The sequence below is a fragment of the Peptoniphilus ovalis genome, from assembly GCF_018919265.1.
Lineage (GTDB): Bacteria > Bacillota > Clostridia > Tissierellales > Peptoniphilaceae > Peptoniphilus_A > Peptoniphilus_A ovalis.
Genome location: NZ_JAHLQO010000002.1, coordinates 1 through 57,671, shown reverse-complemented (window position 1 = coordinate 57,671; position 57,671 = coordinate 1). Strand labels below are relative to the sequence as shown.

The 57,671-nt window shown below is 32.2% G+C and carries 37 protein-coding genes and 2 pseudogenes (1 of these 39 running past the window's edge); 3 read left to right on the top strand and 36 right to left on the bottom strand.

Annotation, left to right across the window (positions count from 1 at the left end; all coding sequences use genetic code 11):
• From KQI68_RS02515 to KQI68_RS02495, 5 genes are all read right to left on the bottom strand, one after another.
• Nucleotides 1-573: the 5' portion of a metal ABC transporter substrate-binding protein gene (locus tag KQI68_RS02515; RefSeq protein WP_216548558.1), read on the bottom strand. Its footprint begins 348 nt before the window's first position; the window shows 573 of its 921 coding nt (coding positions 1-573); it begins with the start codon at nt 571-573; its stop codon lies beyond the left edge, outside the window.
• A gap of 200 nt (nt 574-773) precedes the next feature.
• The gene (locus KQI68_RS02510; RefSeq protein WP_216548557.1) at nt 774-1,706 is read right to left on the bottom strand and encodes a S41 family peptidase; all 933 of its coding nucleotides are present in this window, start codon (nt 1,704-1,706) and stop codon (nt 774-776) included.
• A gap of 521 nt (nt 1,707-2,227) precedes the next feature.
• Nucleotides 2,228-2,836, bottom strand: a complete 609-nt coding sequence (gene ttdB / locus KQI68_RS02505) for a L(+)-tartrate dehydratase subunit beta (RefSeq protein ID WP_216548556.1) — start codon at nt 2,834-2,836, stop codon at nt 2,228-2,230.
• A complete protein-coding gene (gene ttdA / locus KQI68_RS02500; protein ID WP_216548555.1) occupies nt 2,833-3,732 on the bottom strand; it encodes a L(+)-tartrate dehydratase subunit alpha in 900 nt (299 codons plus the stop codon). The genes ttdB and ttdA overlap by 4 nt, the downstream gene beginning before the upstream one ends.
• A 29-nt stretch (nt 3,733-3,761) precedes the next feature.
• Complete coding sequence (locus KQI68_RS02495; protein WP_216548554.1) at nt 3,762-5,036, bottom strand: SLC13 family permease; 1,275 nt, start codon at nt 5,034-5,036, stop codon at nt 3,762-3,764.
• A 468-nt stretch (nt 5,037-5,504) separates the two neighbouring features.
• Here KQI68_RS02495 and KQI68_RS02490 point away from each other — a divergent pair, with 468 nt between their 5' ends.
• Complete coding sequence (locus KQI68_RS02490) at nt 5,505-6,545, top strand: AraC family transcriptional regulator (RefSeq protein WP_216548553.1); 1,041 nt, start codon at nt 5,505-5,507, stop codon at nt 6,543-6,545.
• 529 nt (nt 6,546-7,074) lie between these two features.
• On the opposite strand, the gene KQI68_RS02485 is transcribed toward KQI68_RS02490, so the two are convergent.
• The 23 genes and pseudogenes from KQI68_RS02485 to KQI68_RS02375 form a co-directional block, all read right to left on the bottom strand.
• Complete coding sequence (locus KQI68_RS02485) at nt 7,075-8,370, bottom strand: CAP and S-layer homology domain-containing protein (protein WP_216548552.1); 1,296 nt, start codon at nt 8,368-8,370, stop codon at nt 7,075-7,077.
• A 54-nt stretch (nt 8,371-8,424) separates the two neighbouring features.
• A complete protein-coding gene (gene uvsE / locus KQI68_RS02480) occupies nt 8,425-9,678 on the bottom strand; it encodes a UV DNA damage repair endonuclease UvsE (protein WP_216548551.1) in 1,254 nt (417 codons plus the stop codon).
• 256 nt (nt 9,679-9,934) lie between these two features.
• On the bottom strand, nt 9,935-10,786 hold the full coding sequence (gene nadC, locus KQI68_RS02475; RefSeq protein ID WP_216548550.1) for a carboxylating nicotinate-nucleotide diphosphorylase: 852 nt from the start codon (nt 10,784-10,786) through the stop codon (nt 9,935-9,937).
• Between the two features lie 1,098 nt (nt 10,787-11,884).
• Nucleotides 11,885-12,604, bottom strand: coding sequence for a class B sortase (gene srtB / locus KQI68_RS02470; RefSeq protein WP_216548549.1), 720 nt, complete (start codon nt 12,602-12,604; stop codon nt 11,885-11,887).
• A 506-nt stretch (nt 12,605-13,110) separates the two neighbouring features.
• Nucleotides 13,111-18,864 carry a G5 domain-containing protein gene (locus KQI68_RS02465; RefSeq protein WP_216548548.1) on the bottom strand — a complete coding sequence of 1,918 codons (5,754 nt, stop codon included), beginning with the start codon at nt 18,862-18,864 and terminating at the stop codon, nt 13,111-13,113.
• A 206-nt stretch (nt 18,865-19,070) separates the two neighbouring features.
• Nucleotides 19,071-19,973 carry a mechanosensitive ion channel family protein gene (locus KQI68_RS02460; protein WP_216548547.1) on the bottom strand — a complete coding sequence of 301 codons (903 nt, stop codon included), beginning with the start codon at nt 19,971-19,973 and terminating at the stop codon, nt 19,071-19,073.
• Between the two features lie 16 nt (nt 19,974-19,989).
• Nucleotides 19,990-21,171 carry an amidohydrolase gene (locus KQI68_RS02455; RefSeq protein ID WP_216548546.1) on the bottom strand — a complete coding sequence of 394 codons (1,182 nt, stop codon included), beginning with the start codon at nt 21,169-21,171 and terminating at the stop codon, nt 19,990-19,992.
• Between the two features lie 814 nt (nt 21,172-21,985).
• Entirely contained in the window at nt 21,986-24,073 is a 2,088-nt protein-coding gene (locus tag KQI68_RS02450; RefSeq protein ID WP_216548545.1) for a hypothetical protein, read from the bottom strand.
• A gap of 671 nt (nt 24,074-24,744) precedes the next feature.
• The gene (locus tag KQI68_RS02445; protein ID WP_216548544.1) at nt 24,745-28,413 is read right to left on the bottom strand and encodes a phosphoribosylformylglycinamidine synthase; all 3,669 of its coding nucleotides are present in this window, start codon (nt 28,411-28,413) and stop codon (nt 24,745-24,747) included.
• Nucleotides 28,410-29,762 (bottom strand): amidophosphoribosyltransferase, encoded by a 1,353-nt coding sequence (purF, locus tag KQI68_RS02440; RefSeq protein WP_216548543.1) that lies wholly within the window; start codon nt 29,760-29,762, stop codon nt 28,410-28,412. The genes KQI68_RS02445 and purF overlap by 4 nt, the downstream gene beginning before the upstream one ends.
• 630 nt (nt 29,763-30,392) lie before the next feature.
• Nucleotides 30,393-30,883: pseudogene (locus KQI68_RS02435) on the bottom strand (IS3 family transposase); the annotation flags it as partial.
• Between the two features lie 99 nt (nt 30,884-30,982).
• Nucleotides 30,983-31,195: pseudogene (locus tag KQI68_RS10535) on the bottom strand (IS3 family transposase); the annotation flags it as partial.
• Between the two features lie 65 nt (nt 31,196-31,260).
• Nucleotides 31,261-31,776: a helix-turn-helix domain-containing protein gene (locus KQI68_RS02425; RefSeq protein WP_216548541.1), complete on the bottom strand. Its 516-nt coding sequence runs from the start codon at nt 31,774-31,776 to the stop codon at nt 31,261-31,263.
• A gap of 360 nt (nt 31,777-32,136) precedes the next feature.
• Nucleotides 32,137-34,575 (bottom strand): S-layer homology domain-containing protein, encoded by a 2,439-nt coding sequence (locus KQI68_RS02420; RefSeq protein WP_216548540.1) that lies wholly within the window; start codon nt 34,573-34,575, stop codon nt 32,137-32,139.
• A gap of 374 nt (nt 34,576-34,949) precedes the next feature.
• Entirely contained in the window at nt 34,950-37,469 is a 2,520-nt protein-coding gene (gene mprF / locus KQI68_RS02415; protein WP_216548539.1) for a bifunctional lysylphosphatidylglycerol flippase/synthetase MprF, read from the bottom strand.
• A gap of 138 nt (nt 37,470-37,607) precedes the next feature.
• On the bottom strand, nt 37,608-38,927 hold the full coding sequence (locus tag KQI68_RS02410; protein WP_216548538.1) for a M18 family aminopeptidase: 1,320 nt from the start codon (nt 38,925-38,927) through the stop codon (nt 37,608-37,610).
• 24 nt (nt 38,928-38,951) lie between these two features.
• The gene (locus tag KQI68_RS02405; RefSeq protein ID WP_216548537.1) at nt 38,952-40,394 is read right to left on the bottom strand and encodes an APC family permease; all 1,443 of its coding nucleotides are present in this window, start codon (nt 40,392-40,394) and stop codon (nt 38,952-38,954) included.
• 361 nt (nt 40,395-40,755) lie between these two features.
• Nucleotides 40,756-41,739 (bottom strand): resuscitation-promoting factor, encoded by a 984-nt coding sequence (locus KQI68_RS02400; RefSeq protein ID WP_343221642.1) that lies wholly within the window; start codon nt 41,737-41,739, stop codon nt 40,756-40,758.
• Between the two features lie 260 nt (nt 41,740-41,999).
• A complete protein-coding gene (locus tag KQI68_RS02395; RefSeq protein ID WP_216548536.1) occupies nt 42,000-42,620 on the bottom strand; it encodes an NUDIX hydrolase in 621 nt (206 codons plus the stop codon).
• Nucleotides 42,610-43,638, bottom strand: coding sequence for a patatin-like phospholipase family protein (locus KQI68_RS02390; RefSeq protein ID WP_216548535.1), 1,029 nt, complete (start codon nt 43,636-43,638; stop codon nt 42,610-42,612). Before KQI68_RS02390 ends, KQI68_RS02395 begins: the two co-directional genes overlap by 11 nt.
• Nucleotides 43,635-44,057, bottom strand: a complete 423-nt coding sequence (gene mscL, locus KQI68_RS02385) for a large conductance mechanosensitive channel protein MscL (RefSeq protein WP_216548534.1) — start codon at nt 44,055-44,057, stop codon at nt 43,635-43,637. The genes KQI68_RS02390 and mscL overlap by 4 nt, the downstream gene beginning before the upstream one ends.
• Nucleotides 44,054-44,488: a deoxycytidylate deaminase gene (locus tag KQI68_RS02380; RefSeq protein WP_216548533.1), complete on the bottom strand. Its 435-nt coding sequence runs from the start codon at nt 44,486-44,488 to the stop codon at nt 44,054-44,056. Before KQI68_RS02380 ends, mscL begins: the two co-directional genes overlap by 4 nt.
• The gene (locus KQI68_RS02375) at nt 44,485-45,063 is read right to left on the bottom strand and encodes a ribonuclease H1 domain-containing protein (protein ID WP_216548532.1); all 579 of its coding nucleotides are present in this window, start codon (nt 45,061-45,063) and stop codon (nt 44,485-44,487) included. Before KQI68_RS02375 ends, KQI68_RS02380 begins: the two co-directional genes overlap by 4 nt.
• Before the next feature lie 86 nt (nt 45,064-45,149).
• On the opposite strand from KQI68_RS02375, the gene KQI68_RS02370 reads away from it, so the two are divergent.
• Nucleotides 45,150-46,040, top strand: a complete 891-nt coding sequence (locus KQI68_RS02370) for a fructose bisphosphate aldolase (protein WP_216548531.1) — start codon at nt 45,150-45,152, stop codon at nt 46,038-46,040.
• Nucleotides 46,041-46,084: 44 nt separating this feature from the next.
• On the opposite strand, the gene gloB is transcribed toward KQI68_RS02370, so the two are convergent.
• From gloB to KQI68_RS02335, 7 genes are all read right to left on the bottom strand, one after another.
• Entirely contained in the window at nt 46,085-46,771 is a 687-nt protein-coding gene (gloB, locus tag KQI68_RS02365) for a hydroxyacylglutathione hydrolase (RefSeq protein WP_216548530.1), read from the bottom strand.
• Nucleotides 46,772-47,859: 1,088 nt separating this feature from the next.
• Complete coding sequence (groL, locus tag KQI68_RS02360) at nt 47,860-49,479, bottom strand: chaperonin GroEL (RefSeq protein WP_216548529.1); 1,620 nt, start codon at nt 49,477-49,479, stop codon at nt 47,860-47,862.
• 19 nt (nt 49,480-49,498) lie between these two features.
• On the bottom strand, nt 49,499-49,780 hold the full coding sequence (locus tag KQI68_RS02355) for a co-chaperone GroES (protein ID WP_216548528.1): 282 nt from the start codon (nt 49,778-49,780) through the stop codon (nt 49,499-49,501).
• Nucleotides 49,781-49,924: 144 nt separating this feature from the next.
• Nucleotides 49,925-50,713, bottom strand: coding sequence for an AIM24 family protein (locus tag KQI68_RS02350; protein ID WP_216548527.1), 789 nt, complete (start codon nt 50,711-50,713; stop codon nt 49,925-49,927).
• Nucleotides 50,714-50,721: 8 nt separating this feature from the next.
• Nucleotides 50,722-51,405 (bottom strand): DUF554 domain-containing protein, encoded by a 684-nt coding sequence (locus KQI68_RS02345; RefSeq protein ID WP_216548526.1) that lies wholly within the window; start codon nt 51,403-51,405, stop codon nt 50,722-50,724.
• Between the two features lie 6 nt (nt 51,406-51,411).
• Nucleotides 51,412-52,287 (bottom strand): DNA-3-methyladenine glycosylase family protein, encoded by an 876-nt coding sequence (locus KQI68_RS02340; protein WP_216548525.1) that lies wholly within the window; start codon nt 52,285-52,287, stop codon nt 51,412-51,414.
• 38 nt (nt 52,288-52,325) lie between these two features.
• Nucleotides 52,326-52,952: a redox-sensing transcriptional repressor Rex gene (locus KQI68_RS02335; RefSeq protein WP_216548524.1), complete on the bottom strand. Its 627-nt coding sequence runs from the start codon at nt 52,950-52,952 to the stop codon at nt 52,326-52,328.
• 198 nt (nt 52,953-53,150) lie between these two features.
• On the opposite strand from KQI68_RS02335, the gene KQI68_RS02330 reads away from it, so the two are divergent.
• Nucleotides 53,151-54,596, top strand: coding sequence for a helix-turn-helix domain-containing protein (locus KQI68_RS02330; RefSeq protein WP_216548523.1), 1,446 nt, complete (start codon nt 53,151-53,153; stop codon nt 54,594-54,596).
• 170 nt (nt 54,597-54,766) lie between these two features.
• Here KQI68_RS02330 and KQI68_RS02325 read toward each other — a convergent pair.
• A partial coding sequence (locus KQI68_RS02325) for an S-layer homology domain-containing protein (protein ID WP_216548522.1) occupies nt 54,767-57,671 on the bottom strand: 2,905 nt, incomplete at its 5' end.

The window sequence follows — 57,671 nt, the reverse complement described above, 5'->3', positions numbered from 1 at the left end:
TTTTAAAAGTTCCTCTTGAAATTTATTATCTAAAGCCTCAAATTCTTTTACAGACTTGCCCAAGTTTTCTTTGTAATAATCTTTGTTTTCGGGATCTATTTCCGAAACTTTTTCGTAGATTTCATTTAATTCAACAATTGCATTTTTTATGCTAAGCCAAGTATGAGGATTAACTCTAACATCGTCCTTAGAAAGTTCATCTCTTTTTGCAAGTAGACTTAAATTAGAAGATAAATCTAAGAATTTAGAATCATCTTTAACTGTGTCCATTAAACTTGGAATAAAACTTTCCATATTTGCACCATTGTAGATAATTAAATCCGCCTTAGAAATATTCACCATATCTTGAGTTTGAAGTTCAAAATCATGTGGCTCTTGATTACCTTTAATTATTGTTTTAATTTCCATCTTGTCGCCTATAATTCTCTTTGACAAATCATAAACTGGGAAGAAAGTTGCATAGACGACTTTTTTATTTGAACTAGTATCTTCTTTTTTTTGAGCAGAATCACTTGAACATGCTGTCAAAAATATAGATAAAAACATTAAAATTAATAAAAATCTTCTTTTCATAATACCTCCAAAATTTTAAATAATAATGCTAATGATTTCCATTTACTTTGTGAATTATATTCTTATTTTTGTTAAATGTCAATGATTCTCATTTGCTTTTATAAGTTTTATTTTTTAGTAAGGAGATAGTCTTTTGATGTGAATCCAAATTTTTTATAACAATAAAAAAGAACGGTCTTTTAACAAACCGTTCCTAAAATTTACTTCAACCAGTAGTAAGCTTCTCTTATAGCATTATTTGTATAAACATCTGGCTTTATTTTCTCATTTAAATATTCTTTTCCATTATTGTCAACTATGCTTGCTGTTGTAAGAAATAACATCAAATTATCGTATAGATTAAAAGTGGAATTAACTGAAGTGTAACCTGCAGAATCCTCTCCAAAAAATTTAACTCCCTCAATATTTTTAAGAGCAAGTGCAGTTATCTCTCCTGAGCTTCCAGTCATTTTATCAATTAAAACTGCAACTGGAACATTGTTAATTTTTTTATCAGAAACACTTAAATATTTAAATTGACCCTCTTTAATTTTAATTGGAGTTTTTTGACCCACAGAATTTTTAAATTCTAAAATTGTTCTATCAGGTAAAAGAGAAGCAATAGATGCAATCATTGGATACATATCTCCACCAGTGTTATGTCTTAAATCGACGACAATGCCCTTGTAATTTTCCTTGTCAATTTCACTTGCCACAGTATTTACATACTTTTGATTTTCTTCTCCAGTTCCAAGCATTATTGGCGGAAGTTTAATGTAAAGTATTTCTTCTTCTAGCATTTGTGTAAGTGGGTACTTTATATTTTTTGCACTTTTATTTGCCACCACTGGTCTTATAATAAAAGAGTGTTTGCCACCTGCAACTTTAATGGCTTCTTCTAAAGTGTCGTGAGAATCTTTTAATTTTTTAAATTCCTTGGACTTTTCTAAAACTCTCTGCCTTTCTTTTTTCCATTCTTCTGTATTTGCATTTATTCCATTGTCCATATTTCTTAGAGCTTTATTTACATATTCTTCTACTGAAGGAGGGAATATATAAATTCCAAAATTTGGCCCATAATTTTTTAGAAAGTATCCCGCAACTACAACAAATACTAAAGTGAGAACTAATAAAATTTTTTTAAACTTATTCATAATATACCTTCTTTTTAGAATAATTAAATTATATAATATTTTGATGTGTGAGTAAAATTAATGGTACCTTGTGAAAATAGTGTGTGATTATTATTAAATATTTTTATCTCTAAAATGTTTTTTTAATTAATAACTCAACATATTGGTACTGCTGCATGCACTGTGGAGTATCCCAAGCCCATTAAAAGCAAAGGACAGCCCCTTTTTATTGAAAAAATTTCTCGCTTATTTATTTATAATTAAGAAAAAACTTCAAAATGAAGGCAAGGGACAGCCCTTTTCCTTATTTACACCCATCGCTGTGCCGTTGGTTCTTCATTGCCTCTAATTTCGCTACGCTCATTAATCGGCGTAAAGAATGTAAATTAAAATTTGCTACCATTTCCGACTCGCTTTAAAATGCTCCTTATCCAGTCGCATTTTATTCGCTACCATTAAAGGGCAGCCCTCCAGCGGCAAATAAAAAAAGTAGAGATCATCCTAAGACAATCTCCACCTTCTATATTATGCTAACTATTTTGCTATTTTATATAATGAACATTTTCAATAATGTCTTCGTATACTTTATCTTTTCTCTTATTGTACTCAACTTTATTAATCTCAAAAATATTATTTCCTTCGCTATCAATTGATACAATAAGTGGTCCAAATTCTTCTACATCGCAAACCCAAAGTGTCTCAGGCATTCCAAGGTCTTTCCACTGAGCGTCTACAATTTTCTTAACTCTAGTTGCTGCCCAAACTGCATTACCTGCAGGGATTACAACATGAATTGCCTTGTTGTCTCTACAGCCTCTTGCTGTGCCTTCGCCCATTCCACCTTTTCCAATAATCACCCTTACTCCAGTTTCTTTGATAAATTCTTCTTCGAATTTTTCCATTCTCATTGAAGTAGTTGGTCCAACAGATACCATTTCATATCCATCTTCAGTTTCTTGAATAATTGGTCCAGCGTGTAGAATTGCTTTGTCTTTTACATCTACTGGAAGTTCAAGCCCTTCTTCAATTACTCTTCTATGAGCAACATCACGACAAGTTACCATTCTTCCAGTTAAATAAATTATATCTCCAACTTTTAAATCTTTTATATCATCTGCAGAGATTGGTGTAGTTAAAACTTTTTTACTCATAATTCTATCCCCTCATGACTTAATATTTTGTAATTCATTTCTTCATCTAATTCAATAAGTCCTCTTCTATGTGACCAGCATCCAACATTTAGAGCAACAGAAAGAACGCTTGGGTGTCTTGCAGTGTTTACTATATTAACTCCCATTACTGAATTTTCTCCTCCAAAACCTTGTGGTCCAATTCCAATTTTATTAATTCCTTCTGCAAGTCTTTCTTCTAAGTCTCTTGCTCTTTCGTCTTCATTATGTGATCCAACTTCTCTCATAAGAGCAAGTTTTGAATTCATTGCTGCTGTTTCAATAGAAGTTCCTATTCCAACTCCCACAAGAAGTGGCGGACATGCATTAAGTCCATAGGAAGTCATTCTGTCTAGGATAAATTTCACAACTGCTTCGTATCCTTCGCCCGGCATTAGAGTTACACCTGCTCCTGGAAGTGAACATCCACCACCTGCCATGTAAGTGTAAATCTTAGCTTTGTTTGAATCAGGAACCATCTTAACAAAGACAGTAGGTGTTCCGTTACCAACATTTTTGCCTGTGTTGTATTCTTGGAAAGTCTCTACACTATTGTGTCTAAGTGGAGTTTCCATTGTCGCTTTATAAGTTGCTTCTTTTAGAAGTTCTTCAAGATTTGCTCTAAGTGGGAAGTTTTCTCCAACTTCACAGAAGAATTGTAGCACTCCTGTGTCTTGACAGCTAGGTCTTTTCATTTCCCATGCAAGGTCTTGATTTTTCTTCATTGTTTCGTAGATTGTCTTTGCAAGTGGGCTTGTTTCCTTTTCAGAAAGTTCATGTAATTTGTCTTCAACATCTTTTGGAAGTTTCATGCTCACAAGTCCAACAAAGGCCGCCATGTTTTCTACTAATTTTTCTTGTAACATTTCTTTATTCATATCTAACTCCTAACATTAATAATAAAATCTTAATTTGGGAAAAATGGGAACAAGATTGGAAGTAAAATTAATGCAACTGCTCCACATATAATTATAAGTGGAAGTCCAGCCTTTACATAATCATTAAACTTATATCCTCCAATGTTATAAACCATTGTGTTTGCAGGCATTCCAATAGGCGTTGCATAAGCCATTGAACCTGCTATAACTGTTGCCATTAAAACTGCTCTAGGATCTGCTCCAATTGCCTGTGAAATTGAAAGCGAAATCGGAACCATGAGAGCTGTTGTCGCTGTATTTGACATAAAGTTTGTAAGTGTTGCACAAATTATAAAGATAATTATAAGAAGTGCAGTCGGTGATGGATTTTCACCAAGTCTTGAAACAATTGCATTGGCAATTAATTCACCAGTTCCAGTTTCTTGTAGTGCATTTGCAAGAGCAAGAGAACCTACAAAAAGTAGTATTGTGTTCATGTCAATTGATTTAATAGCATCTGCACTTGATATAACTTTTAAAACTACAAGAGCAAGTGCTCCAATCCATGCTGATACGAAAAGTTTGATACCAATTTGCTTTTCAAATACCATTGCAAGAACTGTAAGAATTAAAACTATAAGAGATGCCCATTGCTTCCATTCAGGTACATCTTCGTAAGATTTTTCTTCTGAATAAATTGAATCTTCAGAGGAACTGTTATCGTGCTCTGGAAGAAGTTTGTATCCAACTGTAATAAAGAATATAATTCCCACAATTAGAACAGGCATACCTACCTTTGCATATTCAAAAAATCCGAACTCCATATTAATTCCTTCAAGTGCCGATTGAGCAATCATATTGCCCGGAGCACCGATTAAACTTAAATTTCCACCCATTGCTGCTGCAAAAACTAGTGGAAGTAAAATCTTTGAACGATTAATTCCCGTTGATTGTGAAATCCCAATAAGAACTGGAATTAAAACTGCCGCAGTACCAGTGTTAGATAAAATGCCTGACATTAGTCCAGTTATAATCATAACTGCTGCGATTAGTTGTCTTTCTGTCTTTGCAAATTTTGTAACTAGTCCCCCAACCTTTTGTGCCATTCCAGTTTCAAAAAATGCAGCTCCAATTATAAACATTGCTATAAATAATAATACATTTGTATCTGTAAAACCTGCAAAGGCATCTTTAGGATCAAGAACACCTGTAACGGCAAGTCCTACTGCCACTATCATTGCAGTAACCCATAGTGGAATTTTCTCTAATGCAAACATTATCACTGCAAATAATAAAAATCCAATTGTAATTGTAGTTGTACTCATAAATTCATCCCCTCTTTTTATGTATTGATGTAATTATATGGGAATAGAAAAATATAAACTACTCAAATTTTAAGGAGATTTTAGTCTGTGAAAGTAAATTTAATTTGATGAGACGACAAAATAATTTAGAATTCACGGGAATAAATCTGAAGATTTTACAAATAGGATTTATTGGAATAAGGCGATTGCATTGAGATTTTCTGATTATTTTATTTGAAATTTAATAAAAATAAAATCTGAAAAATTAACATGGTAAGAAATTCAGATTAGGAAAAATATAATTGTTGAATTTTTTAATTAAGCAGAAGATTGAATCTTCTTGAGGGCTGTCCCTTGTCGTTAATGAGAAGAATTAATCTTTTTATAAATTTATTAAAATTAAATTTAAATATTTTAAAAGGGGCTGTCCTCTTCCACTAAAACAAATAAATTTTGTTTATTTATGATAAAATAAGCATGAGGTATATTATGAGAGAGTTAAATTATTCCTATTATTTAGTAGGGGATACAAATAAAAAATATAAAATTGAATGTTACGCCTATTACGTTGGTGCATTTAATTACAATTGGCACGATGATGTGGAATGTCTTGTAGTTCTTTCTGGTAAGCTCGAAGCTTGCTATGATGGCAAAGTTTATAGATTATCAAAAGGAGATATTTGCTTTATAGATTCCAACTCTGGTCATGCTACACTTTCCAAAGAAAAGGGAACAATTGCCCTAGTACTTCATTTCAATCCAAAAATTTTAGATTTATACTATGAAAATAGGGACAAATATCGATGGAATATGGCTACAGATGAATTTTCAAGAAATAGCAAAGCTGCAAAAACAATTAAAAAAAGTTTTGCAGATATTGTTGATTCCTTTTCTTGCGAAAATCTAGCAAATGTATTAAAGAGAAATCAAGCCACAGAGAAAATTTTATTTGAATCCATTGAAAATTTTGCAGAATTAACAGAAGTGTTAATTGAAGATAAAAATTCTAACAACAAAGATGAAAATATTAGAAAGCTTATCGATTATTTGGATAAAAATTATAAAAAGAAAATTAATTTAAATGACTTGGCAAAACTTGCGGGATATCATCCAAATTATACATCAGAAATATTTAGCGAGTCTGTGGGGGTTACATTTACAGAATATCTCTTGAGAAAGAGACTTTCCATGGCGACAAAAGATTTAAAACAAAGCGAGAAGAAAATTACTGACATCGCCTTAGAGCATGGATTTGCAAATGTGAGAGCATTTAACAAAGCTTTTAAGGAAAGTTTTGGCAGATCACCAAGTGAGTATAGGGAAAGTTTAGATAAAGACACCCTTGAAATAGATGCGGAGTTTAAAAAAGTTTTTCTCAGTGAAGATAATGCAGCTTGGATTGAAGCAAGAGATTTTTGGAATAGTGAAGAGAAAAATAATTTTAAAATTATTAGAGAAGATTCTGATAAGTTGAGACGTGATATTTATAGAGAGATTATTGAAGCTTTGGAAAATAAGATAGATGAGTGATTTTAAAAAATTTTGCGGACAGTCCTCGCTGTGCCGTTGGTTTTTCATCGCCTCTAATTTTGATACGCTCATTAATCGGCGTTAAGAATGCAAATTAAAATTTGCTACCATTTCCGACTCGCTCTAAAATGCTCCTTATCCAGTCGCATTTTATTCGCTCCCTGGATAAGGTTTTTCATCAACTCAAGCTCCTTTCAGTCGCTTTCATTGTGAAAACCGCTCATCTCGTGTCTTCGACACTCATCTCGCTACCATTAAAAGGCAGCCCTCTTGCTTAGTTATTTTTGCCCTCTTTATTATTCTTTCTTTCCCAAAAATGGGGACGGTCCCTTTGCTAACTCGATCAGGGATACCCAAAGGCACGCAGCAGTCCCCACTAATGAAGCTTCGAGGGCTGTCCCTTGTAATCTATAAATAGAAAAAATGGGATAATTAAATTTTTTAAAAAGAAACTTAATAATATTAAAAGGGGCTGTCCTCATAAGAATAATAAAAAAGTGGATAGAAAAATCCATCCACCTCATTAAAATTATTCAAATAGACTTACATTTCCATTGCTTGTATTAGAATTCCCATCATACTCACTTCTAAAAAGTGTAGTTGCAACTGTATAAAGTCCCTTAGGGTCTCCATCCTTTAAAGCTGTTTGAATCTTCACTGAAATATAATCAAAATCCTTATTCATCATATTGTCTCTGTGATTTGGAGAATTCCACCAGATTTGATAACATTCTTCTGCTAATTTTCCAGGAGACTTAGCAATATTTAAATTATCTCTTGAAGCATTTGCATACACATTTTCAGGAATTGACAAAAGATTTTCGCCCTTTGCTGTGTATTCTATTCTTGGTTGTAAATAATCTAGTACAGTATCAAAAGATGAACCATCAAGTCTCACATGGCTCTTTCCATTTACTCTGATATTTCCATTTTCTGCAAGCTCCTTAGATCTTTGAAGTGTTCCTCTTTCAAGGTCTCCACCAAGCTTAACTGCATGAAGTCCAAGCTTCGCTCTGTCTGCATTTACAAGTTCAATAAATTTATTTTCAAAAGCAGAGTGATTGAATTTGCTCCCATCGTTAAATCCATTAACTTCGCTTGCTAAGTCCAGCTTTCCATCTTCCTTCTTTACTTCATTTGTAACACTTTTATTTTGAGCACTTGTATTCACGCTGTTTACAACTGCATTTCCACCCAACTTAAATTGATTAGTTATTGGATTTTTATTTTCATCATAAATTGTGTTGTAAATCATTGCAAAAACATCTCCACGCTTTGCAGCATCACGCACATTTAAGTTTGTAACTCCAGCACTCTTGCCGATGATATTTGCATCAGATCCCCATAAAACCCAAGAGTTTGGCCAAATTGCATCTGCAATATCTTTTTCAGTTAAATCAGTTTTCTTTAAAGAAACTAAAATCTTAATAATTTCAGCATTTGTAATTTCATTGTCTGGTTTAAATGTTCCATCTGGATAACCGTTGATAAGCTTATTGCCCTTTTGGTTTTCTAGCTTTGAAGCCACATCAATTACTCCATATGCCCAGTGAGTTTTTTTAACATCGCTAAACACATCACTTCCAGCAGTCTTTGCCATTTCAGCATTTCCACTTAAATTCACAAGAAGTGAGGCAATTTCTGAACGCTTGATGTTTTTATCAAGTCCAAGACTTCCATCTGGATATCCCTTTACAATTCCTCTCTCTTTTAAAGTGTTTATCTTCTCATCTTTTGATACATTTGCATTTGCACTAACTGGCATCACTTGAAAAACTCCAGCAAAAACTAGCACAAGAGCAAGCACTCTACATATTTTTTTCATATTTCCTCCTTAGCTTTAGATAATATTTATTATATCATAGATAATTTTAATAATTTAAATAATATCCTTAAAATACAAGCTTTCCAGCAGATACTTATTATTGTATATAATAGAAAGTTCAAACAGCATTCTCTTTAATTTATTAGAAGACTTACCTTCGGAAACTTTCTTCAGCTCTCTTTTGTATTTAAGTCTAGACTTCTCATCTTCACCGTCTTTAAAATATCCCCAGATGTGTTCAGCTGCGTTTACTATATGACCTGCACTTAGCTTAATCTTTAAAGCTTCATCAATTAAATCATAAAATTCAATCACCGGATAGTAACTTTTATCTTTTAACAAATTTCTTATATCATTATAAATCTTAGGCGAATGTTCAAGAACCAAGTACTTATATTTCGCCCATTCATCTTCAAGTTTTTTAATCTTTTTGCTACCGACCAAATTATTGCATTTAACTGCAGATAAATTTTTATCCTTAACTTCAAGCATAATGTCGATTTTATCTCCAGAGACTTCTTTGTAATAATCATGAAATTCCCTTAAATCAATTGTACTAGAGTGTGAGCCAGATTTTTTATCCCTATCTTGCTGAGAATAGTGCACCTTTTGCACACCATCTTTTTTACCCCAAGTTTTATTAGCTTCTCTTACATAATAACCATCAGATTTGTCATCATAGGGGTTTACTGCATTGTGAAGATTGTCATAAACAACGGGAATGTTAAGTCTATTCCCAATTTCTAAAACTTCAGAAATATTATAAATCTTGTCATCATTTTCTATTACAAGCCTATCTTTTATTCCATCATCAAGTTTTTGATAATTCTCACAGAATCTATCAATCGACTTAATCTTGTCGCCATAAGCCCCACCAATGTGTAAAATTATTTTATTGGTAGAATCTAAATTTAACGCATCTAAAAACCTATTATGATACTCCAAATCTTTAAAAGCTCTCTCAACAACATCTTCTCTAGGAGAATTAATCACAGTGTATTGACCAGGGTGCATTGAAAGTCTAATTCCATTATTCTTTGCCAACTCTCCAATTTCAAAAATCTTGTCGCTAAAAATTTCCCACCACTTAATTTTATTTACCTCATGGGATCCAAAAGGTATAATGTCTGAAGATATTCTCATAAGTTTTATGTTATTTTTAATATTATAATCCAACATATTTTCAAGGGATGCTAAATTATAATCTATTAACTCTATTAATTTTTCATCTGTAACATTGTCTTTTCTGCAAGTTTTAAACTTAACACTTAAAACCCCAACTGTTAGACAAGCATATCCTATTGTCATTTCTCACCAACTAATCTATTTTTTTCTGAAAATCTCCTACAATCCTTTATACCCCCACTGTATCTTTTTTAGCAAAGTCAAATACAGATTTTCCTGTTATGTATGTAGTGATTATGATTGCTAAGATTAAAAATACAAAAAATATGATTCCTAAAATTTTAAAAACTTTTTTCATAATATATATTTTACTTTATAAATGCTCCCTATAAATAAAAATTAGGTAATATATTTGTAAAAATTATATTACCTAAACTTATTAATTTATTTTAAGATTTTTCATTGAAAGATCTAAGATGCCTGCAGAGTGAGTGATTGCACCTGAAGAAATCACATCGACAGCTATATCTCTATATCTTTTAATATTTTCAAGAGTTATATTTCCACTGGCTTCAATTGTCGCTCTGCCATCGATTATTTCAATGGCTTCTTTTGTCATCTCGATATCCATATTATCAAGCATAATAATATCAGCACCAGCTTCCACAGCAGCTCTGACCATTTCTAAATTTTCAGTTTCAACTTCAATTTTAACAGTAAAAGGAGCATAAGCTCTCGCCCTTTCGATAGCTTCTTTGACACCGCCACTTGCCGCAACGTGATTGTCTTTAAGCATGATGCAATCAGAAAGATTGTATCTGTGGTTATTTGCACCGCCAACTCTAACTGCGTACTTTTCTAAAATTCTAAGACCTGGAGTAGTCTTTCTAGTGTCTACGATTTTGATATTTTCATCATCAAGAGCTTTAACTAATTTATTTGCATAAGTTGCAACGCCAGACATTCTTTGCAAAAGATTTAGTGCCACACGTTCAGAAGAAAGCAAAACTTTGACAGTGGATTTAATTTTCATTAGGACATCTTTGTTTTTTACTTCATCTCCATCTTTTGCAAATTCTTGAAAAGTTACATGAGATTTGTATGAATCAGCAATAATTTCAAAAACTCTCTTATAAACATCAAGACCTGCAATAATTCCATCCTCTTTTGCAATAAGTTCTACCTCTGCATCTCTATCGTCTATATAAATTGATTCAGTGGATAAATCTGCATTTGTAATATCTTCCTTAATTGCATTTATAATAATTTCATCAGCAAATAAATTTAACATGTGTACTCCTTTTAATAAACATTCAACTAAAACTAATTATATTATAACAAATAAAATAGAGTATTGAAAAAATGAATGTTTGAAACTGTATTGGATTAAAACTCAGCAGGCTGCCCCTAATTTTCAGAGACTGTTTTTATTTCTTAAAACTCAGCAGGCTGCCCTTTAGGGCTGTCTGCATAATTTGAAACTGTCCTTAATTTTTGGGACTGTCCCTATTCTGATTTCTTGAAGTATATCTGCATAATTTTGAATATAAAAGTTATAAAGGGACTGTCCTCTTTTATGTAGATTGAAAAGTTTGCAAAACTTGGAATACCAGATGTAAGGGACAGCCCTTTTTACTCAATCAACATTTCATTCTCACAAGATATTATAACGAATAAACTTTAACATTAATTGCAAAGGACAGCCCCTTTACATGAAAAAAACTCTCCAACTTTTGCCAGAGAGCTATTTTAATATTGCGTGAATTGCAATTCTGCCCTAATTTTATGATTGAGGGCTGTCCCTTCTATGTAAGAAACAAAAGGTCCCTTAGAAATAAAATTAATTTAATTCAAGATGTAAAAAGTTATAAAGGGGCTGTCCTCTTTTATGTAGATTGAAGAGTTTGCAAAAACTTGGGAATACCAGACGTAAGGGACAGCCCTTTTTACTCAATCAACATTTCATTCTCACAAGATATCATAACCAATAACTTTAAAATTAATTGCAAAGGACAGCTCCTTTACATGAAAAAAACTCTCCTGCTTTTTCCAGAGAGCTATTTTAATATTGCGTGAATTGCAATTCTGCCCTAATTTTATGATTGTGGGCTGTCCCTTCTATATAAGAAACAAAAAGTTCCTTGGAAATAAAATTAATTTAATTCAAGATGTAAAAAGTTATGAAGGGGCTGTCCTCTTTTATGTAGATTGAAAAGTTTACAAAAACTTGGGAATACCAGACGTAAGGGACAGCCCTTTTTACTCAATCAACATTTCATTCTCACAAGATATTATAACCAATAACTTTAAAATTAATTGCAAAGGACAGCCCCTTTACATGAAAATAAAAAAACTCTCCAGTTCCCTAGAGAGTTTCTAAAAATTTTATTCAATTAACTAATTTCGCATGTATTGCAAGTCTGTCCTTATCATCAGAACATGTTGAAAGAGTTAGAATTTTTTCATTCTCTTCAGGTAGTTTATTATTTAATAAATTTCTTTCCTCTACAAATTTTCTAAACACTTGCCATTCTTCACTATCATAATTTGGATTTCTGTAATCATCATTTACATTTGCAGGATAAACCGCCACAATTTCATAAATTTTCTTGCCATCTAAAGTTTCAAGAACAATATCAGGATAATTATCTCTAAAACTTTGCTCCTTAAATTTTTCTAAATCGTGAAAAATATGACCACTTCTCACATTGTGACCATATAAAATCGTGTTTTGATCAGAAAAATCATAAGAATTTCTCGCATCCATAAATACCTCTCCAAAGGGATGATACTCGCCCTTGTAATTATGGTCGAGGTAAAAATCATTGTCCTTAGCTTGCACAATAGGAAAATCAATATCAGTTCCGTCGATTTTAATCCATCCGATTATGTCATTGTATTCCTTATTTAATGCAATTAATTTCTTATTTGCACTATTGTCTTCAATTTTAACTTCACTTGTATCTAAACTGTTTAAATTCTCTTTTAGCTCAGCATGAGTTGCCTGAAATTCTTTATTGTCCTTGTGGTAGGAATAAATTTTAAAACCTGAAAAGGCAATAATTAGAACAAGGCAAATCTCTACTGCTATAATAATTTTATTTTTCATTTACCCTCCTTTGGGCTATTTTTATTTTGGAACTCCTTCGAAGGCTTGGGGACTGTCCCTGAAGTTGATAATAAAATAAACACACTAGAAGTTTTAATGTTTTTCATTGAAATCTTTATATAAATTGGGACTGTCCCTCTTCCTATTCCTTGAGACTGCTTCCAATTTTTGGGACTGTCACAGAAGTTAATAATAAAATAAACACACTAGAAGTTTTAATGTTTTTAATTGAAATCTTCATATAACTTGGGACTGTCCCTCTTCCTATTCCTTGAAACTGTTCCTATTTCTTAAAAACTCAGCAATCTACTCTTAGGGTTTTCTGCTTCTTTTGATACTTTGTCATTTGCAAGGACAGCCCTACAAGGCAAGCAGCAAGCTCCCCTAAACATTCCATATTAGAAAACATTATAATTCCCAATCACACAAAATCAACACATCAATATGTAAAGGGACTATCCCCTAGAATAGTCCCAAAATTCTAATCATAGATTAATTATCTTTGATTATTTATTTTTCTTTCTTCTCTTCATTTCAAAAGCAGCAAGTAGTGCAGATGCAAATCCACCTAAACCTGCATATCCTGCAACGCCTGCATCATAAGTCTTTGGATTATCAGTTATAGATTTTGACTTTTTGTTTCTCGCACTGTCAGTTTCTCTGCCCTTTGACCTAATTGCACTGTCAAGTTCATTGTCCTTGTTAGCTTCTTCAACTTTTTCAATGTTTTCTACAGTTTCTTCAGTTTTTTCCTCAACACTTTCCTCAGCACTTGGAGTTTCTGCTGGAGTAGATGGAGTCTCAGCAGGTGTGCTTGGAGTTTCCCCTGGAGTAGATGATGTCTCTACTGGATTATTTGGAGTTTCTCCTGGCACAATTGGTGTGCTTGGTGTAGGTGTAACTGGCTTATCAGGTGTTGGACTAACTGGTTCTGTTGAATTACTTGGTTCTGTTGGATTGCTTGGATTAACAGGATCAACTGGCTTTGTTGGATCATTTTCTCCTGGATTAGGTTTTTCAGGATTACTTGGAGTATTTCCTCCTGGATTAACTGGATCTTCCTTGCCAGGTTCAACTGGTTTATTAGGATTTTCAGGAACTTTACATAGAGTACCGACTCTTACGATTCTCTTCTTAGCTTCTTTAACTTCAACTTTTCTATCTTCTTCTTTTGAATTTTTGATAGTTATAGTTGTCGTTTTTGATCCCTTTTCGCCCTCTTGATCTACCTTTTCTTCTCCAGCTGCCATAGTGTCATCATATATGATCTCTGTTTCATACATTATCTCATCAGTAACAGTTACCTTACCATCAGTCTTAGCACCTATCTTAACTTTCTTGTTAGTAGGGGCAACATCTTCTTCAGAGACTTCAATCTTTCCTGTTTCTTTGTTGAACTTAGTTGTAATAATCTTACTGCCAACTTTACCTTCAGTGACAGTTTCTGTTTTTCCAAATTCTAGGTTTTGATCTAATTCATACTCTGTGTCATGAGGAATTTCAATTGTTTTTGTAACTGGCTTAATTCCGATTTTTACAACTCTATTTTTAGCTTCTACTACAATTGATTCAGTCTTTTTAGTTTCTCCATCTTGAGCACCATTTTTAATGTCATGAGTATAAGTGATATTTTTAGAACCTGGTGTACCTTCACTTACTACTATAGTTTCTCCAGCATCAAGATTTTTATCATAAATATATTCAGTTTCAAATGGAGTCTGAATTTTTTCAGTGTGTTCAATCTTTCCAACAAAATCTTTATTCCCTACTTTAATAACTGCATTTGTAGCAGGTGTTTCAGCAGTTATTTTTGGTTCTCCTACAACTTCAGAATTCTTAATTGTCCATTCCGTAGTTCTTGATCCCTTTGAACCAGGTCTTACAATTTTATACTTACCAGCTTCAATTTTCGGATCGTATTCTACAGTATATTCGAATGGTAATTCTTCTGTATGGCTATGAGTGCCTTCAGTCATTGTGCCTACTTTGATTACTTGGTTTACTTTCTTGACAGTTTCTGTTGTTTCAACATTTTTGTCTTTTAGTGTACCATTTTCAAATTCTTGAGTAACCTTTGTTGTAGATTTTCCATTTACACCTTGAGTAGTAACCTTAGATTCGCCAGCTTTCATTGTGTTGTCGAATTCTATTGTTGTTTCAAATGGATCTACATTTTCATGTTCATATTCGAATTTACCTGTGTAGTTCTTTGTACCTACAGTAATGACCTTCTTAACTGGAGCAGTTGTTTCAGTTGTAGTTGAATCGCCAGAAGTAACTTTTCCGTCTTCGCTTGTTACCTTTGTTGTAGTTGATTCTTCTCCTGGTGTTCCGCCAGTTTCTTCTACAAATCCTATTGGTTTTGTATTGTCATACTTGATTTCTACATCAAATGGTTTTTTGTTTGTAGTTGTTACTGTACTTTCGCCCTTTAATGGTTTTGTACCAACCTTAATGATGTGCTCAATTGGTTGAACTGTCTTAGTTTCATCAACAGCACTTGTCATCTCACCATCAGCAGCACCATTTTTGATATTTTGAGTGTAGGTTGTTGTCTTAGAGCCTTTTTGACCTTCTTGCTCTACCTTGTGAGTTCCCTTATCCATTGTAGGGTCTTCAACAACTTTTACAGTAAATGGTAGTTCTTCTGTAACATCGTGGGTTACTGTACCTGTGAAGTCTTCTTCACCAACTAGGATAACTGCATCTACTGGCTTAGTTTCTTCAACCTTTGGTTCTCCAACTACCTTAGAGTTTACAATTGTCCAAGTTTTCTTGTTTGTACCAACCTTACCAGATAGGTCTTCGCCGTTTTCATCCTTCTTGTATTTCCATTCACCTTTCTTAAGTGATGGGTCTTTTTCAACTTTGACTTTGAATGGTATTTCATCTGTATCTACTACAGTTCCTTCTGTCTTTGTGCCAACTTTGATTACCTTATCTTGTTTTTCAGTAATTGTTTTTGTTTCTACTTTACCTTTAACCAAAGCTTTACCTTGCGGTCTGTTCTTAGAGTCAAAGTTTAGAAGGTCTTCAAAACTTTCTCCATTATATGATGCTGCAGTTACATTGCCATACTCATCTGTAGTTTTTGTAACCTTATCAGCATCCCAATAGCCTTTTTCTACCATGTAATTAGCGATTGCTTCGTAGTTTGGTAGGTTCATTACTTGGTGTTCTTTATCATGTTTTAAGAAGTTGTCTTCGCCGATTGTGTTCATCATGTCATCCATATCGGCAATCTTAGCTGGAGTTACTTTTGTTTCTGTCTTTCCAACTACACCACCAGTTTCTTCTTTTGTACCTGCTGGCAAGTTATCATCAGTTATAACAGTAGTATCAAATGGAATGTCATTTTTATGTTCATAAGCTCCAACTCTTATCTTCATTGGTTGCATAGCAAGGGTTTCTTCTTTTGTGATGGTAATTTCACCAGTATCTGGATTTCTTGTAGTCTTAACAGTGATTTCTCCATCCCAACCCTCTTCATAGACTTCTTCACCTGGTTTGAGCGTAGGGTCTACCACATATTCTGTTGTGTGAGGTATTGTAATAGTTTTTTCTGCTGGTTTTACACCAACTTTTACAAGTCTATCTTCTTTTTCTTCGATAGTTGTTGTAACTTTTCTAAATAGGTTTTCGCCTTCTGTGAATTTACCTGTTTCTGGGTCGATAAGTCCTTTTTTGCCATTTACAACATCTTGTTCAAAGACTGTCTTTTCCTTACCAGCCTTACCTGGATTGATTACTCTTATTTCTCCAAGAGGAATTGTTTCATCAAATTCTTCTTTTGAAGCGAATGGTATATCTTTTATATCTTCATCTTTTACAGTTGCTTTATATTTAGGTCTTGCTATAAATTGTGCTTTAACAATTTCTGTCTTAGCTTCGCCAGTTAGCTTGTCTGTGTAGTTAACTTTTACTGGTATAAAGACATTCTCTCCACCAATTATCTTAACACCTTCACCATCTGGTACTTTTGCTGTTACTACACCAGTATCTTTATCAATAGTAACATCTTTCCATACATTACCCTTGTCGTCAGTATAAGTTCCAGGTACAAGTTCGTATGATTCTGGATTGTTGATGTCAGCTTTGTCGCTTAGTTCTACTTCTGGTGTATTTGTAAGGGTATCACCTTGGAAGCCAACTTCTGCGTGGTATTCTGGTTTAACGTTGTTTGTTTCTTTGACTACAAAGTAAAAAGAATGGTAGTCCTTAGAACCATTTGTATACTTATACTCAATTGGTAGATACATAGTGTCCCCAGGTCTAGCATCAGCTGGAGCTGTTACTGTAAACTCTGATGGGTTGTCTTTTTTTGTTTCTACCTTCCAACCTTTGGCCTCTGCCTGTTTTTTAAATTCTTCAAGAATCTTACCATCTGCTAGTCCATTAGCCTTAGCGTTCTTCATATCCTCGTAAGACTTAGAAGGATCGCCTTCTTTTCCTGATGGTGAATTTATCTTAAGATTAATAGATCCGCCTGGTGTTACAGTGTTTGAATAGGCAGTATCGTCTTTGCTTTGGATTCTGTTAAAGGTTTGATCATAATTCTTAGTGTCATCAAGGTTGATAGTCATTTCACCGATTAGGTTGTAGTGGTCGTAACGATCTATACCTTGCTTGTCGATTGTAACTTCAGTTCCGTTGTGGTTTATAACCTTAGTACCTGCACCTGTAGATTCATAAGCAAATACATCGTTATAATCTTCGGTTAAAGCAGCTTTTTGAAATTCTTCTTTTGTTCTTGGTCTTGCAAAGAATTTTGCTCTAAGATTTTGTACTCCCTTAAATTTATCATCATTGAAGATAGAATCATCACCTTGAAGGGCACCTTTAGGCATTTTAAATACTATTTGACCTACAGATAGATTGTTATTACCTGTAGCATTTTTAAGTTCTTCAATATTAGTAGCATTTACAATTAAAGCCTGAGCTCCATTTACTAGTATGTCTTCATCTGGATGGTAAACTTCTCCTACTAAACGAGTGTAATCTTCATCCCCTGCGTTTGTTATATTAGCATCAGATACAATGTATTGATTTTTAACAGGGACTTTATTTATTGTAGTAGTCCCACCAATTCCAATAAGACTTAAATCTTTGTTTTCGTTTGGGTAAGGGTTGACACCTACAGAGACTTCAAAGTTACTTCCATCAAACATCTTCTTATTTGGATTTGGATCAGTGTATTTCCCTTGCCAAGCTAGGGTAGTTTTTCCAGTATCCTTATTAGCTAAATGTTTTCTATCCTTTTCATTAGATATATAATCAAACTTTGTTTGTCTTCCTGCATATATTTCACCACCTGTTGAGTCAGGCTTATAGGTTACAGTATCCTCAGTATTTGTAGGGAGTGTTTGGCCAGGGTCTAGAAATCCCCCTTCACTTTCAACACTTGGTCCTCTTGCGGAATCAGTAATTAAGAAACCATTATAAGTCCTGTCAGCTTTTTTCTTGTCAATGTTTACCTCGACACCAAAAGATTTTTTATCAGGAGATGTTGGAGAAGGATTCTGAACTTCTACACGTACACCTTCTTTTTCATTGCCAAGATCCTCGTTAATAACCTTAATCTTATTACCTTGACCAGCTATCTCACTTTGCCTATAGCCTTTGCCCTCAGTAATTACTTTTTCATCTTTTACAATATCAGATTGCTTATATTCTTTAGATGTTTTATTTTCATCAGATGTTTCTCCAGTTGTTCCTGCTGTAGTTGCAGGAGTTTCAGTGTCCTCAGCAGTAGCTCCTAATGGCTGAGGTGTCTCTTCAGCGCTTAGTTCAAGAGCTGCTCCTGCTGCGCCTTCTGGAGCCTTTTCCTTATCAGTAGATTTTTCTTCTACAGCTTCAGCTGGGTCAACTGGTTGAACTGGTTTTTCAGTTTCAACTGGCTCTTCTGGTTCTACAGGCTTTTCTGCTGCTTTTTCCGCTGAAATAGGCTCATTTAATAGACTTTCTGATGCTCCAGAAGTATTTACAGCATCAGCAGTTGTTGCTTCAACTTTATTTTTATCATTATCCGTTCCACTTACTGCTCTTTCCACCGCTCCATCACTTGGCGCACCGCCTTCGTGATTTTCAACTATTGCAGCTGACTCATTTACATGTGCACTTACTACATTTGGAGCTGCAAATGTAATAAATCCAAGAGTACATGAAACAAGGCCTACGGAAAGTTTCCTCATTCCATACTTTGGTACCCTAGTTGCAGATTTTAATTTCTTGTCATCTACAACTTTTTTCAAATTATCCATTCTAAAATCTCCTTCTAAATAAAAATTATTTAATATTCATTATTTTATGAATTATTTTTTCAATAAATTTACTTTTATAAATTCTATTAATCTTGTATAGTTTATTATAAAAACCCCATTTTAGAGTTATCATTATATCAAATAGTACTCCAAAAAAACAGCAAAAAATACAGTTTTACAAATATTTCACATAAAGTTTGAAACTTTTATCTTTGTAAAAGATCCACCGGGTATCTTGCAAATTTTACATCGTCATTTGCATTTACCATTTTTATGATTTCTCTTTCGATTTCTGTTGTAACTTTTGATTTTTCTTGCAACTTACAAAATACTTTTAACGCGACTTCAAGTCCTTCAAGTTTATAATTTGATGTGACTGTTGAGAAAATTTTTGCTCCAGTAAGCTCCATGTCATTTGAAAGTCTATCGAGATATTTTCTCATCTTTTCATCTTCTTGATCTCTTTTTATTACTTTTTTTAGTTGGCTTTCGCCAATCTCATACATTAACTCCTCGACTTTTTCTATATTTGATGTGAGGTCAAAGACAAATGCAATATCAAACCACACATAGGGATAGTCTTCTGTGTAGTTTTTAAAGGCATTGTTAAATATCATTTTGTTGGGAAAGTGAATATTGACGCCAGTATATTGCTTGCTTCGTAGCCATCCTCCAACTTTGCGCATGCTAAATTCAAATATTTCTATGTGAGATATGTCTCCAAGATGTCCTGCTATTTCTACTGAGTCACCTATTTTAAATGGCTTTCTAATTTTTAGATAAATATATCCAGCAAAATTTATTGCAAGGTCTCGCATTGAGAAGATGACAAGTGCTGAAAATATTATTATACCAATTAGGAAACCTTCCATTGCATTAAACCAAATGTATAAAATTGCCGCTACTGATACAATAAAAAATATCCACAAAGTGGCAGCTTTCGCCCTCACGCGATGCTTTGCCTTTGTGAATAGTTCTTTTGTTATTTTTAAGATTATTTGATACAGCAATACTGCAAGAATTATTACTCCAATGGTTAAAAGTATTTTTTCGCTATATCCTTCTGTATCTTTTATAACTTGATATAAATCATTAAAGATTGAACTCATAGGTTTCCCCTTAAAGTTATTCTTCTCCTAAATATTTTATAGCTACTGCTGCCATTGATTTTGCACAAACTATCATTGCATCTTCATTGATATCAAATTTTGGGTGATGATGAGGGTATGGTGCTTTGTCAGAATGTGCTCCAACATAGTAGAAGCAAGATGGTCTTTCTTTTGCATAATATGCGAAATCTTCTGATGGTGGTTGTGGACCGCAGTCTGAAATTTCTGTAACTTCTGGAATTTTTGCTTCTGTTATTGCATCTATTACAAGTTGTGTCATTTCTGGGTCATTATATAGCACTGGGTAGTCGCTAGTGTAGTCAATTTCTACTTCCATGCCGAAAGTTTCGCCAATTCCATTTGCGATTCTTTTTATTTCTTTTCCGATTTTTTCTTTTGTTTCATCTGCCATTGCACGGACATCTCCCACAACTGTGACAGAGTCTTTGATTATGTTAAATGATCCTGCACCTTCAAAGGATCCTATTGTTACAACTCCATTTTCAAATGGTGAAAGTCTACGAGATACTACTGTTTGAACTGCTGTTACGAAGTGAGATGCAGCTACTATTGAGTCATTTGATAGGTGAGGCATTGATCCGTGTCCACCAGTTCCTTGAAATTTTATAGCGAATTTTGATCTTCCTGTTTGAGTATTGCCCTTGTGATATTGTACTGTACCACTTGGCATGCTGCTCATGACATGAATACCAAATACATTGTCCACTCCATCAAGAACTCCTTCTTCGATCATTGCCTTTGCTCCTCCTGGAGGTGTTTCTTCTGCGTGTTGGTGAATAATTACGATTTTACCTTTTAGTTTATCTTTATTGTTGTTAAGTACATCTGCTAATAGCATTAAGTATGCAGTGTGTGCGTCATGTCCACAAGCGTGCATTACTCCATCATTTTTAGACGCAAAGGGTAGGCCTGTTTCTTCTTTAATAGGAAGTGCGTCGAAGTCTGCACGTAGAGCAATAGTCTTTCCTGGTTTACCTGTGTCAATTACAACTCTTAGTCCATTGCCGCCCATGTTAGTTGTCACTTCTACATCTTTGTCTTTGTAGTAGTCCGCGATGTATTTTGCAGTTTCTTCTTCTTCAAATGAAAGCTCTGCATTTTCGTGAATGTGACGGCGATGCTTTACCATTTCATCTTTTCTCTTGTCAATTTCATCGAATACTTCTTGTAATAACATATAATTCCTCCCTTATTCTCTAATATATATTATTATACCCCAATAAAGAAGTTATGTTACATGCGTTTAAAAGTTTTTAGGTTTTTGTGGTCTTTATTTTACTTTATTAAATAGGCTGTGCTTTGTGGCTTACTACAATATTTAAGTTTTTTAATTGCTACTAGAAAGAACAGCCCTCGCTGTGCCGTTGGTTCTTCATCGCTTCTAATTTCGCTACGCTCATTAATCGGCGTGAAGAATGCAAATTAAAATTTGCTACCATTAAAAGGCAGCCCTTTTGGTTTTTTAAAGACAACTGTCTGTTTTTAACGAGGACAACCCTTGATGAGATTTTTTTGATTTTGGGGACAGTCCCCTTGTAAATCTTTCAGGGACAGTCCCCACGCCTTTTATTTTAATGAAGGATTTCCTAATTTTGGGACTGTCCCAGAGCAATGTTAAAATATAGTAACTATAAGAAAATAATTTATTAAATTTCTAGTTTCATTTGCTTTAGGACTGTCCCTATGCCTTAGAAAAATTTGAAAGTCCTCTCAAATTAGACAATATAAATACAATTTTTAAGTTTCTTAATTGCTACTAGAAAGAACAGCCATAAAGGCAGCTCTTTTAGTCTTTTTCAAGACAACTTGTCTGTTTTAACGAGGACAGCCCCTCTCTAATTATTAGTTATAATTTTTACATATTTTCTTCTTCTAATAATATTTTCTCATAGACAGCGAGGGACAGCCCTCGAAATCTTCACGATTTTTGGGACTCTCCCTTAAGACCTAGGGACTTGTACAAAAAAAGACTGCACAATGGCAGTCTTTAACTATTTACTTAAAATAATATAATCATCATCTTCACCTTGAATTAAATTCATTGCTCGCAAATCTTCTAAGGAAACAAATTTATTTTCATTTTTTTTAATTATCTTATCTTCATCAATATTAAAATTATTTAAATCCTTTAAGACATTGATATCTATATATTCAGCGCCTTCTTCTTTTAAAAGAGAAGAATATGGATAGAATTTATCTCCAATAACTACACGCTTGTACTTTGGAACTTCTAGCATTTTGTTGGCAAGAAGAATATTCTTTATTTCTTCAGGGTCATTTAAAGGTTGTGCTTTAAGTCCTTTTTTATAATTAACTAAATCTTCAGGGAAACCTAGTCCAATATCTAAGTTTTTTCTCGAATCTTCTGTAAATATATCATTAAAATAAGATTCGTATTTTTCTTTTGAATTTTCTTTTGGAATTACAGAGCCCATATATACACCGCTCTCTTCATCAAAAGTTTGTTCATCATCAAATCTACTTATCTCTTCAAATTTTGAAGGATAGAAAATATTCTCACCTGAATCATATTCTATAACTTTTAATGTAGAGTCGACAAAATCCAATTTATCTCCATTTTTTTCATATAATGAAATTAAACTATGAGATGTTGTGGCTCCACCCATACTTTGAAATAATGCTAAATAATTTTTCCCATCTTTTTCATAATTACCACCAGATAGAAATTCTACTCCACCATCTTCACCATCTAAATATATAAAGTCTCCTAAACAATATGTCATTTTCTTTTCGGGATTATAAGAAATTACCTTACAGTGATTTTCTCTTATATTCCTTGAATATAAATAGTATTTATAATTCATAATTATTTCAGGATAACCATCTTTGTCTAAATCAGAAATATAAGCTACAAATCTTTCCTCAGGCGAATTTTCATCAACAGATGCATAATTTTTTAATAGTCCAGTATAAGCATTTGTGCAAATATGTTTTAGATATGGCTTCAAATATGGTAAATCAACTTCTTTGTCTAGAGAAATATTGTATCCATATAAAACCATATTGTGAATCTTATTTAGCTCAGATAAGTTGAGTCCATGTCGCATTATTTGTTTTCCGCCATAGGTATTTAATTTAATCCATGAATTACTTTCTTTCGTCGATAAGTTTACTAATTTATCAATAGGTACAACATTTTTTTCAAATTCTTCTTGTGTTATTTCATTGCCATCCTTAGTAAAAGCCATATACCCTTTTGATTTGCTTAAATCAATAGTTCCAATTCCCATATTTTTATACTTTGGATTTGAAGTATCTTCAGCTGCTAATGTTACCTCTAATAAATAATCTTTATAAAAATATTGCTGAGTAACGACTGGTGCATAATCTTCATAAGGTAGAGGATAATAATAGTCATTTACCGAAAAAGCTACTATAGTTTTTCCCTCTATGTTTTTAAAATAAATCTTATCCTCTCCTTCTAAATAACCTTCAGTATTATTATCTAAACTTGTGCTACTTTCTTTGTCAATGTATCTTCCATAAATAATTGGCCACTCTGATGTGGGGGTTAAATTAAAACCCGGCGGAATATCGTTCTCATAATATTTTCCTAGGAAATAATATACAAACTCGTCATTACTTTTAGAATCATAAAATTTTGGAACAAAAAGAAAACCGAAGTTTCTAAAAGTACCATCTAAGTCATCCATCATTTCTTGGTAATTATTAGAAAAATTCTCTGTCACTCCCTTATATCCAGTTTCAGTCGCTGTAAAAGTAACATCAGATTTTGCTTCTTCTTTCAAAAGTGGATAAATTTTTCTATTATTTTTTACGACAAATTCGTTATACAAATACTGAAGTGCTATGTCTGGATTTTCTTTTTTATAAGCGTTGTATAGAGCAGTATAATATTTTTCGTCATCTTCTCTATTTGCCAATAAGTACAAGTCCTCGATGCTAAGATTTTCTAAATTTTCCTCTGCTGATTGCTTTATTTCTTCGTATGTCCTGGCCTCTAATTTGTTTTGGTTAAAATTAAAACCAAATTTATATGCTACAAAAAGGCCCGCTGCCAAAATTACAATTAAAAATATGTATAAAATTTTTTTCATATCTCACCTCAATTTAATTATATCCTTATGATTAGGGTTTTTCCACAATTAAAAAATGAGCAGGTTTTTCTGCTCATTTTAATTATTATAATTTATTCTTTTAGTGAGAAGGATAGCTACATTGCTATAAATAGGGACAGTCCCCTTGTAAACCTTTCAGGGACAGTCCCTATGTCTTTTATTTTAATGAAAGATTTTTTAATTTTGGGACTGTCCCAGAGTAATATTAAAATATAATATCTATAAGAAAATAATTTATTAAATTTGTAGTTTACTTTGCTTTGGGACTGTCCCTATGTTTTAAAAAATTGAAAGTCCTCTCAAATTAGACAATATAAATACAATTTTTAAGTTTTTTAATTGCTACTAGAAAAGACAGCCCTCGCTGTGCCGTTGGTTCTTCATCGCCTCTAATTTCGCTACGCTTATTAATCGGCGTGAAGAATGCAAATTAAAATTTGCTACCATTAAAAGGCAGCCCTTTTGGTCTTTTTAAATACAACTTGTCTGTTTTAACGAGGACAGCCCCTCTAAAATTATTAGTTATAATTTTTACATATTTTCTTCTTCTCATAATATTTCTCATAGACACCGAGGGACAGCCCTCTTAATTAAAAAAGACCGCCCTAAAGGGCAGCCTGAAAAATTCATTTTCTGATATTCATTATATTTTATTTTTTAAAGTATTCAACGCCAGCCTTAAATATGTCTTGCATTTCTACGCCGTCAATATTTTTATATAGATTTTCGCCTACTCTTTCTGAGTGACCCATCTTTCCAAGGATTTTTCCATCTCTTGACACCAATGCTTCTACATTAAGTCTTGATCCATTTGGTGCATTTTCATAACAAATTGCTACTTGCTCATTGTCTAAAAGTTCTTCTATCATTTCATCGCTTGCTACAAGTCTTCCTTCTCCATGTGAGATTGGAACTTTGTATGTTTTTCCAACTTCTAAATTTACAAGCCATGGTGAATTGTTTGATACAACTTTTGTATCTACAAGTCTTGAGATATGTCTGTTGCAAGTGTTAAATGTAAGTGTTGGGTCTTCTTCTTTTAAGTCTCCAACTTTACCATATGGCAAAAGTCCAGTCTTTATTAAGGCTTGGAATCCGTTACAAATTCCAAGGATAAGTCCGTCATTTTCATCAAGAAGTTTTTCGATTGCTGCTTTTACTTTTTCTGAGCGAATTACATTTGCTATAAATTTACCTGATCCATCTGGTTCATCTCCAAGTGAGAATCCCCCAGGGATTGCAAGTATTTGTGCATTTGCAATTTTTTCTGCAAGTTCTTCAAGTGATTTTTCTACTTCTTCTTCATTTCTGTTTTTAAATACAACTATTTCAGCTTTTGCTCCAGCATCTTCAAAGGCCTTTGCTGTATCCCATTCTGAGTTTGTTCCTGGGAATGCTGGCACGATAACTTTTACTTCATCAACTGGTGCTTTAGATTTTCTAATTCTATTTTCCACAGATTTTTGTTGGAATTTTTCAAGTTTTGTTGAGTCTGTGTATTTAAAGATTTCATCTAAAGTTTTTAGATAGGCATTGCGAGCTAGATTTTCATCAATTTCTTCGCCATTTACAATCATCTTATCTTCTACAAACTTTCCAACTTCTTCGATATAATCTCTGTCTTCAAGATATTCCACGATAAAGCTACCGTAAAGTGGTGAATACAGGTCTTTAAGATTTACTTCAAATCCTGTGTTATCTATTGCCATTTCATAAATCTGAGGAAGTGTTCCCTTGTGAGTAATGGCAGCTGCTGAAATTATATTTTTAGCTTTTATATCTTCATTAATTTTTTCAAATTTTTCTTTTAAATCTTCTAAGTCAAGTGTCCCAATTTCGTCTCTTTTTGCAAGTACTAAACCAATTTTGCCCTTAGCTTTAAATTCAGGGCTTATGATGTCTTCTACATCAGCTGTTTTTACTGCAAAGGAGATTAATGTTGGTGGCACATTAATATCTTCAAAGCTTCCACTCATTGAGTCCTTGCCGCCAATAGGTGGTGCATCGAAAAATCTTGATGCTCTAAGTGCTCCAAGAAGTGATTTAAGTGGCTTTGACCAAGACTTTTTATTGTCCATTTTTTCGTAATATTCTTGGAATGAAAGTCTAATACCATCTACTGATGCTCCTGCTGAAATTAGTTTTGCAATTGATTCAATAACTGCATAATATCCACCAAGGTATTGTGACTGTTCTGATAAATGCGGATTGAATCCATAACTCATAACTGATGCTGTCTTTGCATCTCCTTCAAGTGTAGGAATCAATGCAGCCATAACCTGAGCTGGTGTGTTTTGTTTCTTTCCACCAAGTGGAGATAGTACAGTTGATGCTCCAACAGTTGAGTCAAAAAGTTCAATCATATTTTTCTTAGATGTGATATTTAGATTTTTCAAATACTTATCTAAGTTTTGAACTTCTTTGTCTTCATTTGTTAAGAATTTTGCCACATCTTCTGATACAACTTCTACTTCTTCAACTCTATCTGCACCAGTTTCATTTATAAAGTCATAGCTCATGTCGACGATTAGCTTGTCTTCATAGAACATCTTCATTCTATTGTCATCTGTAACTTTTGCAACTATTGTAGCTTCTAAGTTTTCTTCATCTGCAAGTGAGATAAATTTTTCTGCATCATCTGAAGCAACTACAACTGCCATTCTCTCTTGTGATTCAGAGATTGCAATTTCTCTAGGTTTAAGTCCTTGATATTTTAGAGGAACTTTGTCTAGTTGAATTTCTATGGAATCAGCAAGCTCTCCAATGGCAACTGAAACTCCGCCTGCTCCAAAGTCATTACATTTTTTAATTAATTTTGCAGCTTCGCCCTTTCTGAAAAGTCTTTGAATTTTTCTCTCTTCAGGTGCGTTACCCTTTTGAACTTGTGCTGATTCTGTCTCAATTGATTCAACTGTGTGGGATTTTGATGAACCAGTTGCTCCACCGATTCCGTCACGGCCAGTCTTTCCACCAAGTAAGATTACAACATCTCCAGCTTGTGGATCAAGTCTTTTTACATTTTCAGCAGGTGCTGCAGCAATTACTGCTCCAGTTTCCATTCTCTTTGCAACATATCCTGGGTGATAAAGTTCATCTACAAGTCCAGTTGCAAGTCCAATTTGATTTCCATAAGATGCGTAGCCAAGTGCTGCTTCTGTTGTTATTTTCTTTTGAGGAAGCTTACCTTCAAGTGTTTCAGAAATTGGAGTAAATGGATCTGCTGCTCCAGTAACCCTCATTGCTTGATAGACATAGCTTCTTCCTGAAAGTGGATCTCTAATTGCTCCGCCAAGGCAAGTGCTTGCTCCCCCAACTGGTTCGATTTCTGTTGGGTGATTATGTGTTTCGTTTTTAAACATTAAAAGATAATCTCTTAACTCTTCCTTGCCATCTACTTCAATTCTAGCCTTGATTTTAACAGAGCAAGCATTGATTTCAGAAGAAACTTCTAGGTCATCAAGCTTTCCATTTTTTCTAAGTTCCTTTGCAAGAATTGTGCCAAGGCTCATCAGTGTAATTGGCTTTTGGATGCCAAGGTCTTCTCTCATCTTTAAGTATTCATCAAAAGTCTTTTTAATTTCCCTATCAAGTTCAGTTACCACATCAAAGTCTATTTTAAGTTCTGTGTTAAAAGTAGTGTGTCTACAGTGATCTGACCAATAAGTGTCAATAATTGCAACTTCTGTTTCATTAGGGTCTCTATTTTCAGTCTTAAAATAATCTTGTAGCACTTTTAAATCAGCTGCACTCATAGCAAGATTTTTGTCGTCTACGAATTTATTAAGTCCTTCTTCATCTAAATCGTTAAATCCATCATAAACTATGTTTTCTAAGTTTTTCTCAGAATTATTTTTAAGATTTACTTCTTTGTAAACATCAACTTCAGTTGAATCCACAGGATTGATTAAAAAGTCCTTTATCTTTTGAAGCTCTTCTTCATTTACACCAGCTATGTCGTAAACTTCAATTACCTTTGCTCTAATATTTTCCTTAGAAAATAGTGCAATTGTTTGAATTAAAGACTCTTCTCTGTTGTCAAATTGTCCAGGAAGATAAGCAATCCCTATTGGATTTGTAAAACTTTCTTCAAGTTTTTTTGCATCCTTATAATAAACTTCATCCACTGGTGCTTCTGCAAATACAGTGTAAAGTGTCTTGTCTAAAGTTTCATCAGAAATTTCAACATCATATCTTCTGTAAGATTTTAAAGACTTTACATCAATTCCCAGTGAGTTTTTAATTTCCTTTACTAAATTTTTTGATTTGTAGTCAAATTCATCTTTCTTGCATACATAAATTCTTTTTACATCATTTTTCATACAATCAACTCCTTTGGCTCAACTGCATAATTTCCATTAAAGCAGGATTTGCAAAATACATCTTCTTTAAGACCAGTTGCACCTAACATTCCATCCATAGATATAAACGCTAGAGAATCAGCTCCGATTTTTTCTCTAATTTCTTCAACAGAATAATTTGCCGCAATTAAATTTTTTCTACTTGGTGTATCTATACCATAAAAACAAGGATATTTAACTGGTGGAGATACAATTCTCATGTGAACTTCCTTTGCTCCAGCCTTTTTCATTCTCATAATTAAGTTTTTAGAAGTAGTTCCTCTAACAATTGAGTCATCAACAACTACAATTCTCTTATCTTTTAAAACAGTTTCAAGAGGATTTAGCTTTAACTTAACTGAAAGTTCTCTTTCTTCAGGTGTAGGCTTTATAAAAGTTCTGCCCATGTATCTATTTTTAACAAGACCTTCTGCAAAGGGAATACCTGACTCTTGTGCATAACCCATAGCACCTGGAGTTCCTGAGTCTGGAACTGCAATTACTAGGTCTGCTTCAACTGGTGCTTCCTTAGATAAAATTTCTCCGCATCTTCTTCTGAAGTTGTAGGAGTTTACGCCATCAAGAGTTGCATCAGTTCTTGCAAAATAAACATATTCGAAGATACAGTGTTCCCTATTGTCTTTTTCGTAAAAATCAGAGTGAATTCCATTTTCATCAACTAAAATAATTTCAGAAGGCTTTACATCTCTTATTTTATCAGTGCCGATAATTTCAAGTGGAGCATTTTCAGAAGCAATAATAACTTCGCCCTTTTGAGACTCTCCAATCAAAAGAGGTCTAAATCCATTGGGATCTCTAAAGGCAACAAGTTTATCTTCAAAAAGCATTACAACGCTGTAAGCTCCCTTAATTCTAGCCATAGTTTTTTTGACAGCTTCAATAATATCTCCCTCATAAAATTTAGCAACAAGTGAAAGGATGACTTCAGTATCAATAGAAGTTTGAAAAAGCATACCTTCCTCTTCAAGTTCTTTTCTAATTGATTTATGATTGACAAGATTACCATTATGAGCAAGTGCAAATTCCTTGTTTTTAGAAAAAGCTAAAAGTGGTTGAGAATTATATTCATGAGAACCACCTGCAGTAGCATAACGCACATGACCAATTCCAATATTACCAGAAAGCTTTAAAAAACTTTCATCATCAAAATTATCATAGACAAGTCCCATGCCTTTTTCCAAAACCATGCTCTCGCCATCATATACACAAATACCGCTTGCTTCTTGTCCCCTGTGTTGCAGGGAATTTAAACCATAAAATAATTTTTTACTAACATCACTTTGTGAGTGAATACCAATAACTCCACACATTTTTTTATCAGACCCTCTTTGCAAATAGATTAAAATTTAGATTAAATCAAAAAAACCCGTCGCCGGGTTTATTAAAATCATATAAAATTAGTTAGAAATATTGCGTTAAATTTTTTTGAATGAGTATTTAAAAGTTCAAAATTAATTATGCAAGTACAAATTTCCAACACAATCCTCCAAATAATATTTAAAAATATTATAGCATAAAAAATTTTAAATTTGAATTAAATTTCGAAATTTCAAGGTTTTAAAATATTTTATATGGTGACAAAATCTCTTAATAACTAATTCGCAATAAAAATCAGGTAGACTTAACTACCTGCTTTCAAATCAAATATATCAATCAATATTTTTTACTTTTTTCACCACTAATATGTAGAAAAGATAAAGAGGGCTGCCCTTTAGGGCTGTCCTCGCAAATGAAAAAGCATGAAAAGAAGCAGCAACAAAGGTGAGGTGCACCCAAAAACACGGACTTTTTTCTTATATATAAACCATCTAAATTTGCCTACTTGATTTTTAAAAAATTTGTAAATTTCTGTCAAGAGCACGTCTCATAGACGTGGGCGAAGCCTTTACTCTTGACTGGAATTTTCATAATTTTTTATTGTTTTAAAGGCAAATTTTCTTTTATTTTGCCAAGCTTTGCTTTTCTCTGTATTCTACTGGGGATAATCCTCCTACGTTTTCTTTTATTCTCTTTTCATTATACCATTTGATGTATTCTTCTATTGCTTCTTTTAGTTCTTCTACTGTTTCAAATTCTTCTCCGTAATACATTTCCTGTTTTAGTATTCCAAAGAAGTTCTCCATTGGGGAGTTGTCTAAGCAGTTTACTTTTCTTGACATGCTTTGTTTTATGTTATTTTCTTCTAGTAATTTTCTCCATGTTTTGTGCTGATAGTGGAATCCTTGGTCTGTGTGTATCATGAGGTTGTATTCTTTTGGTAGTTTTTTTATTGCTTCTATTAATGATTGGTTTGTAAATTCTACTGTTGGTGATGTGCTTATGCTATAGGATATTATTTCTCTGTTGTATAGATCCATTATTGGTGATAGATATACTTTTTTTCTTCTCCTTTTACTTTGAATTCTGTTACATCACTTACGTATACTTGGTTTGGTTTTTCTACTTTGAATTGTCTTTTTAATTCATTTTCTGCTATTTTTCCTACTGTTCCTCTGTATGATGAGTATTTTCTATTTTTCTTGTGGAATTTTGTGCATAACAGGTTGTTTTCTCTCATTATTCGTAACACTTTTTTATGATTCATTGGGTGTCCTTCTTTTTTTAGTATTAGTGTTACTCTTCTGTATCCGTATCTTCCTTTGGATTCTTCTACTATTTTTGCTATTTTTTCTGTTGCTTCTTTTTCTTTTTTATCTGGGTTTTCTAGTTTTTTTTTCCATTCGTAATAGCTACTTTTTCCTATTTTTGCTACTGTTAGCCAAATTTTTAATTTTATGTCTTTGTTTTCTTGCCTTAATTCTTCTATTATTATTGTTTTTTCTCTGTTTTTTGGTTTTTTCCCTGAATTAAGGCTTTTAACTTTTTTAGATATAGATTCTCCGCTCTTAGGTATTCAAGTTCTTCTTTTAGTTTTTCTATTTCTTCTTGTGTTAGTTTGTTTTTCTTTTTAGACATTATTTCTTCTCCTGGATTTTTTTCTTCTGTTATTGTTTCGTTTAATCCAGTATATCCTAGTCTATTGATTTTGTCTTGCCATTTCCTTATTGTTGATGTGTGTTTTATTTTAAATATTTGTGCTGTTTGTATATATGATAGGTTGTTTTCTTGTCTATATTTAAGCACATAGTGTTTAAATTCTTCTGTATATGTCGGGTTTTCTTTATATTCTTTTAATACTTCTTCTCCTAGATATCTGTATTGATTGTACCATGCTTTTACTGATGTTCTACTTACTTTATATTTTTTTGCAAGGTATCTGTCTCCATATCCTTCTTCTTTTTCTTTTACTATTTTTAGTTTTAATTCATAGCTGTATTTTTTCATTTGAACCTCTTATTCCGTGTCCGGATTTTGGGGTTCACATCAAAGGAAAGGGGACGGTCCCTTAGTAAACCTGACAGGGACAGTCCCCTTTTCTTAAATAACCAGACAGCCCTCGCTGTTCGTTAGGTTCTTCATCGCCTCTAATTTCGCTACGATCGTTAATTTGAGCTAAGAATGTAAATTAAAATTTGCTAACATTTCCGACTCGCTCTAAAATGCTCCTTATTCAGTCGCATTTTATTCGCTACCATTAAAGGACAGCCTTCATTCTTTTAAATCAAATATATCAATCAATATTTTTTACTTTTTTCACCACTAATATGTAAAAAAGATGCTGACTTGCAGCACCTTTTAAAATTTTTATGAAAGTAAATTTACAACAATTTTTGCAATTTCTGCTCTTGTTATATTAGCTTTTCCATCAAAAGTTCCATCATCTCTACCTTCGAATAGTCCTCTATTTACAGCTTTTTTAACTTCATCTTTAGCCCAATCTGATATTTCATCTGCATCTTTAAATTCTATGTCTTTGAATTCTTTTCTGTCAACATTAAGATTTTCAACATATCTATTTAAAATAGCTGCAACTTCTTCTCTTGTAATTTCTCTATCTTTTTTGAATTCTCCATCTTCGTATCCAAAAATAAATTTATTTTTATTTGCCCATGCAATATATCCACCATCTTCTGTTCCAGCTTCTACATCTTCAAATATTTTTTCATTATAATCTTTAGGATTAACCCCTTGAATTCTAGCTAAAGCTTTTACAAGTTCAATCCTTGTAGATTGTTTATTTGGATTAAATTTACCATCTTGTAAATCCATAAGATTTTTATCAAGAACTTTTTGGATATATTCTTCTGCCCAATGATTTGCATAATCTTTTGTGGAATCAACTTTTTCTTCTGTCTTGTTTTCAGTTACTACATTTTCAGTCTTAGGAATAGAGGTTCTATCAGTTGAAACAAATACTGGATAAGTTTTTACATCATTATCATTATTTACTAAATAATCATCCCAATTTTCATCAACAACAGGTTTAGAAGGTTCGTCAACCACAATAGGTTTAGCTATATCTTCAATCTTTGCAATTGGTTGATACTTCTTTGCAAAATCAAATCTTTCATTGAAGTTTAAATCTAGAATGTCATCATTTCCTTCGCCTTTCATATAGTTTACATCAAAGAATGTTTTTTCATTCATTGGTAAACTTGCAGAGTATGGCGAATAAGTTTTTAAGAATATTTTATTTTGACTTTCATCAAATTCTGCATACTTAAAGAATCCATTACCACCATTGTAAGAGAATTGGTAATCAGCAAGAATTGTAATTACTGGATTTCCATTATCATTTGTATAAACCTTGTTTCCAGCTCCATGGTAGTGACCTGAAACTGTCATAAATACTTGATCGTATTTCTTAATTACTGGCCAAATATATTCACCAACTCCTGACAATTCTACTGATGAAGGCTCAGTATCTGAACAGTCAACTATATTGTGAGCTACAATTATTGTTGGGTTTTCAGGATTTTCTTTTAATACATTTTCAAACCATTCCATGTCACGTCCAAGGTCATACCAGGAAAGACCAATCATTAGATATTCATATGAACCTGCTCTAACTTTCATGTATGATGATCTACCTGAAGGTGAATCAGCAGTAGTATATGGTGTCTTCTTTAAAAATTCTGAACCTGCTCCATAATAATCTTTATAATATAAATCTATGGGTTTATTATTTGGGTTAGAATAGAATTCTATATTATTATATCCAAATCCAGGTTCTGGTGCATAATCATGATTACCTGGAATCATTAGAGCTTGGAAATTTGAATCAGCAAGCTTATAGAACGTGTTTTTTGAGTTTTCAAATTGTTCTTTTGAGTCGTAGTTTTCAACAACATCTCCTAAGTGAGATACTGCTTTTATATTTCCCTTTTGTGCATCATTAATTAAACCATTAATAGCTGTATCCATTACATCTGGTTTAAATTTAATTGTATTTTGTGTATCTGGAATAAATACAAAGTTATAATTATTAATATTTTCTAAATGAAATTCTTCATTAGTTCCAAAATCTCCTGCAAGTGATTCTGGATTTGGAATTAACCAATCACTTTTATCTAATTCACCTCTAGATATTCTAATAGTTTCGATATTACCATTTAAGAATTTATCAAGTGTTTGACTTCCCTCTTTCCACCAAGAAGATCCAACTCTAAATCTTCCGTCTTCTGGGTCTGCGAACATTCCCTTCATTGCTCCATCATCAGATGAATTAAAGTTTCTAAAAGATTCAGCTCCATTTAGAAAAGAATTGATATTTCCCTTGTCATCACAAGTAATAGCAATGTGATACCATTGTCCACCTTTATCCATTGCAACTGACCATACTGAAGAAGTCATCTCATGACTATCATTTTCGTTAACAGTAAGATATTGAATTTCTTTACAATTAGATACTGCAACAGATGTTGATCCAAGTTCTGGTTCATCCATTGTTTTTACATTTGCTGTATCTGCAACTTGTCTTGCTAGGATTCCCATCCACTTATCATTATTAGTCCAATCTTTTGGAAGATAATATAAGATTTCAATTGTATATCCTTCTGAGAAAGTTTCTGAATTAATAGGTGCATCCTTAACTGTTACAAAGTCTGCCCCCTTATCTTTCGCAATTCCAGCAAATTCAATTGAACCATTTCCACTAACTGACTCATTGGAAAACTTTAGATAGTCTTCCCAATTTTGTGCACTTTTATCATCAGTTAAATGACCATCTGTGTAAGTTTGCATTTCAAGGTCATTTCCATTTCCACTTGCATCTTTAATTTTTAAAGATCCATCGGAAATTTTTCCAGTTGACTCTTGTGGATTAAAATTCCACTGAACTACTACATTACTTTTTGCAAAAATTCCTGCAGGAATTATTTAGAAAATCATAACTAAAGCAAGTAGCATTGACAACAATCTTTGTTTAAAATTATTTTTCATTTTTTCCTCCTACTATATTATTATGTACTAATATATAGAGGAAATATTTATTTAATAACTATTTTATGTAAATTAGTTGTAAAGATTAAATAAATCAATCGTTAAATTTACTTCTTCTATTAATAACTCATTCGTAATAAAAAACAGGTAGACTTAACTACCTGCAATCAAATATATCAATCAACATTTTTTACTTTTTTCACCGCTAATATATCTACAAAAAATACTGTTATAACATTATATAAAAGCCAAGTTTTTCTGGAGTAGCTTAAATATACTGGTGTCCATATTGGTGAAAATTTTTCTTTATATGCACGAAGTCCTTCAAAGGAATAGAATTTAAATCCAAATTTATAAACTAAATAGGCAAGTTTTTCTTCTGTGAAACTATTTGAACTTATTCCGACATTGGCAAGGGGAGCCATTCCCAATCCAAATTTTTTTCTGCCTGATTCTTTTTCGATTAAAAATAGATTTAAGAATAAAAATTCCATTACACTTTTAGGAGCTTTTACTCTGTGAAATCTCATTAAATCAATGCTAGACCAAGTTTTTTCTGCATTGGGCATTATATTTGCAAAGGCGACTATCTCTCCTTCTTTTTTAACTACTGCTATCTTTGAATTTTTTATATATTCTTCGCTAAAAAATCCAAGTGAAAATCCCTTTTCTCTTCTGCCATCTAGCCATGAATCTGAAATATCCTTTAATTCTTTTAAAAATTTTTCATTATAAGGTGGATTTAATATTTCAAATTCTATATTTTCTTTTTTAAATCTAGACATTATATTTCTGTGAGTTTTGTGTTTGCTTCCCTCTAAGTTAAATTCTTCTAAGTCAATAGATGCTTTTTCGCCAAACTTTATAAAGCTAAATCCATAATCGTGAAGTTTTATTGTCTGTGATTCTTCTATTTCATAAAAGATTGGACTGTAACCATATATATCAGCTTCTCTTATAAAGCTTTCCATTAGTTTAGCAAAATAATCACTATCTCCATAAGCATCGCCCATTACTATTATTCTGTCTTTAATTGTGGATATTGAAATGGCAGCTTTTTCAATTCCCTCTTCACAATAGTAATATATTTCCTTATCTCCTACTAAGGCAAGTCCTATATCAGAAGTTCCGTCATTTTCTCTTATAATTTTAAGAACTTTTTCACGGTCTAGTGATTCTCCTAATTTCTTTTTTTCTCCCTTTAAATAATTTAAAAGTACAAAATTTATTCCAAAAATTATTAAAAGTCCAATTCCTATTGGAATGAAGTTTTTTTCAAAGGGAATTATAATGAAATCTGATTCATTCTCCATAATAATTGAATAATTAAATGTCACAAGTATTACTGTCAATGTTGAAACTATTAGATAAATTATTCCATCTATAGTTATGTCTTCCATTGAATAGACAAGCTGCTCTCTATAAGGAACTTTTCGAGTAATAAATGTAAGTATCATGCATATTATGAGATAAAATACTTCTATAATTCCAAAGTTTTGTAACAAAAAATATAAAAGTGTGATGATTAAATAAATTAGTGTTATCTTTGTTGCTCTTTTTACCCTTTCTTTATTTGCTCTTCCAAGCAATATAAATCCATATCCTAAAATCAAACTTGGAAATTGATAAATAAGATTTGCACTAGCTGGGCTAAAATCTTTAAGCCATGAAATTCTAGAAAGTTCTTCTGGTGCAACAACAGATACAATCAAAAATATTCCCAGTATATACAGCATAATGGACAAAGTATCATGAGTTAATGATTTTATAATTCTCGAGGGAATCTTGTCTTTTTTCTCATCAAATACTGATCCTATATCTCTTACAAAAAGAGTAAGCCCTAGAATAAATGGTATTATATAATAAAAAATACGATAAATTAAAACCCAAGTTACTACTAAGTCCTTGTCAAGTCCAAGTGATGCAAAGCATGTGATGGCCACTAAATCCATTGAGCCAATACCACCTGGTATAAAGGACAAGACTCCAAATATATTTGCAATTATAAAAACTGAAACAATTGTCATTAATTTCAATTTTATTCCCAATATATATCCAATGCTTGCAAAGAATAGTCCAGCCAATCCCCATTCAAAAAATGATGTTATGGAAATTCTTATTGCGTAATCTTTTGATATTGGTAGTTTCTCATTTTTTAACAACAAAAATAATAAAGTTATTGGATAATATAAAATTCCACCTATTAATATAAGTTTGTAATTTATTAGTATTTCACTTTTTGAAACTATTAAATAAATTGTTGAAATAAGAGACAATACTGAAATTCCAGTGAAATTAAATAAAAATGACTTTATTAAAAATTTAAGAAGTGATTTTGCTTCTTTATCTTCTCCAAAATATTTCATTCTAAGTCCAATATTTATAATTCCGCCAAAGCCTATTAAGTTGTTAAATGAATTAATGATAATACTTTTCTTAGCAATATCTAATTTTCTTCTATTCATATTCCAATGTTTGTTAAGCGAAAAATCATAATTTAGCATTGGACTAAATGCTATAAACCCCATAACTAGAAGCAAAATAATATTAATTGGTCCTAAATCATAAAACAATTTTGAAATCTCTTCTACAGAAATTTCTTTCTTGAGTTTTGAAAACTCAAAAATTATTAAAATTACTACGCCTATTGTAAAAACTGGCTTTACATATTTGATTATCTTATTTATAAATTTCATATTTTCCCTACTTAAAATTTAAATGATTTATTATTCTAAAATATATTATTGTATTTTTTGTGAAAAAATATTATAATAAGTCAAATTTTTTTCTAAATTAAAAAAAGGCCATGCAAAAGCACAGCCTAATTAAAATTATTATTCAATTGAAAATTTTGAAGCTCCGTCAATTTTTATATTTGAATTATAATATTTTGTAAGAGCTCTAATCATATACTCTACATCTACAACTCCAGCTGTTTCGTAGCTTGAGTGCATTGCAATTTGTGGAAGTCCAATATCTACTGCGTGAAGTGATACTTGTGTATTAGAAAGGTTTCCAAGAGTGGATCCTCCTTGCATATCACTTCTATTTGCAAAGTGTTGAACTGGAACTTCTGCTAAGCTACAAATCTTTTTAAATACTGCTTGAGAAAATGCATCTGATGTGTATTTTTGATTTGCAGCTTCTTTGATTACTATTCCCTTATTCATAAATGTTCTGTTTTCTTCATCTGATTTTTCCTTGTGGTTTGGATGAACTGCATGAGCATTGTCTGCACTTACTAAGAATGATTTTGCAACTGCCATGTGATAATCTTCGTCAGTGTATCCAAGTGATGCATTTATTCTAGTTAATGTGTCATATAAAAGTGTACTCATTGCGCCTTGTTTTGTGTTTGATCCAACTTCTTCGTTGTCAAAACAAGCGTAAACATTTACTGCTTTAGGATTTTCTCCAGCTATGAAGGCTTTAAGTGATGTGAATGAACATTCAAGGTCATCAAGTTTTGGTGTTGATACAAATTCATCTTTATATCCCCAAATTTTTCCCTCTTGTCTATTTACAAGGAATAAGTCTTTTGCAATTATTTGATTTACATTTACTCCAAGATATTCAGCTATCATCTTGTCGTAGTCGCCTTTTTTAAGTTCACCTGCTGAAAATAGTGGTATTAAATCAACTTGTCTATTAAATTTATAGCCATCGTTAACTTCTCTATTCATGTGAATAGGCACATTTGGAATAAGAAGTATATCTTTGTCAATGTAAAGAAGTTTTGAATTAACTTCTCCATTTTCTTCAACTAATACTCTTCCTGCAAGTGTAAGTGGTTTGTCAAGCCAAGTTGAGTCAATCATTCCACCATAGCCTTCAACATTTATTCTTAAATATTCGCCAGGTCCTTCAAGTTCTGGAATAGATTTTACTTTATAAGTTGGTGAATCAGAATGGGATGCTATTAATTGGAAGTGATAATCTGATAATTCTTCTCCAATTTTAAAAGCAATTATACTTGAATCATTTCTAGTTGTGTAATAATTCTTTCCCTTTTCTAATTTCCAAGCTTCGCCTTCTTTTAGCTCTGTAAAGTTTTCTTCATTTAAATAAGATTTAATAGTGTCAATTGTGTGAAACATGCTGGCACTTTTTCTTATATATTCAATTAATTCTTTTGAGCATTCTAAATAATTCATATGACCTCCTAAGGTATAATCAAGTTATTTTACTCCTAGCTTTTCGTCTTCTCTCTTTCTAATCATTGGAAGAATAATTCCAAGTGCAAATAATACAAATGGTGTTACAATGTTTAATGCCATTTGAACTGGGTCATCTGAAATCATACCAAGTGCACAACATGCTGCTGTTACAAAGAAACACCAGAATCCAAAGAATAGCGCAATCCCTTGATTTTTAGTAAAGAAGAATTCTCTGTGGAATTTATCTTGTTGTTTTCTAAGGAATATATAAGCTAAGAATACCCATAGATAACGAAGTGGCATTGTAATTGAGTTAAGTTTTGTAAGTTGTCTTAGAACTGTTGCAGCTCCTGGTACAAGTATTTGTGCAAGAATAATAGAACCTGCTAATACAACTATTAACTTAATACCATTAATATATGCACCATATTTATTTTTCTTTAGAAGTTTTCTTGGAATGTATTTATTTGTTCTGTCATCATCAAGAAGCATTCTAAGAGGTGCGTCAATACTTACTACAAGTGTAGAGAATTGTCCTATTACATTACATAAAGCATAAATAATAAGGATAATATTACCTACTCCATAGTATTCACCTAATTTTTGGAATGCCCAGTATGATCCATTTGCTGCATATGAGTCAAATGTTGCAGGGTCAGAATTTATAATAGCTGGGTCAAACATCATTCCCATTGCAATTGTTCCAAAAATTGCTGAAATAACTACCATTACAGCTGCAAATATCATTGCCTTAGGGAATTCTTTTGAGGAATCTCCTTCCATGTGGTTTACATATGGACTCATCTTTTCAATACCACCTACTGCAAATACAAGGATTGATAAACTTGTGAAGTATTTTAAATCAAATGTTGGTATTATATTATCTAGTGACCAATCAAGTGATAAGTATCCACCATTTGGATTAATTGCTGGTGCTGCAAACATAAGTATTGTGTAAAGAATACCCATGACAAACATACTTGAACCTGCAATTGTTGCCAAGTTCTTTAGTGGATTAATTCCTCTACTTGCTACCCAGCAGAATATTAAGAATACTGCAAGTGTTGCAAGTTGAACATATAGTGATGGAAGTGAGTCATAAACTTCTGCGTTTTGGAAAAACATCCAGCTAAGTGCTTTAAGTCCTCCTGAACCCTTAGATGCAATATATGTGATATGGCATGCCCAATAAGTCCAGCCTGCATAGTATGCCAACTTGTCGCTTGAAGTTGCTCTAATCCATGATGTAACTCCTCCACCTTCGTTTTTGAAGGCAGAACCAAGCTCTCCTACCATAAGAGCGTTTGGGATAAAATAAAGTGCGAACATTAGGATCCATGAAAATATTACTTGGATTCCGTTAAAGAATACAAATCCATTTACAACATTTCCAAATCCCCATAAAGTAGAAAATGCCATGAAACTCAGTGAGTACCATTTTATTTTCTTTTGTGAATCTTGCATAATTGTCTCCTCTCGTAATATTTAATTATTGCTTTGATAACATTTACATTATAAATCTAAAAGAGGTTTAAGTCTATAGATATTGACAATTAAATACAATTTGTAAATTAATTTATATATTTCTTAGAATTTCTTGCTTTTTCTTTAATCTTAGAATTCCAACGATTTTTGGAATTATTTTAACAGTTTTATGTGATGAATTATTGGGATGATAAAGTTTTGAGGAGATTTGAATACAATCCTTTACTACATGTACATTATTTTGTGTTTCTTTTCATGCTTTTTCATTTACGAGGACAGCCCTAAAGGGCAGCCCTCTTCTTCTCAATAAAAAAAGCTTGGATTTCTCCAAGCTTAATTATTAATCTAGCACATAAACTTTTACATTTCTTCTTCCGAATTTTCTAGCTTGTGCATTTGTATTGTAGAATAAATCTATTCTATTTCCCTTAATTGCTCCACCAGTATCTTCTGCTGTTGCATATCCATATGTTGGGAACCCGTCCATTGATTCAATGTATAATTTTGATCCAAGTGGTATAACTCTTGGGTCAACTGCCACTGCTCCAACTCTTGCTCTTGTTCCCATAGCTGTCTTTGAACCAGCAGTTGGGTCATAAGCTGTTGCTTGCATTACAATTACTCTTTTTGCAGATTTTCCATTTGGAGCTTGTGGTGCTTCTTTAGTTCCAACTTCTAAAACTTCTTTAACAGGAGCTTTTGTGATTTCGCTTTTTAGGATTTCAGTTGATTCTAAAACGCCATTTACATAAGTATTCTTAACATCTTCAACTTTTGTTCCAACTTCTCCCTTAGTGATAACTTTTGTTTCACCTTTTAACATATCTGCATTATCACGTTTTTCAGTTTCGAAAGGAATTTCAATATTGTTTGTAATATTTTCTTCTACTACTCTATCAATTTTAATTTCCATTCCTTCAACTGCAACTTCATCAAGATTAGTTGAAATTCTGTCAAGTTTATTTAGTTTAATTCCTAAGTTTTCTAATACATCAGAAACAGTGTATCCGTTAACTTCAGCAATTATTGTTCTATTTCCATCTTTTACATGATATGATTTTGGTGAAGTAACTAATATTTCCATATCATTTGTAAGTTCTTCATCAACTGATGGTGTTACAACATCTTTATTCTTTACTACTATATTTTCTTTTTCAAGAAAATCTCCAACAGTTGCTTCATATGTGAATACTGTTTTTACCTCGCCATTTATATTTAATTTTATGTCCTTACCCATTGTTGTTCTAAAACCCATTGTAAGTAGTGCTGCTAAGGCTAATAAAATTAATAGCGATTTTGCACTTCTAAAATTAATATTTTTCAAAAATATAACCTCCATTTGTTACAAAGTTGTAAATATTGTTACTTTTTTGTAACTTATTTCAATCTTTAAAGAGTATATTAAAAAATATATAATTTGTCAATTTTTCTTTACTTAAATTTTAAAAAAGGCTTGAAATAGCCATTGTTTGTAATTAAATTTTCGAAAAACTTCAGATTTTGAAACAGACTAAAGTGTAAAAGAATAAGCCCCAGCGTTGAAAACTAGGGCTTTGTGATTAAATATTACAATAATATTACAATTTACTTGGATTTTAAGCTTTCTATAAACTTATTAGTCATTTTTGCTGTAAAACCCCAAATTATTTCGTCATCATATTCGTAGAATAGCACATTTTCCTTACCTCTTTTGAATTTATAATTCACACCATTGGGTATCTTGTGGTAAGGAAAATTATTATTTCTATCGACACTTAGTTTAATTTCATAAGCTTCTGGCTCATGTTCAAGTAAAAATTTTAGCGGAACTGTGAAAATTCTTTCAACTTCATCTTCTGAAGGTTTAATTTTATCAAACTCTTCAGTGATAAGTCCAACAAAAGAATAAATTATTGAAGCATAGGGATTTACTAAAAAATCTCCCTCTGAATAAACTTCAATGTCTTTTTTCTTAATTAAAAGTTCTTCGCAAGTTTCCCTTACTGCAGCTTCTTCAGGAGTTTCTCCCTTTTCGATTTTGCCACCTGGAAAAGAAATTTCTCCCGGTTGATTTCTCAAAGTCATTGCTCTTTTTTCATAAACTAAGTGAAGTTCTCCATCTATTTCTATTAGTGGAATTAAAACAGAGAAACTATTTTTTACATCTATTGGAGATGGTTTGTGATTTTGCAGTTTTTTCTTAATTTTTGCTGGACTAAAATTCACTTAATACCTCCTTTGTAAGTTCTTCTACAGTATAAACTTTAAATCTATCTATATTTTTCTTCTTTGCATTTCTCTCAAGGACTTTGTATAATATTTCGTCATATTTAAAATCAAGTGGCAGTTCAAATTCTTCGGCTAACTTAGGAATTATCTTTTCAAATATATTTCTAATAAAAGGTATTTCTGAATTTTCTGCTTCAGCTTGCAAAATGTCGATTAAATACTCTATACTTTCTTCTTCATCAACTCTTTTTATATAGTATTCATCTCCTGCAAGACCTTTTACAGATTTAATTGCATCAAAATATCCTAACTTAATTAGCTCATCTGCCTTTTCTTTGTCAAAGTCCATAGTTCTTCCAAGACTTTTTCTAGGCTCGATTACATATTTAGCACGAGATGTATCAGCAAGTGGTACATTGCTAAGTCTAATTAAGATTATTTCAGTTCCTTCTTCAATCATCTCCATTGGCATGGGAGATGCAAACCCACCATCTAAAAAGTATTTGCCGTGGAGTCTTTTTAGTTTGAAAAATGGCAGATAACAAGTTGCAATTATATAATCTTTTAGAAGTCCCTCTTCAATGTCATCTTTAAACAACCTCTCAACTTTAAAATCAGAAATATTTATTGTGCATATTCCAAAATCTATGGGCGAATTTCTAATTTTGTCTTCGTCTATAAATCTATCAACTAATCGATAAAGTGGATCAGGCGAAATTGTAAGCTCAGGAATTTTTATATCGTGCTTTTGAAGTTTTGCCTTAAGTCTGGAAAATAAATCGTCATTTTCACTGACATTATCTAATTCATTTTTAAAATCTTCAAGATTTAGATTTTTCCATGCATTATAACATTCATAAGCATCTCCCTGACAAATCATAGCTCCATTGAAGGCTCCAATACTTGTGCCAACAATTTTTGAAAATTCAAAACCCATTTCTTCAAGTGCAAAATATGCACCAATTTGATAGGCTCCCTTTGCGCCTCCCCCTTCAAGGACTAGTGCATACTTCATATAGTTTTGCTTTCTAATTCAGATGTACAATGAGGACATCTTGTTGCATTTATTGCAATAGTTGATTTACAGAAAGGGCATTCCTTTTCTTTAGGTGCTGATACTTCTTCTTGTTTTTTAAATCTGGCTGTAACATTTGAGATTTGTCTAATGATAGTAAAAATTACAAATGCGATAATTAAAAAGTCAAATACTGATTGAATAAATGCACCATATTTAACTTCTGCAGTTCCAACAACAATTGATAAATCTTCAAAATTAACTCCTCCAATTAAAATTCCTAGCAATGGAGTTAATATATTGTCAACTAAACTTGATACTATCTTTCCAAAAGCAGCCCCTATAATAACACCGACTGCCATGTCAAGTACATTTCCTCTTGCAATAAAATCTTTAAAGTCTTTAATAAATCCTTTCATTTTTGTTCCTCCTTAATTTGTCGTAGAATTATATTATTTTTTTCGATTAGCTCAAGAGCATAATCGTCGACTCTGTAGGCTTCTCTATAAAAAATCTCAGAGATACCTGCTTGTATAAGTGCTTTTGTGCAATTTAAGCAAGGAAAATGAGTTACATAGGCCTTTGCACCTTTAACAGAAATTCCTTCCTTTGCACAATATAAAAGAGCATTCATCTCTGCGTGAATTGTGGCAATGCAGTGTCCATCACGCATAGTGTGACCCACCTCTGAACAGTGTGGATTGCCAGAGACAGAACCATTGTATCCAGTAGAAACTATTCTATTGTCCTTGTTAACTAAAACACATCCAACAAAAGCCCTATCACAAGTAGAGCGAGTTGCAACCATTCCAGTTATCTCCATAAAATATTCATCCCAAGACTTTCTCATTTTGCCTCCTTCGCAAGTTTGTCAACAAGTTCATTGTATTTAACTCCACTGTGAGCTGCTACTTTTATAAATTCAACTTCAAGAGTCTTTTTAACCTCATCGTAGAACTTTTTATATTCCTTTGTGCCTTCTTTATTGGCTTTCCAATAGCCCAAAGCCCAAGATCTTATGCCTTCATAATCATAGTGCAGATAAATTTTGTCCTTTTTAATTTCCCTTGCATAATCCATTGCCTTCATGGCACCTTTAATTTCTCCAGAAACATTTCTCATTTCAGAATTTTTGAAAAATCTCTTAGAGAAAGAATACTCTTCTAATCCATTATACATGTATACCCCATAAGAGTGACTTTTATCAGAATTTCTATAAGAACCGTCAACATAAACTATGAGTTCGTTTTCATTTGCTTTTTCTCTTTTTTCTTTTTCCTCATTATTTATAAAATTTTCTGCGTCTTTTAAATTACTAAATTTTTTGTAACTTGCACCTTTAAATCCTGTGACTTCTCTTTTACATTCGTCCCAAGTTTTGTAAATGCCTGGATTTCTTCCAACTCTAACTGCGTAATAATTCATAAAACACTCTCTTTCTTATTTGTCATCTTTAGATAACTATTATATAATTAGAATGAAATGAAAGTCTAGAGTTTTGGAGGTATTAAATGAATAGAGAACAATTAGAGAGAATGAAAAATGGCAAGGGCTTTATAGCAGCACTTGACCAATCAGGTGGATCAACTCCTAAGGCACTTTTAAACTACGGAATTAAAGAAGATGCTTATTCAAACGAAGAAGAAATGTTTAATTTAGTGCATGAAATGAGAAAGAGAATTATCACAAATTCTGCTTTCACATCAGATAGAATCCTAGCTGCAATTTTATTTAAAGTCACTATGAATTCAAAAGTGGGGGACAAATACACAGCAGATTATCTTTGGGAAGAAAAAGGAATAGTTCCAATTCTTAAAATCGATGAAGGATTAGCTGAACTTAAAGACGGAGTTCAATTAATGAAACCTTTTAAAGAAATTGATTCACTTCTTGAAAATGCAAAAGAAAGAAATATCTTTGGAACAAAGATGCGTTCAGTAATTAAAGAATTAAATGAAGAATCAATAAAAAAAGTTGTTGACCAACAATTTGAATACGCAGTGAAAATTTCAAATGCAGGATTCGTTCCAATAATCGAACCTGAAGTTGATATTCATGCAGAAGATAAGGCAGAAATTGAAGAAGTTCTTAAAAAATATTTAATAGAAGGACTTGAAAAACTTGATAAAGAAAATTATGTAATGTTTAAGCTTACACTTCCAGAAAAAGAAAATCTATATCACGATTTATTAAACTACCCTCAAACAATTAGAGTTGTTGCACTTTCTGGTGGATATTCTCGTGAAGAAGCAAATGAAAAGCTTAGAAAAAACGAAGACGTAATTGCATCTTATTCAAGAGCATTGACAGAAGGACTTAATGTAGATCAATCAGAAGAAGAATTTACAAAATTAATAGATGAATCAATAGAAGAAAATTACAAAGCCTCTGTTGAAAAATAAAAATAAGATTAAAAAAAGTGTTGGCTCAGTACCAACACTTTTTCTTATGCATTATCTTTTTTATCTCTAAAATTTTTAAACTCTTCAACACAATCTGCAAGTAAAAATGGATTGATTTTCTTTTCAAGACCCATTGTTGAAGGAAGCGTGATTTTATCCTCTTCTCTTAATTTTTTCACTCTTTCATATTCTTTGTTTAGGTCTTCGTTATCAATTACTGTCTTTGCAAACTCAAGATTTGAAAGGGAATATTCATGTGCAGCATAAACCTTTGTATTATCAGGTAGTTCTTTGAGTCTTTGAAGTCCGTCAAATGATGCTTTGTAATCCCTTGTGAAAACTCTGCCGCACCCTGCTAAGAATAATGAATCTCCGCAGAATAGATTTTCATCCATTACATAGGATACATGCTCTTTTGTGTGACCATTTGTAAGAATTACACTAAAAACTTTTCCCAGAACTTCAAATTCATCGCCATCTTTAACATCAACATCATTTAAATCACTTGTCTCTATTGGACCATAAACTTTTGGAGAATACTTTTCTTTAAGTTCAGCTACACCACCTATGTGATCGTTGTGCATGTGAGTGATTAAAATTGCTTCAATTTCTCCATCTCCAACGAAATTAATGACAGGATTTGCCTCACCTGGATCCACTATGATGTATTTGTTATCTATTTCAATTGCCCAAATATAATTATCCGAAAATGCTTTTATTGCTTTAATCATTAAAATCCCCCTTTTATTTATTTTTACTCTTATTGAGGATTTTTAAACAATTTAGTTTGGAAGTGATGTTTGAGGTGTACCCAAGTAAGATGACCGTCCCTTGTTGTCAAATTAAATGTTTATAGTTTAAAATTTTATCAATCAAAAATGAATTATTTCTTAAAAGGGGCTGTCCTCTTCTCAATGTAATCTTATCTTAGTGAGGTGCACAAAAAAGAGGGCTGTCCCTTGCATTTAATTTTATATCTTTAGCTTTAGTTAAATATATATAAGCCAAATCTTTTTCAAATAAAAGGGGCTGTCCTTTTCTTTCAAAATAAGAGGGCTGTCCCTCGTTGTCAAATTAAATGTTTATAATTAAAATTTTATCGATAAAAAATGAATTATTTTTTAAAAAAGAGGCTGTCCTCTTCTCTATGTAATCTTATCTTAGTGAGGTGCACAAAAAAGAGGGCTGTCCCTTGCATTTAATTTTATATCTTTAGCTCTAGTTAAATACATATAAGCTAAATCTTTTTCAAATAAAAGGGGCTGTCCTCAAATTTAGAAATACCCACAGGGCACGCAGCAGTCCCAATACAATTCAATCTTTCTATTTTTCATTGTTTTTTGGGGTTTACTACACATTATGTTTCACTAAGCGAGGACAGCCCCCTTTTTTATCTTTTTGTTTCTTTTTTATCAATTCAATTTTATTCTAATGTTTTTTTATCGACAACAAGGGACAGCCCTCCAGCTCTCTTTTTCTTTTGATGCTGTTTCACTAAGCGAGGACAGCCCCTTTTTTTATCTTCTTGTTTCTTTTTTATCAATTCATTTTTATTCTAATGTTTTTTTATCGACAACAAGGGACAGCCCTCTGAGGCAGTCCCAAACTCCCCACAAACTCCATAAACTCCATAAAAAAAGAACAGCTCTTTCGAACTGTTCTCAATTTTTCTATCATTCGCGACTCCTTCGGAAATGCTTCCTACTCGGTCGAATTTCCTTCAGTACCTGCATAAGATTTTTCATCAGTTCAGGCTCCTTTCAGTCGCCTTTACTGTAAAAACCAAAAAAGTCGCGGCTAGCCACGACTTTTTCTATCATTACATCATTCCCATGCCTGGATTCATTGCTGGTTGTGGTGTTTCTTCTTTTATGTTTGCAACTGCTGCTTCTGTTGTAAGAATCATAGCCGCTACTGATGCTGCGTTTTGAAGTGCTGATCTTGTTACCTTAGTTGGGTCAACAATTCCTGCTTCAATCATGTCTTTGTATTCAGCTTTTGCTGCGTCAAATCCAATTCCTTTTTCCTTAGATTTAACATTTTCAACTATGATTGATCCTTCAAGTCCAGCATTTTCTGCGATTTGTTTTAGCGGTTCTTCTAATGCCTTTAAGATAATATTTGCACCAGTTTTTTCGTCGCCTTCAAGTTCATCTACAACTTTAGCTACTGCATCAATTGAGTCAATAAGAACTGTTCCGCCTCCTGGTACAATTCCTTCTTCAACTGCTGCTCTAGTTGCTGCAAGTGCATCTTCTATACGAAGTTTTCTTTCTTTTAGTTCTACTTCTGTAGCTGCACCTACTTGAATTACTGCAACTCCACCAGAAAGTTTTGCAAGTCTTTCTTGTAATTTTTCTTTATCAAATTCAGAATCACTTTCTTCAATTTGGTTTTTGATGTGGTTAATTCTGTTGTCAAGTTCAGATTTTTCACCTGCTCCATTTACTATTACAGTAAGTTCTTTTTCTACTCTAACCTTTGAAGCAGATCCAAGCATTTCAATAGTTGCTTCTTTTAAGTCTTGTCCAAGATCAGTTGAGATAACTTGTCCACCAGTTAAAATTGCAATATCTTGAAGCATTTCTTTTCTTCTGTCGCCATATCCTGGAGCCTTAACTCCTACAACGTTAAGAGTTCCTCTTAATGAGTTAACTACAAGTGTTGCAAGTGCTTCTCCTTCAATGTCTTCTGCAATAATTAGAAGTGGTTTTGAAGATTGTAAAACTTGTTCAAGTAGTGGAAGGATTTCTTGAATATTTGAAATCTTCTTGTCTGTAATTAAGATATATGGATCTTCAAGTTCAGCAACCATTTTGTCGGAATCTGTAACCATGTAAGGAGATAAATATCCTCTGTCAAATTGCATACCTTCAACTACATCAAGGCTTGTTCCCATTGACTTAGATTCTTCAACAGTGATAACTCCATCGTTTCCAACTTTTTCCATAGCTTCTGAAATAAGCTTACCAACTTGTTCATTAGCTGCAGAAATAGATGCAACTTGTTCAATTGATTCTTTTGAAGAAACTTCTTTAGAGAAATTCTTAACTTCTTCAACTGCTTTATCAACTGCTTTTTGAATACCCTTTTGGATAACCATTGGGTTTGCTCCTGCTGCTAAGTTTCTCATACCTTCTCTAATAATTGCTTGTGCAAGAAGTGTAGCTGTTGTAGTACCATCTCCTGCAACATCATTAGTCTTAGTAGCAACTTCTTTTAAAAGTTGAGCTCCCATGTTTTCAAATTTATCTTCACATTCAATTTCTCTTGCAATTGTAACACCGTCATTAGTGATAAGAGGTGTGCCAAATTCTTTGTCTAAAATTACATTTCTTCCCTTTGGTCCAAGTGTAACCTTAACTGTATCTGCAAGTTTATTAATTCCTTTAATGAGTCCTTTTCTAGCATCTTCTGAAAATTTAATTTCTTTAGCCATCTTATTCCTCCTCGATTTCTTATTCAATTACTGCCAAGATGTCTTGGAACTTAATAATTGTGTATTTTTCTTTGTCAAGTTCAATATCAGAACCAGCATATTTAGAAAATACAACTTTGTCGCCTACTTTTACAAGGCCCTTCATATCTTCATCTGTATCTAGTTTATTTCCTGTAGCAATAACTTCAGCTATGTTAGATTCTTCCTTTGCTGATGATGGAAGAACGATTCCTGATGCTGTTGTTTCTTCTTTTTCTATTTTTTTGATAACTATTTTGTCATCTAATGGTCTAAGTTTCATTTAAGTAACCTCCAATTTCTAAATTAGCACTCACTTAATTCTTCTGCTAACACTTATATATTAACTCATATTTAAAATTTTTTCAAGAGATTTTATATAATTATTAAAGAATTTTGCAAAATAAAAAGGAGCCGTAGCTCCCCTTTATTCTTCTATATCTAAATCAGCAAAACTTTTCTCCACTGGGGAAATTATTATCTTCCCAGTTCCGCTATATGAGTTTACAAGTCCTTCGCCACTTGCTGCTGATCCTATTAATGACTTTCCCGATCTTTTTACTGTAAAGTCAAGAGACTTTGACCAAGCTATTGCAAGGTTGCCATCTATTTTAATCTCGTCATTTTCAAGTTCTATTTCAATAAGCTCAACTCTTGGAGTTCTAGATTCTATTACGAAATATCCATTGCCTGATATTGTCATGTTAAATAATCCTTCTCCACCTGCAAGTGCTGAAGATACATTGCTTCTCATGACAACAGAGTTCTTTAATTTTTCTTCACAAGCTAAAAATAGTCCATCATCTAAGACTACTTCTCCATTAAATTCTTCTGTGTTAAATATTATTAAATGTCTGTAAGTTGGCTCTGATATTACTAGTCCAGTTCCAGCATAAACTGGTTTTACTGCAGATTCTCCAGTAACTGATCCTTTTATAGCTTTTCCAAAGAAATCTCCAACACCTTTTACGCCAGTGTTTGCAGAAACATCTCCCACGCACCACTGCATTGATCCTTTTTGAAGTACAATGTTTGAAATATTTATATCAGAAACAAGTTGCTTTTTTCTCACATTCATTTCTTGTGCAAAATATGATTTCATAGCTGTGTCTGGACTAACTGAAAGGTCTCTTTTGTATTCTATAACCTTAAAAGGTCCCTTTTCTTCAATTACATCTATATCGTCATTGTCGATAAAATTTTTAATTTTAAACATATTTCCTCCTAGAATAGTTTAAGTATAAATCCATAAATTATAGGTATTAAAATTGACGGGATTGCATTTGCAAGCTTGTAGTCCACTAAATTTAACATTGAAAGACAAATTGCAATTATTGTAATTCCACCAGTTCCTGAAATATTTGCTATTACATCAGGCGATAAAATCGGTGCTAAGAATCCTGCAATTAAAACTACTGCTCCTTGATAAATTAAAAGTGAAATTCCAGAAAATGCCATTCCAAATCCCATTGTAGTTGCAAGGAAAAATGCTGAAAGTCCATCGATTGTCGCCTTTGCAAATAATAGGTCATAATCTCCACTTACTCCTGCATCGATACAACCAAGTATTCCCATGGAACCCACGCAAAATAATAAAGATCCGTTAATAAATCCTTCGCTAAAATTAGATTCTTCTCCCTTTACAAATTTTCGCTGTAAGAAATCTGCAAAAGTGTTTAATTTTTCGTCTAATTTAAATAATTCTCCAATTATAACTCCAAGCACAACAGAGATAATTACTATTATTGTGTCTCCCTTTAATGCAGAACTCATCCCAATCACTAGCACACATAGCGGCAAAAATTTCATTATTGATTTTTGAATATTTTCTGGAAATCTGTTACCAAGTAGTGACCCTAAAAGCCCTAAAACAAATACAGTAACTGCATTTATTATTACACCTAACATAATTACCTACTTTCCAAGTTTATTTTCTCTTCCATAATAAAATAAATACTGATTTGCAAAGCCTGCATTTTTGCCAAAAACATCTCTACCTCTTGCTGCGATTTTGCTCTTTGGTGTCACTTCTTTTAGATATAATTCTTCCATAACTCTTTTTATCCAAACATCAACTGGGAAAGATTCTTTTCTATCAAAGGCAAATAAAAGTATACAGTCAGCCACCTTTGGACCAACGCCTGGAAGTTTTTGGAGTTCATTTCTAGCATCTTCAAGCTCCATTTCTTTAATTCTGCCAATAGAAATCTCTCCTGAATTTATAAGCTGTGATGTTTCAACAATTCTCTTGTCTCTAAAGCCTACTCTTGCAAATTCTCGTAAATCTTCAGGTTTTGCTTCTGAAAGTCTTTCTGCACTTGGAAAGGAAAAATATTCTCTATTTTCATCTTCACCTATTTTATCTCCATACATTTTCGAGATAATTTCTATTGCATTTTTAATTCTTGGAATTTGATTATTTGCTGAAATTATAAAGGAGATTATAGTTTCAAAGGGTTCTTGATTAAGTATTCTTATTCCCTTTCCATATTCAGTTGCATTTTTCATATTTTCATCAATAGAAAGGTCTTCGATGACTTTTTTATAATCTCTTTTTAAATCAAAATAATCATAAAAAATTTCATTAAAATCCTTTTCATTTACACCAGTAAGAATTATATCTCTATTGATTTTCTTTGCATTTGAAACTCTGCCATGAGTTATGAAAGTAAAGCTCCCATCATCTTCCTCATGCCATCTAAAGGCTTGACCACAGGTGAAAATATCCCTTGGTTCAAACTCCTCTAGTCCTAAAATTTTTGTATAATCTCTATCGTGTATAACCTGCATAATTCCCCCAATTAAAAAACCTATTATAAAATAATAGGTCACAAGTTTTTCATAAAATAAGAAAGTGTAAGAAGAGAATCATTTAGCCTGATATTTTCAACTACTACGCCACTAGGAGCTTCTAAATCATAGGGTGCAAAATTCCAAATTCCCCTTACACCTGCATCAATTGCTCTTTTAGCAACATCTTCACAAGCTTCTCTTGGCACAGTTATAATAGCTACCTCTACCTTTTCTTCTTCTATATAGTTTTCTAAATCTTCCATTTTTCTTACTTTAATTCCGCTAATGTCATCAATACCGTCTTTTATATCAAAAAGTGAAATCACATTGAAACCAGAATTTCTAAATCCCTTGTATCTTGCAATGGCCTGTCCTAGACGACCTGCTCCAATAACAATTGTATTATAGCTTTTGTCTATACCTAAAATCTTTTCAATTTGGTCTTTTAAATCAATAGTGTTATAACCATAACCTTGTTGACCAAAACCTCCAAAATTATTTAAATCCTGTCTTATCTGTGAGGCACTGTAACCAGTGATTGCACTTAAATCTTTTGAAGAAATTCTTTCAACGCCAGAGTCAATTAATTCTTGTAAGTATCTATAATAAACTGGCATTCTTCTAATGACAATTTCGGAAATATTGCCTGATGATTTTGACAAGGTAACACCTCCAAATTAATATCATTATATCAATGTTTTCATTAATTGTAAATTAAATAACAATGTATTTTACTTACTTATATCGAATTGGAAATTCATAATATAAATAATTAAAAAAATTTATAATTTAATATTAATTTTATATAATTCATCTTATCAATATGTTATTATGTTTATATATAATGAAAGGATTTAACTTTGAATTACTCAGAACTATTAAAATATTTATTTGACATATCCAATTTAAAATTACAAGATATAGCCGATTTATTACATTATGACAAATCATATATAAGCAAGTGGATGAATGGTAAGTCTATTCCATCTATTTCTGTAGCTTCAGATATAAATAATGAATTATCTTTGCTTTTTTCTGAAGTATTATTTTTCTCAGAGAATAAAAATTTAGTATTAGATTTATTACCACCTAAACAAGATTTCTCAACTATGTCTATGTTTAAAAAATATCTCTTTAACTTACTTAACTCTAGATATTTTGAGGAGTTTCACAAAGATAATGGCAATCCTTTAAAATACGAGGGCGACAACTTAGTCGTTATAGGTGAAAAAAATATATTAGATTTTTTATTATCTCTCTTTAATTCAAATATAGATAGAAAAAAATTTGTTATATATTCAACATTGCCACATAAGTTCATGGCAAAAATATTCAATCATATGAATGGACTTTGGTTATTTTCACTTAAATTTCCTATAGAGTTAAATATATTATTAAACTGCACTCATAAAAATAACCAACTTGACGATTCATTCAATTATCTAAAAATACTCGGAGATATTTCTCTATATGATATAAATGTTTTTACTAAAAAAGACAATCAATCATATAGTTATTATTTATATGTTAAAGACGAATTTGTCATCATATATAATGAAATCATAAATGATAAACCCGTTCTTATAACTTTCTCAAAGAATCAAGAACTATTAAAACAATTAAATATTAGCAATAATAAGCTATTTAAACTAGCTAATCCAATATTACAGACTAATGATAAATTCACATATGAAAATTTTTATTATGAAAAAAATTTAAATAAAGATTTAACTTTATTTACATCTTATATTGATGGATGCTTTATTAAACCTTCTGATTTAAAAGATTTATTTAACAAATATAGTATAGCACCTAGTCAATTTAATATGCTAAAAAACACAACTAAACTTCAAGGATATTCCTTTAAAAATACACAGTCGATGATTATAATAAATCTTATCTCTTTATTTTCATCAATCGAAAAAAATAAAATTTCTATTGGACCTTATTATTTACAATTAGATAAAAAAGACTATATTAATTATCTTACTTCTGTCTATAAAATTCTTTCAGAATTAGACAATAAAAAATTTTTTTTGATAGACTCAAATTATATATCTAATTATAACCTAGACTATTTTATGTCATTTGTATTATCTGATAATTGCATTATTTTAAAGAAACTTGATCCTTTTGATAATAAAAGATTTAAATACGTTGTTTCAACTGACGCTTCTGTCATAAGTTTTTTCAAATATATATTGACTTCAATTCATGAAACAAACTATATTAAAGAATCAAAACTTACTGAACTAAAGAATCTTATTTCATCAAAAATAATCTCATTAAATTTGTTAGACAATTAATTTTATTAAGATTTTATAATATATTTTAAAATTACAATTTTGCATATTATAATACCTTTTTATTAATTACAAAATAAACTAAATGAACCTCTCCATTTAGTACTCAAAGATTAAAGCCAAACAAAAAGGAACTCAAAAATTTGAGTTCCTTTTTGTTTGTGTTCATTTAATTATTTTAAATTTTTCCAAGATTCATTAATTTGATTTTCATTTCTTGCAAAATCATGAGAATTAGTAGCTTCTATCATGTCATTGTAATACCATTGATTTTTATTTAAATCAATGAATTTTTTTATACTATCTCTAATTACTGACATCCCTTCTTCATCAACTTTTCTATCAAAAATTGAATTCAATATCTTGGCAGCTTCTGCTCTTGTTATTGCCTTATCTGGTCTGAAAGTATTGTCTGGATATCCAGATATTCTTCCATTAGCAAATGCTTGAGCTATAGCTTCATATGCCCAATATTTTTTATTTACATCTGTAAATGTTGGTTCGCCCTTATTTGCTTTGTCAATATTCTTTATTAATTGTGCAAATTCTGCTCTTGTTATTGGTGCATCTGGTTTGAACGTTCCGTCTTCATATCCTTTCATTATTCCTGCTTTTACCACTGCATTGATTACATTGTTATACCAACTGTTTGTGTCGCTGAAATTTGGTTTTGAATTATCAGTTAAGTCATAATTCATTAATCTTGCAACCATTGCTGCTGCTTCTGCTCTTGTTACACTTCTATTTGGTTTAACTGTTCCATCTTCGTAACCAAAGATATATGCTTTGTGTTCTTTAATTTCTTCAACTGGTTTTGCAACCACTTCTTCTTTTTTATCTAAAGAAGTATTAGCTACAGCATTTACAAATGCCCAATCAGATTTTTTATCATTATTTACTAGATAAGCAAATGGATCTTCTTCAAAGGATTCTCTTTTTTCATATACTGTTTCATACTGTTCTAAAGTATATTCATCATTTCCATCAATTACTCTAACACTTCCATTATCATAAACAATTATTTGAGCATCTTCAGTCAATTGTGGATTTGAAGCTTTTACTGCTTCTCTAACTTTTTCTTTTTCATATGAAGTTAATTCATTTTTGTTTTCTACCTCTGTTAATCTTGGTTTGTTTAATCCATCTGAGGCTTTTGCTGTAACTGTCTTGTCTGGCGTTAGTTCTCCAGTTTTTCCATCTTTTGTTACAGCAACTGAACCGTCATCTTTTACTTCAATGTCATTGTCTGTTAAGCCTAGATCTTCGTTTGCTTTTTTAACTTCGTCTTTTACTTTTTGTTTTTCGTCTTCTGTTAATGCACTTGGATCTTTTACTTCTGTCTTTGATGGTTCTTTTACTTCTAGTTTTGTTGATGTTTCAACGGTCTTTTCTGGTGCTAATTCTCCAGTCTTTCCATCTTTTGTTACAACAACTGAACCGTCATCTTTTACTTCAATGTCATTGTCTGTTAAGCCTAGATCTTCGTTTGCTTTTTTAACTTCGTCTTTTACTTTTTGTTTTTCGTCTTCTGTTAATGCACTTGGATCTTTTACTTCTGTTTTTGATGGTTCTTTTACTTCTAGTTTTGTTGATGTTTCAATGGTCTTATCTGGTGTTAAGCTTCCAGTTTTTCCATCTTTTGTTACAACAACTGAACCGTCATCTTTTACTTCAATGTCATTGTCTGTTAAGCCTAGATCTTCGTTTGCTTTTTTAACTTCGTCTTTTACTTTTTGTTTTTCGTCTTCTGTTAATGCACTTGGATCTTTTACTTCTGTTTTTGATGGTTCTTTTACTTCTATTGTTTGAGTCTGCTTAACTTTAACTGTTGTACTAGCTTGCTCAGAAGTTTCTTTTCCAGCTTTTTCAGCTACAACTATTATTATAGCGCCTTCTTCTAATACTTCACCATCTGGTAAACTTGCTCTCCACTTACCATTTTGGTCTGTACCAGTTCTTGCCTGTCTTCCACTTGGAAATTTAACAATTACTGTAGCACCAGGTTCTCCTATACCTTCAACATCTATTGAATCAGTATAAACATCTTTGATCTCTGGTTTTTTAACTTTTTTATCAGCTGTTGCTACTATTGCCTTTGCTTCTTCTGAAGCATTACCAGCTTTATCTTGAGCAGTAGATTTTACTTCAGTTTCTGGTTTTGCAATGCCAGCTGGAATTGTTACTACGCCTGTTTGTGGATTTATTGTTAATTCTGAACCTTCTGGTAGTGTCCATTCTCCATTTTCGCCTTTAGTTGCAGCAACTGTTCCTTCTACGCCTTTTGAATCTGTATAAGTTATCATTAAAATTTCAGTATCTTCATCAGTTGGTGGAGTTATTGTTACGGTTCCATCATCATTAGCAACTACTTTAGGAGCAGCTGGTGCTGTTGTGTCTTCTTTTGCTTTTATCGTTAGGCTAGAGTCTAATGTTGCAGATTTATCACCTCTTATGATAGTAACAATACCCTTGTCACTTACTGCCACTTGATTATCATTAAGATCTTTATTTGCTTTTTTAACTGCATCTTTAACTGCTTTTTGTTCAGTTTCAGTTAAGTTATTAGGATCTGCAACTTCTACGACTTCAGGATTTTTAGCATAGATTCTATTTATAATATATGCTTGCTTTCCTTCAACTTCCTCTGGAGTTGATGATGATTCATCAAATAAGAATGTGTATCCATCTTCTGTTGCAGGATTTTCTTTATCATATCCTAATGCGACTCTTAGTAATAAAGTCCCATCTAGTCCTGTAGATTTTGAAGCCATTTGGAGTTTATAAATATTAGTAATAGTTACAGTGTTATCAACTTCAACTGTATCCGTTCTAACAAATTCATATCCCGGAATATCAGAAACTCCATCATTGTCTGGTTTATTACCATCTTCTTCTTTTAATTGAATTGTTCTTCCATCTTGAGTTATTTGAACCCATTTTGTTTTATAAGTCTTTCCTTCTGCTTTTGCTACTGTTGCTTTTGCTTCGTCTGATGCTTTCTTTCCATCTTCTTGAGCTTTTGCTTTTACTTCTGCACCTTCTGTTAATTCTTTGTCTGCTGGGACATCTACACTCCAG

Excerpts from the sequence above, each read along its gene's own strand:
- KQI68_RS02510 (WP_216548557.1), bottom strand. The coding sequence starts at position 1,706 with ATGAATAAGTTTAAAAAAATTTTATTAGTTCTCACTTTAGTATTTGTT.
- ttdB (WP_216548556.1), bottom strand. The coding sequence starts at position 2,836 with ATGAGTAAAAAAGTTTTAACTACACCAATCTCTGCAGATGATATAAAA.
- ttdA (WP_216548555.1), bottom strand. The coding sequence starts at position 3,732 with ATGAATAAAGAAATGTTACAAGAAAAATTAGTAGAAAACATGGCGGCC.
- KQI68_RS02495 (WP_216548554.1), bottom strand. The coding sequence starts at position 5,036 with ATGAGTACAACTACAATTACAATTGGATTTTTATTATTTGCAGTGATA.
- KQI68_RS02490 (WP_216548553.1), top strand. The coding sequence starts at position 5,505 with ATGAGAGAGTTAAATTATTCCTATTATTTAGTAGGGGATACAAATAAA.
- KQI68_RS02485 (WP_216548552.1), bottom strand. The coding sequence starts at position 8,370 with ATGAAAAAAATATGTAGAGTGCTTGCTCTTGTGCTAGTTTTTGCTGGA.
- uvsE (WP_216548551.1), bottom strand. The coding sequence starts at position 9,678 with ATGACAATAGGATATGCTTGTCTAACAGTTGGGGTTTTAAGTGTTAAG.
- nadC (WP_216548550.1), bottom strand. The coding sequence starts at position 10,786 with ATGTTAAATTTATTTGCTGATGAAATTATTATAAATGCAATTAAGGAA.
- srtB (WP_216548549.1), bottom strand. The coding sequence starts at position 12,604 with ATGAAAAATAAAATTATTATAGCAGTAGAGATTTGCCTTGTTCTAATT.
- KQI68_RS02465 (WP_216548548.1), bottom strand. The coding sequence starts at position 18,864 with ATGGATAATTTGAAAAAAGTTGTAGATGACAAGAAATTAAAATCTGCA.
- KQI68_RS02460 (WP_216548547.1), bottom strand. The coding sequence starts at position 19,973 with ATGAGTTCAATCTTTAATGATTTATATCAAGTTATAAAAGATACAGAA.
- KQI68_RS02455 (WP_216548546.1), bottom strand. The coding sequence starts at position 21,171 with ATGTTATTACAAGAAGTATTCGATGAAATTGACAAGAGAAAAGATGAA.
- KQI68_RS02450 (WP_216548545.1), bottom strand. The coding sequence starts at position 24,073 with ATGAAAAAAATTTTATACATATTTTTAATTGTAATTTTGGCAGCGGGC.
- KQI68_RS02445 (WP_216548544.1), bottom strand. The coding sequence starts at position 28,413 with ATGAAAAATGATGTAAAAAGAATTTATGTATGCAAGAAAGATGAATTT.
- purF (WP_216548543.1), bottom strand. The coding sequence starts at position 29,762 with ATGTGTGGAGTTATTGGTATTCACTCACAAAGTGATGTTAGTAAAAAA.
- KQI68_RS02425 (WP_216548541.1), bottom strand. The coding sequence starts at position 31,776 with ATGAAAAAATACAGCTATGAATTAAAACTAAAAATAGTAAAAGAAAAA.
- KQI68_RS02420 (WP_216548540.1), bottom strand. The coding sequence starts at position 34,575 with ATGCAAACTTACACAGATGGTCATTTAACTGATGATAAAAGTGCACAA.
- mprF (WP_216548539.1), bottom strand. The coding sequence starts at position 37,469 with ATGAAATTTATAAATAAGATAATCAAATATGTAAAGCCAGTTTTTACA.
- KQI68_RS02410 (WP_216548538.1), bottom strand. The coding sequence starts at position 38,927 with ATGAATTATTTAGAATGCTCAAAAGAATTAATTGAATATATAAGAAAA.
- KQI68_RS02405 (WP_216548537.1), bottom strand. The coding sequence starts at position 40,394 with ATGCAAGATTCACAAAAGAAAATAAAATGGTACTCACTGAGTTTCATG.
- KQI68_RS02390 (WP_216548535.1), bottom strand. The coding sequence starts at position 43,638 with ATGAAGTATGCACTAGTCCTTGAAGGGGGAGGCGCAAAGGGAGCCTAT.
- mscL (WP_216548534.1), bottom strand. The coding sequence starts at position 44,057 with ATGAAAGGATTTATTAAAGACTTTAAAGATTTTATTGCAAGAGGAAAT.
- KQI68_RS02380 (WP_216548533.1), bottom strand. The coding sequence starts at position 44,488 with ATGAGAAAGTCTTGGGATGAATATTTTATGGAGATAACTGGAATGGTT.
- KQI68_RS02375 (WP_216548532.1), bottom strand. The coding sequence starts at position 45,063 with ATGAATTATTACGCAGTTAGAGTTGGAAGAAATCCAGGCATTTACAAA.
- KQI68_RS02370 (WP_216548531.1), top strand. The coding sequence starts at position 45,150 with ATGAATAGAGAACAATTAGAGAGAATGAAAAATGGCAAGGGCTTTATA.
- gloB (WP_216548530.1), bottom strand. The coding sequence starts at position 46,771 with ATGATTAAAGCAATAAAAGCATTTTCGGATAATTATATTTGGGCAATT.
- groL (WP_216548529.1), bottom strand. The coding sequence starts at position 49,479 with ATGGCTAAAGAAATTAAATTTTCAGAAGATGCTAGAAAAGGACTCATT.
- KQI68_RS02355 (WP_216548528.1), bottom strand. The coding sequence starts at position 49,780 with ATGAAACTTAGACCATTAGATGACAAAATAGTTATCAAAAAAATAGAA.
- KQI68_RS02350 (WP_216548527.1), bottom strand. The coding sequence starts at position 50,713 with ATGTTTAAAATTAAAAATTTTATCGACAATGACGATATAGATGTAATT.
- KQI68_RS02345 (WP_216548526.1), bottom strand. The coding sequence starts at position 51,405 with ATGTTAGGTGTAATAATAAATGCAGTTACTGTATTTGTTTTAGGGCTT.
- KQI68_RS02340 (WP_216548525.1), bottom strand. The coding sequence starts at position 52,287 with ATGCAGGTTATACACGATAGAGATTATACAAAAATTTTAGGACTAGAG.